Raw genomic sequence first — 57,671 nt, forward strand, 5'->3', positions numbered from 1 at the left:
CATCTCCCTGAATGCAATTCTATACCATTCATAAAGGATTGTCTCTCTATTCCTTATCAGTCAAATGACAACAGGCAGGATATCCTTTGTAATTATTAAAAATTCACCCAGATGTAACTTCATTCCATTTTCTGCATTGCAACTCCTTCTAAAAATCTCTATTCTCCTTTATATTTAATTTGGATTCAATTGGTTTAAATCTTTATTGGACAGTTCAAGATTTTTGGATTGCAATTTAGAAAACATTGGCCCTATTATTAGATGCTCACACAAAGGAAATAATAATGATCTGCACCGTTTATATATATATTGGAAGTCTCTCATGAGGATATTGCTTACAACCGATGGGTATGTTCCCATGATAAATGGTGTAGTGACCTCAGTCTTGAACCTACGACAAGAATTGATTAATCGAGGACATGATGTCAGGATATTGACGTTATCCACCAACGAACACTCGTATACTGAAAATTCGGTGTACTATCTGGGATCTTTTCGTTTTCCCATTTATCCTGATTTACATGCCACTATGCATATGTCTTCTTCTTTTATGAATGAAATACTTGCCTGGAAGCCGGAGATAGTGCATTCACAATGCGAATTCTTTACTTTTAAATTTGCCAGACGCATAGCTTCAAGATCTGGAGCTCCCCTTATACATACCTACCATACCATGTATGAAAGCTATGCCAAATATGTAAAGTTGAATGAACGGATGGGAGATATGGCTGTTCCCCGGTTCTTGCACAGCCGCTTGAGGAATGTACAGAGAATCATTGCCCCGACACAAAAAGTTGCGGATGCACTGAAATCCTATCGCTTGCACGCTCCTATTTCCATCGTTCCCACCGGCATTGATCTTTCCAAATTTCTTCTCAAAGACCCTGAGGAAACCAGGGAGTTGCAAAGAGCCAATCTGAAAATCAAAAAGGGGTCTACGGTCCTTGTCTCTGTCGGACGGATAGCTCAGGAAAAGAATTCCGAGGAACTAGTGCGAAACATGATACCCTTGGTTGCCTGGAATAAGGATCTGGTATTGCTTTTCGTAGGAGATGGACCACAAAGGCTCTATCTTCAAGAACTAGTTCGTTCCCTATCTTTGACTGACAATATTCTTTTTTCAGGAATGGTCAGCCCAGATAAAATTGCTTCGTATTACCAAATGGGAGACATCTTTGTAAGTGCGTCCGAAAGCGAAACGCAAGGTCTTACCTATATAGAAGCCATGGCAAGTGCATTGCCAGTTGTCTGTCGGTTTGATACCTGTCTTACCAATGTCGTTACAGAAGGATACAACGGCTATACCTATGATGAAAATCATGAATACATTACAGCGATAAAAAGAATATTTGAGGACAAGGAATTGGCAAAATCTCTTTCTGTCCATTCCCTGGAAGTTGCAAAACAAATATTCCAGAACTAGATTCGGGGAAGAAATCGAAGGTATCTACCTCCAGTGTTTGGAGCAATCCAGAAGATAAAACAATTCAGGCAGCCAGTATTCCAGGCTGTCCCTGCTATACATTCCATTCAAGAATTTTATTCAGAAAGGATTGCAATTCCTTGGTCTGTGGGGCTAAAAAGATTTGTGAACTCTCACCACTCTCCAGAATTTTATTACCGCTGAGAAACACTACCGTGTCGCAGGCATTTTTTGCAAAGCCCATTTCATGGGTAACGATAATGGTCTTCAAACCTTCGCCTTGCAGTTCCCTGAGCATATCCAATACTTCAGCTGTATATTCAGGATCAAGCGCCGAGGTTGGTTCATCCAAGAGCATGAGCTTGGGTTTCATTGCCAAGGAGCGGGCAATGGCAATCCTTTGTTGTTGTCCTCCCGATAACTGTGAGGGAAATTTATGCTTTGTATCGCTCAGTCCAAATCTATCAAACAAATGCTCTGCAGAGGTTATTGCCTGTTGACGATCAAGCCCAAGGGTATGGATCAGGGGAAGCGTAACATTCTCAAGGGCAGGCAAATGTTCAAACAATCCTTTGCTCTGAAACACGAAGCTTATGTCTTTCCTGTATTCAATCAAGTCCTTTTCGTTGAAATTGACTTTTTTTCCATCAAAGCAAAGGGATCCGGAATCTGGGGCAAGAAGTCCCCCAATAATTCTGAGCAAGGTGGATTTGCCTCCTCCCGATGGCCCAATAATTGCCACGGAGGTAATTTCCTGTGAGAAGCAGACATTCTTCAAGACTACGGTATTGTTAAAGCTCTTGGTTATATTGTCCAACTCCATTCTCATGCTTATACCTCCTTTCAAACATTCTCGAGAGCATTGATACACTGAATGTAAGGACAAAGTACAAGAATCCTGCAAACAGATAATTTTCAAACATCCTGAAATTATCCGCTGATATTTCTTGGATCGACTGAGTAAGTTCAATTACCGCAATCACGGAAAGTAAGGAAGAATCCTTGATGATCGAAGCAAATTGTCCTGCCAAGGCAGGAAGGATTCTTGCCATGAGGACAGGAAAGGTAATGAGATGGAAGGTTTTCAAAGGAGAAAGACCAATTGATTTTGCTATCTCGAATTGTTGGTCATCTATGCTCTCCATACCCCCTCGAATGATTTCCGAGATATAGGCACCTTCGAAAATGGACAATATCGTTATTCCAGCTATCAAACGATTGTTCCATCCCCAGGCTGAACCTATGATGTAATAAAAAAAATAGATCTGGACCAAAAGAGGAGTTCCTCTTATCAACTGCACATAGGTTTTGCAAAAATAGCGAAAAACTAAAAAGGAAGATTTCTGGCCAAGAGCCGAAACAGAACCGATTGCCAGGCTGAAAATCAGACTTCCCAAGGAGATGACAATCGTCATGAGAAAACCTTGCAGAAGACGATGCCTATAGACCAGTAAAGTCGAAAAATCCAAATGTAAATCTATAGCTCTCACTGACCACCAGACAAACCCGACGAACAACAAGATGACTATGCCAATACTCACAACCTTGTTCAACAAGGAAGGAGTATCAGTTTTATTGGTCTTCATTTCTGCTCCGTAGAAAAGAACCAGGGAAAACCCAAGGTATCAAAGGTTTGTTTTTCTTTTGCCAGATATTTTTGGGTCAGCCGTTCAAATCCCCCATTTTTCTGATAATCGACAATGAAAGCATCTATTGAATGCAACAAATCAGTATTGCCCTTTTTTACAGCCATTCCCCAGTTCTCACTATTCTGGAAAGGAATGAGAATTGCCCTGGTGGTATCCTCATTGACCTGACTTTGCCGATAAATGGTCAACTGGTCATAGATAAAAGCGTCTGCTCTTCCTTGGGTAACTTCCGTTACACATGCATTCTCTGACGAAAGAGCATTGACCTGGGCGTTGGTCAGGTATTTTTTTGCATAGACATACCCGGTGGTACCTTTTTTTACATCCACCACAATCCCCTCTTTGTTCAAATCATCATTTGTCTGTACTTTTGATTGCTTGTTAACCAATAGTGCAAGATAGGAATGAGCGTAGGGAATTGAAAAGTCTATAACTTCGCCACGTTCTGCAGTAATGGTCATGGAAGAGATGACAACATCAATTTTTCCGGTTTGCAAGGAAGGAATGAGACCATCCCAGTTTGTATTGACAATTGATACAGGACGCCCCAGATACGAAGCAAGATCTTTTGACAGGTCTACACTCACCCCCGAAGGGTTATCCTTTGCATCCTTTGTTTCAAAAGGAGGATAAGCGAGTTCCATACCGACCACCAGAGCAGGAGCCTGTACACTTTCTTTCTGTTCGTTTTTTGTACAACCGATAGTCACCAACATGAGTCCGCTCAGCAACAGCAACAACCATTTCTTTTTCATGGATTTCCTCCAGGACCTCAAGAATACGAATATCCAATGCTTTCATAGGATTAATAAAATTGGAACTTTTCCATTTTATAAATCCTATCCAGAGTAGGAAACCTGCAACTCTTGAGTATGTCCCCATTTCTTGACAAATATCCGAGGAAAGCAAAAAAGGACTGCAGGCAAGAAAATTGTCACTCGCCAGGTACCTCTTTGCACTCTTTTCAGACTCCAGGAATTGGATTCCTTGGTAAAAAATATAATCTTTTACTATACAAAATGCAAGGTGTTTTCAACACGTTGCTTTATTTTTTAAAAAAGCAAACCTAAAAAAATCCAAACAGGAAAAAAAGAATACTGATTTTTCAGTATTCAATATCAGGTCCTTTCCATGCATTTGATATAGCATAAAAAGAGACTCATTCATTTTCCTGAGCTTTTGATTTCTTAGGATTGCTTTAATGATTTAGGCATAGGTATTCTTGAACCCCCACCTTCCCCAATCCAGATTTTTTACCTGGTGAGGATTTGTTTGAGAAATTCCTGAGTCCTGACTTCCTTGGGAGATGTGAACATCTCTGTTGGTGTCGCTTCCTCAAGGATGATTCCCTCATCCATAAAAATAACACGATCTGCCACTTCCTGGGCAAACCACATCTCGTGCGTCACGACTATCATGGTCATGCCATCTTTTGCAAGTTTAGTCATGACAGCAAGTACTTCTCCGACCAATTCAGGATCCAAGGCACTTGTGGGTTCATCAAATAACATTATTTTGGGGTTCATTGCCAAAGCTCGCGCTATAGCCACTCTTTGCTTCTGCCCGCCTGACAACATAGCTGGATATACATCCGCTTTTTCCAACAAGCCAACTTGGTCAAGTAATTTTTCTGCAGTTTTTCGTGCTTTTTTTCTTATCCATTTTTTTCACTTGTACCAATCCTTCCATGACGTTACTTGCAACTGTCATATGGGGAAATAAGTTAAAATGCTGAAAAACCATTCCTAGTTGTTGTCTATACTTAATCAGTTGTTTTTCCTGGTTCTTTATTTGCTTGCCCTCAAGAAAAATCTTTCCTTTCTTGGTCTTTTCCAGAAAATTGATACAACGAAGCAAGGTGCTTTTTCCACTACCTGAGGCACCTATGATTACGACGACCTCTCCTCTCATCACTTCCATTGAAATATTTTTCAATACGAGAAGATCACCGTATTTCTTACTGAGATTCTCAATACGAAGAATTGGCTTCTCAGTTTCCGGATTTTCCACTGGCACTTTTTTAATACTCTTTTTTTCAATCACGGTCACTCACCTTCAATTTTGTCTCTATTCGATGCATTACAAATGTCAACACACTCGTCATAATCAAATACCAAATTCCTACAATCACGAACATTTCCATGTACATGAACGTCGAAGACCCCATCTGTCGTCCTTTGAGCATCAGTTCAGGGACAGCAATTGTCGAAGCCAGGGAACTATCCTTGAGTGCAATGATCAACTGATTGCCCAAGGAAGGAATAGCTCGCTTGAAAGCCTGAGGCAACACGATTCTTTCCATCGCCTTCCAATGGGTCATGCCAATGCTTTTTGCAGCTTCCAACTGTCCATAATGGATGGATTGTATGGAACCACGGAAAATTTCCCCTATATAGGCGCCATTATGAATTGCCAGGGCAATGATTGCTGAGGGAATCGGCGCAATGGTAACTATGGAGGTCAGCCCGTAGTAGATGATAAACAACTGGACCAGAAGCGGTGTTCCACGTATCAAAAATATATATGCACGACATATGCTTGAAACCGTTTTGTTCTTTGCCAGTCGCCCCAAGGCGACCAACAAACCAATTACCAGCCCAAACAATACGCCGAAAAAAAGTTATTTCCAGCGTATAGGAGGCTGCTCCCGCAAAAAGAAAGAACTTTTGGGGAATGACACTTAAATCCCAAGGGAAAATATTCATCGACTACTATCCTTTTTACTCATGGGAGATATCTTCGCCGTTGAACCACTTTGCACTTATCTTGGCCATGGTTCCATCTGCTTGCATCGCCCAAAGAGCAGTATTTACTTGTTCGCGCAAGGTATCGTCCCCATCATGGAAGGCAATGCCCATTTTTTCCGAACGCAATACTGAACCGACAAGCATGAGATCTTCTCCACCGTTGAGTTTACCTATTGCATTCAAACCTACGATACGGTCAGTCAAGACCCCATCCAGACGTCCATTCATAAGTTCCATCAAAGTCTGGGTATCATCTTCATAGAGCTTGGTTTCAACTCCGAGTTTTTCGGCGTCTGCTTCAAAAGTGGTCCCGGTAACGACACCCACCTTGGAGTCTTTTTTCAGATCTTCAGGTCCTTTGATGGCACTGTCACGTCTGACGATCAATTGAGGACCGCTGTAATAATAAGGAATGGAGAAATCAACAATTTTCTCTCTTGCTTCCGTGATTCCCATACTTCCAAGAATCGCATCATACCTTTTTGCCCTGAGGCCTTCGATTATGCCATCCCAGGCAGTAGTCTTGTATTCCATTTGCTTTCCAAGTCGATTGGCAATCTCCTGGGCAACATCAACATCAAAACCTACGACAGTTCCTTCGTCAGTAAGATAGTTAAAGGGAGGATAGCCCCCGGAACCAGCAAAAGATATTGTTGTGGGTTCCGTTTCTTGTGTCCCATTTGCATATACCATAGGGACGAAAATAAAGCTCATCACGATAATCGACACCAATACAAACCACGTTCTTTTTGTGTGTTTCATATTTACTCCTTAATTTTGTAGCTTACGTGTATTTTAACATTATATATAGATAATATACAAGGTAAGTTGTCCTATTTCTTGCTTTATATATATTTATATATTATTATACATTTTTATTAATACTTTTTAATATGTTTATATTTTTTTATTTTATAAATATTTATATATTGTTTTTTTCTTATTTTTTGTTATAATTTATAACATGGTAAACAAACCTTCAAAATCAAAGATAATCCCTATTAAAAATAAAAAAAATGGTGTCACCTATCTGTATAACGACCAATACTACTGGGATTCTGAAAAACAACAGACAAGGCATAAAAGGGTGTGTATCGGTAAAATTGACAGCAAAACAGGAAGACAGATTTTCAATCAGAAATTCCTTGCCCTCAAAGCCAGAAAAAACCCAATTCAAGGTGAATTTCCTGTTGAAATAACCAGAATTGGACAGGTTATCCTATTGGAAAGAATTGCAAAAACACTAAAGCTTCCAAAGATTTTGAAAAGTACTTTCAAGGATAATCTTGACCGTAAAATCCTTGCCCTAGCTTTCTTTTGCACTTGCGAGAATTCTCCCTTGAACCATGCAGGGAAATGGTTACAAAGCCATGGCTTGGTATCCAATCCTTATAAAATGACAGAAATACAGGACATACTTCAGACCATCACCAAAGAATCAATACTTATGTTCTTTGAAAAATGGGAGAAAATCCTTGAAGGCAACAAGGAGAAATATGTATATGACATCACAAGCATTGCATCGTACACCAGGCATAATCATTTCCTGTACTATGGCAACAACAGGGACAAGGAAGCCCTTGAACAAATAAATTTGGCAGTTACTAGCAGTAAATATTCAGGAATTCCTCTCCGATATATTTTTCTACGAGGTAATTTGATGAACCTTGACGAAACACACACAACTCTTTACCATTTTCCACAGCAAAATAAAGATGATTGTTCATTTGTTTTGAATAGAATTTTTTATTCCCCGGAAAGCATTGGCTACCTTATAAAGAATGAATATAGCTTCATGATCGGTATTCCTTCAAGGAGTAAATGGACAGGTCCCTTTATCAAAAATTTCCGTAATGTTTTGGAGAAACAGGAATCCTTGACTGATTTCAAGGAGAAAACCATACAGTACCATACAACGCGTTCTATTACTGACAACAGTACCATTCATTTGTTCTTTGATTCTCAATGGAGAAGAGAGCAAGAACTCAACCTGGAGTTTCTTCTTGAAAACTGTAAGGAAGAGTTGGTAAGCAACCATCCAATCGAAGAACATCGGCAACTGTATGAAACCTATTTTGAAGTCAGAAAAAATCCTGGTGGTTCTCGAAAAATCATGAGGAAACCTCATTCCTTGCAGTTATTCTCTCAATCCCAGGCCGGATTTTGGGTAGTACAGACCAATTGCGAAGAAGATCCAGAAAAAATCTTGAAAACCTACCAAATCCGCAATGAAATAGAACGAAAATTCGACAACCTCAAAAATGAAGAAGATTGTATATATCTGCAAGTCCATGATCCTGATATTTTCGAAAGTCGTCTCTTTATACAGTTCATTGCCCTTATTCTTTCTTCATCACTGCAGAACTCTTTGGAAAAGGATGGTTCATTGTCTTTTCTTCAATCCTATGAACAAGTTCTCAAGGAAATGGAGTCCTTTATCAGAATTTCTGTTTCGAGGCCTCCCGAGGATGTTTATACGACACCAACGGAAACTCAATTGCTTCTCTCAGAATCCTTCGGGTTCGTTTTGCCGAGGAACAAACCTTAAAGGCAGCAATACTGGCAAAGGCAATGCCTTTTCATCCCTTTTAATGTAATCTTTTTCTCCCAAAATGGATTTATTTATAAGGGGTAATTCCAAAGTGGCTCATTTGGGGATGAAAAACACACGAAACCATAGGGACAGAACCAAGACGAGATTACACAATCTTGTCTGTCTATCTTTTCTCTTCCCCTTTTTATTTTTTGGTTGCGGAAGTTATCATGCACCCCCTACCCCATCCTTGTCTCTTGAACAATCCCTTTGGACAAGCCCACAGATTTCCGATGCAGAGCATAGCAAGGTATTCTTTATTCCAAAACCCAAAACTGTTATCTTTGAAACAAAAGATATCGATACGGACCTGCAGTTTCTTTTTGACGATTATAAAAAACCAACCCCAGAAAATGATAACGATGTGGAAAAATTTTCTGCTCAAGTCCCAGAACTAGGAAGCTATGTCTTGATCAATCAAAAAATAATTCCCTGACTTTGTCCCAAACTATGAATATCCTTACATACTACAAATATTTTATACTAAACTGAAGAGACTCATATTTTTTATCCTTGTTTTCTTTATCTCCATTTCCTTTCAAAAAATGAATCTATCAGGATTCAAAACCAGTTCCTTTCCTATTCTTATCGTTAATTAAAACATCTCTTTATTGTCTAATATTTTTTTGTATATATAGCAATTATTACTTCCCCTAAAATATATCCATTACCATTTAGGCATTCCTAAACCAATCAAATAATAAAATAACTTGACGTGCATCAATTTTATCACAAAGAAAATGTTTTTGTTCTTTACTTGTAATGCACACTGTGTGTATTTTATACTCATGATACTAAGTGTTTACACACACTATTTCACTGGAGGCATTGACATATGGGACATTCTTCACGCAAACCATGGATAGTAATTGCCGTGGTATTGCTTGCAACAGGAGTCATGGGTTTCATGATCCCACGGATACTTATTGATAATGATATAAAGAATTATGTTCCCCACAACCTTCCTTCGTATGCGTTGTTGGAGAAATCGGATGCAATCTATGGCAGTCAAATATTGATGGATATTGCCATCGATACTACCAATACGACTATCCTTACCCCTGAAGCTATTGATCTGATCAAGAAATTGACTACGGAAATTGAAAATCTTCCTGACGTTGATAGTGTACAATCCTTGACCAATGTCGATTTCATAGCAGGTATTGATGGCGGCATGTCGGTTGGACCGCTGGTTCCTGATGACTTTGCGGGAACAGATGAGGAACTTCGTACTTTACGAAAAGATATTGTCGACTGGCAACAAATGTATGACAAGATTATTATGTCCAGTGATTTGAGAGGCAGCCAGATCATCGTTACGATAAGTAAGGATATAACTCCGGAGGAAATGGATCAGCTTTATCAGGAGACAACAAAGATTATTTCTGACAATTCCATTCCTGATCTGACAATACGTCTTGCAGGAGATCCTGTTCTATCACAGAAGGCCAAGGAGTACATGAATACAGATCTGGTCGGGTTGATCCCTTTGGTCTCCCTGGTTGTCTTGCTCTGCCTGCTTTTTTCATTCAGGAATCTTGAGGGAATGCTCTTGCCTTTCATAACCGTCATCGTCAGTACCGTCTGGACTGTTGGGTTGATGGCCTTGACGGGAGCGCATTTCACAGTTGTATCCAGCTGTCTTCCGGTAGTGCTCATCGCTGTCGGTTCAGCCTATGGCATTCATGTCATGAACCACTACTATGAAGCTTTACGCAAAGAATCCACAACGCTGACTTTCCAGCGTCATAGGGAACTGGTCCTTACTTCCATGAAAAAGGTTCGGGTACCGGTTATTCTTGCAGGTATTACTACTATTGGTGGTTTTATTTCAACCATCACCAGCCCCATTCAACCCTTGAAAACCTTTGCCATATTCAGTGCAATCGGGGTAACCATTGCATTGGGACTTTCCTTGTTTTTCATACCTTCCCTTCTTTTGGTAAAACCCTTGGGTAAGGTAAACAGAGATATCACCAAACATAACAAACCAGTGGATAAGGATGATTCCAGTACCCTGTTTGCAAGAAATCGCTGGCATGAAACCGCAGTTGGAAGCCTCTATTCCTATCTTACCGAAAGAAAGGGCCGAATTGTTATCTTATTCATTCTTATCCTGATGATTTCTTTCTGGGGTATTTCGCGATTGAATGTAGAATCATCAATTATAAATTATTTCCCGGAAAGTTCACCTATCCGTACCGATGCAAAATTCATTGATGATAATTTTTCCGGTACCAATAGCTTCAGTTTCATCATTCAGGGGCAAAATCCCGGAGATCTTACAAATCCTGAAATCCTCAAGGACATGGATGATCTTTCAACATACCTATCCAACAAATATCCACAAATCGGGAAGGTTGTCTCATTTTCTGATTTCATAAAAAGGATGAACAAGGTAATGCACTCTGAAACCGCTTCAGGGGAACTGGATTCACAAGACATTGAGGATGACCAAAGCTCTACTGTTGATAGTTTCTTTGGTTCAGAGGAAAGTGCAGCCACTGTCGATACTAGTGGAACAGATAGTTTCTTCTCCGAGGAAACACAAGAAACCACTTCCACAAAAAAGGATACCTTTGTTGCTTCCTCAATGGACCTTGAGAGTCCAACCAGCATACAACAAGTAATGGATCTCTTCGATCGCTCTTTCGCTGAAGCAGGTGGCGGCAAAGTAACTGTTGACCAATTCCTGGATGCAATGAAAAAAGAACTGAACTACAATGGTGCAGCTTACGATGAGATTCCGTACGACCTTGAGAAGTATCCTGTCAATGATCGGCAGGAACTCAAGAATCTCATCGCCCAGTATCTTTTGCTCTATTCCGGATCATTGGATCAGTTCTCTGACAATGCCATGCAGCCTTCCCAGGCTCGTATGCAAATCCAATTGACAACCCATAAGACCAAAGTTGTCGATGATATCATCAAAGATGCAGAAAACTATGCAAATCTTCACTTCCCTCATGGGTATACCCTCAAGGCCTATGGATTTGCCGAACTGGAAAATTCACTGACCTCCATGATTACCCAAAGTCAGCTTACCAGCCTGCTTCTCGCAATTCTGGCAGTATTCTTGATTCTTACCCTATATTTCAAGTCACCGGTAGCAGGAATCATTGGTGCCATCCCCTTGATTCTCTCAATTCTCATCAATTTTGGGATCATGGGATTGGCCGGCATCAATCTCGATATGGTAACTAGTCTCATTGGATCCATCGCCATTGGTATCGGTGTCGATTATACGATTCATTTCATGAGTGATTACCATTATGAGCGGCTTCTTTGCGATGACTTGAATACAGTCACTCTCAACACGTTGGCTACCACAGGAAAAGCCATTGTAGTGAATGCAGTTTCAGTTGGTCTTGGCTTCTTGGTCCTTTGCCTTTCAAGGTTTGTTGTCTTACGGTATATAGGACTTCTGGTTGCCGTGGTAATGCTTACCAGCTCTGTTACCGCAATGACCATCCTTCCGGCCATGCTCAATGTATTCAAGCCAAAATTCATTTCCAGACCGATTAGGACAAAGCTCAACCGAAAGAAGTCGAAATAATCAATAAAGTATCGAATTCAGGGGATTTGCATCCTCTGATTCGAACCATATATATAAAGAAGAACAGACGAAAAGTTTGTTTCAGGAGTTGTTATGAAAACAATTTTCAAGGATCGGAAAAAATGTATTTTTGCTTTTTTCCTGGCTGTGGGGATCTCTGTACCGGTATTTGCCATGACAGGTACTCAGATAATGCAAAAAGTCTACGATGTAAAAGAACCTAATTTTACTCATTCTGCCATACAGATGGACTTGATCGATGCAAACGGGACTACAGAAACCAGAATGATGGAACAATGGGGAAAGGAAGAAAATGGTCTGGCTTCCACAGTCATGGTCTTCAGAAGTCCCGCCTCTGTCAAAGATACCCGGTTCCTTCAGGTTGAGAATGAGGGAAGGGCTAATGATAAATGGATTTATCTCCCTGCGTTGAGAACAACTCGCCGCATTGCCTCCGCTGAAGGTGACAAATCCTTCATGGGTACCGATGCAACCTATGATGATATGGAAACTCGAAAAGTCGAGGCTGATAATCACGAATTGCTCGGAGAGGAAAAAGTAGGTAGTTACGATTGCTATAAGGTAAAATCTGTCGCCAACGATCTATCTTCCTCCCAATATAGTTACCGTATTTCCTATGTTGAGAAAGAAAGTTTCGTTCCGATAAAGATTGAGATGTTCGATAAACATGAGGAACCTTGCAAGGTCCTGACTGTTGAGAAACTTGCCCAGCAAGATGGTTATTGGATTCCCTTTGTTGACCTCATGGTTGATTTGAATAGTGGGCACTCAACCAAGCTTACCATTCTCAAACTGCAATTAGATAATCCGATTAGTGAAAAACTCTTTTCAACCAGTTTTCTCAAGACTGGCAGAGTTTAATTTTAGAGGTACTGAAATACAATGAAAAATGTTAAAAAGTCTCTTATTTTTTGTCTAGTTGGCATCATTCTTCTGCAAGGCAGCCTTGCTTTTGCAGATGATGATTTCGGTTCCTTCTTTGACTCAGCGACTTCTGTTGAATCCTCATCTTCTTCCCCTGCCCTGGCCTTCAGTGGGGAAACAAAGATATCAGCTCGTGCTTGGTTAGCTGAGGATAATAGCTTGAACAGCAACTCTGATTTTCGAGCTATGGATGCCACTTCCTCAGTCAAACTTGATTTTTCCTATGAGGGTACTGCAAGTGAATTGAAGGGGAAATTGCTCTTTACTACCGATTCCACGAATATCATCGATGAATTGACGTATAAAGCATTTCTGGGAAATTTTGTTCTTGAGGCAGGAAAATCAAAGATCGTCTGGGGACGGGGTGACAAGCTCCATGTATTGGATTTGTTCAATGCAAACGACTATTCAGATTTTCTTATCCCGGATTACCTGGATAGAAGAATTGCCGAAAACATGGTGCATTTGACTTGGAATATGCCCAACGATATGAGCCTTGAAGTAGTATGGACTCCTACGATGACTGCCGATACCATTCCAGCTAGCGGTGTCTGGACTCCTTATGCAGCAAAAAACTTGACTGACCTGGGAACTTCCTATGTAACGAATCTTGCCAAGACTGCCTATACCAATGCATATACAACCACTTATGCTACTGTATATGCAGCAACAGGTGATGCTACCAAAGCAACATCTGCCGCAGTTTTGGCAGGGACCTCAGCCGCTTCTGTTATAAAGGAAACCTATGGCAGTGCTTCTGCTTTATTGCCTGACACCAACACTTTGGAATATAGCCAATATGGCTTGCGCTTGACGGGAACCTACGGACCGGTGGATTGGGGAACAGAATACTATCTTGGCCATTACAAGACTCCTTGCGCATCTTATACTGCCGATTCCACGGGGATAACTGATTTGGATTTGAGCTACGACCGTTTGCAGGTCTTCGGCATTGATGGTGCAGGAGTCGCTGGAATGTTCAATCTTCGAGGTGAATTGGCGTATTATCTGACCGATGATACCGAGGGTACAGATCCTTCAGTACATAACAATAGCATTCAATGGTTGGGAGGTTTTGATATCAACCTTCCCTTCAATGAGTTGAATCTCAATGCACAGCTCATAGGCAGTTATATCCTAAGTAACGATTCCATCACCTCTGCCAGTGACGTGGATTATAATTCAGATAAGCAGTACTTGAACGATAAGTTGGTTTTGCAATTATCCGATAGCTACAACCATGAGAAACTCAAGCCTTCCATTGCCCTTATCTGGAATATTGAACGTGAGGACTTGATCGTGATGCCGAAAGTTGAATACCAAGTTGCCGATGGTTTCAAGGTCATCGCAAGCGGTGCCTTGTTCACCTCAAGTGATAATGGTGAATTCAAAGCCTATGAACATAATGATTTCATAGAGTTCACTGCTTCCTATACGTTCTAGATCTCTTTGGATCAAAAGAGAGCCCCGGGAGTATTTATTTCCGGGGCTTTTCCATATCCTGGTCAGTAAAATCAAATTCTTTCAATTAGTTGCAGCCAGATAATGCTGGATAAAAGAAAATGACTCATCCAGAAAATCATTCGGCGAAATATGCAAGGCAATGCACAATAAATCATTATCGGTATCAACACTCTGAATAAAACTATGAATCATCGTTATGAGAATGGCAGCGGTCTTCTTGGAATTCTCAATATGCCTGATACTTAAGTCCTTCATACCGTCCTCAAGATACTGGGTAACTTTTCCGGTCAACTCATTTGTAAGATTCTCACATTTCTTGACTATGGGATGGGAACCACCCAACGATCGCACGCAATTGGTAAAGTTAGGAATGAATTGAAAGTTCCCGGCATCGGCAAGATACAGATTCCTGTAAGTCGAGGCTAAGGAGATGAGCCGTTTAATGCCCGTCGTCTCTTGCCGTTCATTTTTTTCAGTTTCACTCAACAACTGTTCAAGTGTCTGTATTGCAAGGGTAAGCAGGATCTCTTCTTTATTATGAAAATAAAGATATAAGGTACGTCGACTCAAATCGGAATCCGTAGCAATTTCATTCATTGTTGTCTGTATGAATCCCCGTGATTGAAACATTCGTTTTGATGCATCAAGAATTTCCATTACCCTATGTTGACGATCTCGAATTCTGCGCTCAACTATTCCCATCTGCCTACCTCAATACTTATATGTAAGTATACCATAGAGTCACTGAAAACTCAAATAAATGTATTGTTTTTTATTTTTTCACTTCTACATATTTCTATATAATTAAATGTTTTATTATTTTTTTCAATTACATTTTTGCTATAAATTTATATCGTGCATCTTAACAAAGAAAAAGCAATTCCTGAAAGATTTTTTCTTTCAACTGCAAACTCAATAGTGCACAAATTTCTTTTTTGGATTCTTCATCTTAAAATCTTTTATAATATATTTTACTATACCGTTTTCGGTATAGTATTTATTCTTTTGAACCAATGGGTAATGATTTCTTATCGAGACTTAATGATACAAGCTGATATCCGCCATCCTTCACTACTTCCCAGACAAACGTAACATAGGTGATTTCCAAGTCATCAGTATTTGACAACCTGATGGGCACACTGATTATATCCTCCTCTTTTTTTGCAGCAGAAAGAACAAACCCCTTTTGGGGAAGCAGGGAGGCAAGTATATCATTAAAGGATTTCGAAAACCCATATCGCATATCTTTACTGACATATCGCTCAAGCCAATCGACAGACCAATTTTCACTGAGAGCCTGGGCTGTCAAAGTTTCAACCTGACCATTTTTTTGTGAAACCAACTGCCCAATTACAGGATCAGCGGGAAAAAGAGGATTACCATAGGTAACCGAGAGCCGGGTGCCCAACGGAGCACCACTTACCAATGAGACGGAAAAAATACACATGCAAACTGCAATGAATCTTCTGATATCCATAGCTATGGGTGTATTCTATACTAAGTAATTTGTCAAACCTTACTTTACAGGGAAGCCCACCCTGACATACTATCGTAGATATGAAAAGCCAAAAAAGTCAGCTTCTTTCGAACCTTTTTGCCTCCTATGACCTGAGGATTCGCGATCCCCTGTGGAAAGATATTTATCTGAGCAAGCCTTTCAAACAGCTATATCTTTCACCCAGTGTCCAAAAATTAGGAAGGATCAAGCAACTGGGCCCTGCCTTCCACTTATATCCTGGAGCCGTACATACCCGACTGGACCATAGTCTGGGGGTATACTATGTCAGCCATCTCATGCTGGTTTCCCTGCTCAAGCAAGCAATCTCCTCTGGTTCAGATGTTTTGATGACTGAAGAAGGAATGAGGACCTTTCTCTGTGCTGCCCTACTTCATGATATCGGTCATTTTCCCTTCGCCCATTCCTTGAAGGAATTGCCTTTGAAAAGCCATGAAGCCCTTGCCGCGGAACTGATTGAAAATGAAGAAATACTTAGGACGTCAATTGTCAATGCTGGATGCAATCCTCAGGCTGTCGCAGATATAATCGATACAAAGAGATTCTGCAAGGACAAGGAAATACTGCTATATCGTGCCCTTCTTTCAGGAACCCTTGACCCTGACAAGCTGGATTATCTGAACCGTGACGCTTTCTTCTGCGGGGTTCCCTATGGAAATCAGGATGTTCCGTACATTACGGCAAATCTCTTGCTTCATGACAACAGAGCTGCACTACCGGTCCAATGCGCCGGATCAGTGGAACACATCTTGTTCAGTAAATACCTGATGTATCAAAATGTGTATTGGCACAAGACCAACCGTGCAGCGACGGCCATGATCAAGAAGGCTCTTCTTTGTGCCTTGGATGACACGATACTATCTCCTGAACAATTGTATATCTTGGATGATGAGCAATTCTTTGCACTTCCTTCCCAGTTTGCCTATGCTCCCTTTGAATTATTTTCACGAGTCCAGGATAACAATTTCCTTACTTGTACTTTTGAGGAAAGTTTTGAGAAAGATCGCAGCCTTGATAGCTGTGCCAGTTCATTGCAAGGCAGAGGCGAAATGGAGAACGCTCTCTATACAAGATTGAAGGCTACAGGATCCTATCCCAAGCTGAAACCATTTGAGGTAATCATCGATATTCCTGAACCTATTTCGTTTGAAACAGATATTTTACTTATTCAAGAGAATGGCACAAGCATACCTTTCGGTGAATATGATACGCTTTTTTCTACAGATATCGGAAAGGTCTTTACAAAAAGCCTCAGAAAAACCAGAATCTTCACACCCTCATACATTGACCGGCAAGCGGTGCTTAAGGGATTGGAGTCATAACAGGCATGGAAGAAGAAAAAATTTCCTATCTCACTCTTATCAATGGAGACTTACCCCCTTGGGTGAGACGCTTCATCAAACAAACAGGAAAAACCATCAACGATTTCTCCATGATCAAGGAAGATGATTCAGTCTTGCTTTCGGTCTCTGGAGGGAAAGATTCCCTTGCTTTGGCCTTGGCTCTTTCCCTTCGAAGAAAATGGATGCCAGTTTCCTATACCTTGAAGGCATTGATGATCAACTGGATTGAACATCCCATCCCTGAAGAGTACAGGGAAAAACTGGCCAGCTATTTTCAGGCCCTGGATATTCAGTTCACCATTGTCGATGAGTGCCAGTACCCGCCCTCTTTCAAGGATGAATTCAACTGCTACCTTTGCTCCCGGAACAGACGAAGAATCATGTTTGAATATTGCCAGCAACATGACATCTCCCTGGTTGCCATGGGACACCACCTGGATGACCTTGTAGAAACTACACTGATGAACCTTTGTTTTAGGGCAAAGTTTGCCACCATGCTTCCTGTCCAACCATTTTTTGAAGGAAAGATACACATCATCAGACCAATGATTGAAATCCATGAAAGTGTGACCAAAAGACTTGGAGAGATATATGATTTACCTGTCGTGAAGCCTGTTTGCCCGTACGACCAAACCAACATTCGTTCCAAACTCAAGCCAATAATCTCAGAATTGTCACACATAGACAAACTAACCAGGGAACATATCTTCAATGCGCACTCTTTTACCTCGCCATTGTAACTATAATCGGATTATTTTGGTTTACATTTTTGTGGTGAAATGCAAGAATCAAACCAATTTAGGAGGACACGTACTTGATTAAACGTTTTTCGCTTGTCCTCATAATCATATTCGGCTTGGCAAGTTTTACGATCCAAGCCTCAAGCAATATAGATCTAGGTGATTTAGGCTTGCAAAATTCACTCTCAAGCATTATTGAGGGATCTGCCACGTCTGATGGTACGTTCAGTCTTGCCCTGACTCCTGAAATAACAATTGGGTCCTTCGCCATTCAATTCAATCTCAAGATAAAGGGAACGTATGAAACCGATCCCATTGATTTGAATTTTGATTTCAGTGGTTGGGCACCTCCAGCAAAAGAAGAAGGCCAAACCAATGGGGCCTATATAACTTCTGTACTTAAGCAATATAGCTCTTTTGTCCAATATGCCCAATTGGGACAACGTTACGATAAACTTTATCTTAAATATGGAAAGCTTTCAGGAATCACCATTGGGGACGGAGCCCTGATCAATGGTTTCTTCGATACCTCGGTTTCCATCCGTACTGCAAAACCTGGTTTGGATATCATGATTGACGGAACTTTGTTAGGCATTCCTTATGCTGGCTTTGAATTTCTTACCAATGATGCCTTTGACCCTACCTTACTTGCCTGGAGAGTCTATTCACGTCCCTTTTATACATATTACAAGCAGGGATTCTTATCGGAGATCGAGACAGGAATCTCCTATGCAGAAAATCCTACCAGTACGTATATTGCTGCTTCCAGCGAAGCAGATGACCTGGTATCAGAAAATCGCAAACTCATAAGCATTGATTTCGGATTACCCCTCCTTTCAAGGGATGCCTTGAAGATGGTTTTTTTCACGGATGTTCTTTTTCAGAGCCCCGACAGTCTGGTTTCTCAGCCTGGGATAGCAACCCGTTATGGGGTATGGGGCCATTGGAAGAGTCTGTTCATCTTCAATACCAGTATTACAGTTCCTCATTCCGGAGTTTATTATGCAGATTATTTTGATTCTGGATTCGAGGAAAAAACCTATGCAGAGTTGTCTGATAGTATCGTTGCCTTAGGTACTGAGCGAATTGACGCTCAACTTGCAATTAATTTTGCCAGCAAGGGAGCTTATTTCTCAGCTAGATTGAGAAGTGATTATTCCGAGGGAACGTACTCAAATTATCGTTTTTATGCAAATGCAAGGATAGACAAACGGTTATTCAATATTGTTTCGCTGGACTTGAGTTATGAAAAGCTTTATCCTACAAGTACTGGAGAAGGTTTTTTTGCTGGTCTGGTTACATTACGCAATGTCGAAATTTTAGCAACCAGTGTAATTAATATAAAACCTTACGCCTTTGATGTTGGCCTCAAAATGGTATTTGATGGAGAAGCCAGCTATACTTTGCAAGTTGAAACTGCGGTGAGGATATCTATCCTCTGAACCTAGATGAGGGAGAAGGTATGAATTGGTTCTTAAAAAAAGTTGGGTTTTCCCTTGTTTTATTGATTGTATTGCTCCCGTTGTCTGCCAGTGATTTATTATCAATAGGCGATGGGGATATCGGAAGTTTTCGAATCTATGACAGTCAGGGCAATAAACAAGAAGTTACTGAACAAGTTGCTTCACGGATAGGTAAGGGTTGGATCATCAATAATCCGGAAACCCCGGTCCTCATCATCACTCCAGCGGGCACTATAAACCTTTTCGAAAATACTATACTGATTACCGGGGATTTTTCCTCTACTAACCAAAACCTGTATCTTGTACAAGGAAAGGCCACCTTTGCTACCAACGAAACCTTCAAGGGAACTCTGCAAGTTTCTACACCGGTATCACAGTTCAAACTGCAAGGAAAAGGTGAGATTTTTGTAATTTCCACGGATGATGAAGAATCAATAACCTCCTTTGGGGGAGATGTCATAGCTCTCAATGGACTCAGTCATGCGCGGACCATGGTCAATCCATTCGGGAAATTGTATATGGATGATCCCCAGCGTTCCGTAAAAACAGTTCAGAATGGATATTATCTTACCTATGCAACCTACCCAGACCTTATGCTCGCCAAGCAACTTGTAAGCGATTTGGCCAGTACAAAGGTTGCTCCTGTCCCCAGATCTGCCAAAGTATCGGTTCTTGTCCCCAAGATTCCCAAGAAACCTTCAAAGCCAGGCCTTGTCATCATGCCCTTGGAGATCCCCTCCAAGCCTTCGGTACCAACCTATACTACAACGATTGCCGTTGCCCCCGCTCCCCAGATTCTCAGCGTGGTCGTAAAACCACAGGCTAATCCCCTTCCCCCCTCCAAGATCAAGGTGAGCAGTACTCTTATACCGGTTTCTCCCAAACGTATCGTCATAACGATCAGACCGGTTGCCCCCCAGCAGATTACAACTATTACTTCCGTGATCTCAGTACCGGAGACTATTCCTTCAAATCCTCAAGGAATTACTGCGACACCGGCCCTAGCGGAAGAATCTGTTATCCAGCAAACTTCCACCCTAACGATGACAACCTCAGGGACACAGCAACCCGCAATTCTTTCGACTGATGATGATAAGATTTCTCTTGGCAGTTTTGGAGCGAAGACAATATATGACTTTACCTATGATGGAACAAACGGAAATGCAATTTCCCATTCTCTTTCGATCAGACCATATATTTCATATAAATCCTTTGCGCTTGAATTGAATGTAAAAGCCAGTACTACTGATTTTTCTACTTACTCTTTCAATTTCCAGGCTTCTCCATCCGGAGCCTTGGAAATCCTATCCTATGGCGCTTCCTTTGTTGAGAAATTACGGTTTGGTTATCACTCCTCACCTTTCTATCTTGCTTTGGACAACTCGGAACCTACCGATTCTGACTTTACAAATCTTGTGGCTCCTTCCTTTTACAATACAGAAAAACTACGCTTTTATACCAAAGCATCTCTTTCTGGCTTCTCCCTCATAACGACTTTTGACGACTTCAATATGGCAGGATTGCTAGATAGCAAGAAACAATATGGATCAGTTGCCTTCCAATATTCAGGAAGTGAAAATTATCCTTTCCTCATGTCACTTGGCTCTCTTCTTGAATTTGCGAACACACCTTCAAAGGCGATAAATCTTTATCCTTTCCTATCGTTCAAGATTCCAGTAGTGAACAATAGGAATCTGCAACTTGGCATCATTGCAAATGCAAGCAGTTACCTTCCTGCATACCCAACGTATGATTTCTCGCAATTCTTCAATCTTACCGATCTTTTCCCCAACTACTTGATCAACGCGGGACTATCACTGAATGCAGGGGCCTTCTCTGCCTTGACTCTCGTAAGCATCGACAAAGGTAACAATAGAAGTCTTTTGGTAAATGACTTTACCGATAGTTTCAGTACAGAAACGGACTCAGATTTCAATATATTTTCCAAAATCAGCTTTACAAACAATAATTTCAACCTGAATCTGCTCTGGAATGTTCCTTTTGCACAGAACTTTACCCTTACTACCCTTACTGCGGACTCTTCAAGGAAGGCCGATCTCAGCCAGATTTCCATTGCCTTCAAAAATGATAGTTTTGACCTTTCTCTGGGTATCCAGCAAATCGGAATCATCGATTCCATTTCTTACTTGATTGATGGATCTGAAGATATCCTGTCGCTTTTTGGCGGAAAATATGCTTCCTCGTTCATTTCGGCATCTTACACCCTGGGACCTGCCCAGATAAAGGCAAAGGCTTCCTATCCAGTAAGCAGCACTTCCTTGACTGTACCAAAACTAGTCTTATCGGCAATCATTGATCTAGGAAAAAAATTCTGACAGGAACAAGGGCCTTCGGGCCCTTTCCTTTTGCCCTTTTTATCCTTTCATGGTACATTAGGCATATGAAAATCCAATTGCTCGATCCAATAGTTGCCCAGCGCATAGCCGCAGGAGAAGTAATCGAAAGACCAGCTTCTGTGATGAGGGAATTGCTTGATAATGCAATCGACGCAAATTCCACGTCCATCATTGCCAGCATCACGGAAGGAGGCCTTGAGGAAATCACGGTCCTTGATGATGGAGAAGGCATAGAAAAGGAAGATCTCCCTTTATGCTGCGAAAGCCATGCAACCAGTAAGGTAAGAAGTTTCGATGATTTATATAACCTGAAAACCATGGGTTTTCGAGGAGAGGCTTTATATAGTATCGCTGCTGTTTCCCGCATTACGATTTCCAGTAGCTTCCATAAGGAACCTGCCTTTTTTGTTACCATCGACAACGGGAGGAAGCAACAAATCCTACCAGGAGGACCTACCCAAGGAACAAAAATAACCGTGGAAGGGCTATTCAAGGAAGTTCCTGCAAGACGGCAGTTCTTGAAACGACCATCTACAGAGGCTACGATGTGCAAGAACCTTCTCTTGGAGAAGGCCCTCGCTTTCCCTGAACGCTCTTTTAAATTCTATAGTGACGGACAACTCAAACTCGAACTACCGGCTACTGGTAAAAAGCAGAGAATCCTTGATGCCCTTTCAACATCCCAGAACATTGTTCCTTCTGAAATGTTGGAGCTTTTTGACAATGCAGGTCGATTCAGTTTGTATGCCCTTGCCTCATCCCCAGCCATATTCAGGAGTGACCGTTCCCATATTAAGATTTACGTGAATGAACGACCTGTCGAGGAATATTCCCTTGTCCAGGCTGTCACCTATGGTTATGGGGAGTTGCTTCCCGGTGGATCTTTTCCCTATTGCTATCTCTTCATCACGGTCGATCCTACATTGGTGGATTTTAATATTCATCCAACCAAACGGGAGGTGAAGCTCAGAAACAAGGCTGAAATTCATCACCAAGTTGTTGCAATGATCTCCAGTCAGGTAAAAAGGACGATTCCTCGCTTGGTAAAGGAGCTGGAGGAAGCTTTGCAACCTGAGTTGGTATCATCACCCAGTAAAGGCTATGAGGCAGCCTCAGGGCCTTCCTCGTTCTCTGGTAACACTATTGCACGTCATCCCCAGGGATCTACTTCTCATGCCATTCCCTTTCAAACCGAATACAAACCCAGTGATCCCCAATGGTTTGCAAAAGCCAAGGAAGCTCTCTTTCAAAAAGAGAGCCATATGGACATGGCAACCGACAGGCACTCAGAAAAAGAGGATATATGGACCCTTCAGGCAAACGAACCCGAGTATATCTACATCGGGCAAGCTTTCAATCTATTTCTTCTCGCCCAAAAGGGTGATGAACTGTTCTTGGTAGATCAGCACGCAGCACATGAGCGAATACTGTTTGATGAAATCAGGGCGAAAAAAGAAGTACAGGCTCTGATCATTCCTGTTGAATTTGAGGTCTCAAGGGATGTAGATATGTATCTGCAGGAAAACCTGGATATATATCTTAATCTTGGAATAAAACTTGAACGTACTGCTGATCTTCTCTGGAAGCTTTGGACAATTCCTGCCATGTTCAAGGAGATAGAAAAAGAGGTTGTTGCGTTTGTACAAAACCATACGGGAGATAGTGCTGAGGTTGAAAAAGGACTCTATGCAATTGTTTCCTGTCATGCTGCGATAAAAAGCGGGGATGTATTGGACAGGACTACGGCACAGGCAATACTGGACAAGGTTTTTGCTATGGAAGATCCGTGTTGCCCGCATGGAAGAACGTTTGTGATAAGACTGAACAAACAAGAATTATCCCAGGCAGTAGGAAGGACCTAGAGTTCATACCAATCGACAATCGACCTGTTGACTGTGTCATCATAATACCCGAGGATCATTGAGGAAACCTTGGCCCATTTTTTGGTCAAAACCTTCAAGTCTATCTCGGGTCCTACGATCTCCCCTTCAAAAAGAGAATTTTTCTCTTCTGATAGCAGATTTATGGCATAGGATAGATTATCCGAAATATGTACGATTCCTGTTTTCTTGTCATAGACAACTGTGCGTCTGGAAGGAGCAACTATGTCCTTGCCTCTATTGACAGTAAATTCCTTCTCCAACGCCCTACCATCTTCTCGAATCATCCAAAGATGCCAAAGACCATCTTGAATATGCGTCCCCATCTCTTTTGCAAGGGATGGATATCCGAAATAAACAATGTTGTCAATTTCTTTTTTTTGGGCTTCAAAGTTCCAGGTATCCAGGCCATCAGGAGAAACGACTTGCATCTGGAGTCTTTCTTCTGATCCCACATCTTCCGTTTCTACATAGATACTGAGATTTTCATAGGAATCCAGGACTGTTCCGCTTTTATCATAATGAGTAACAGTACTGACAGAATGGATTTCCGAGATAAGGGAAAAAGGCGTTCGGCTACAAGAAAGGGCCATCATGGCCACAAAGGCCATGATAACTCCCATTGCAATCCGTATTCCCGGATCAGAGTTTCTTGGCTTCAAGGAAAGACCTGACAGGATTTGCATAGGCATTCAGCGCATAGCGCCTTACATCTTCGTTTACATCCTTGAATCGTGCAAGGAATTTTTCAGTATCAAAGGAAGCATAGGAATCAGTAAAATCGCTCGTCCCTTCAAGATAATCATATGCAAAACAATTGGTAGGCCACAACTTGTAGTTCAAATGAATTTGACGATCAACTTCCTTGGCAACTTCATCGGAATTCAGATACTCCCCTTGGATGGGTTTTCCAAAGGCAATATGAATATTCCCCTTTTGGCCTTTCAGTCCATGGAAAATACTGATGATGTCCTCATACTTCTTCTTGGTACGCTCACCTCTCCGTATTCTGTCGACCTCTTCTTTCGATTTCAATACATCGCAAGGATCATATTCATAACTGACTGCAACCGGTACGATATGGCAACCATTTATGACTTCATTGAATTTGATTCCCTTTGGCTTTTGTGATAGATGCAACATCTTGATGATAGCGGGAGTAGTATTATCCAAACCATCCTTGGATCGTCCGCTTTTCTGGGCTACCCAAATTGATTTGTTTTCCTCTACGATCAACTCAACAAAATAGGCACTCAACCGAATGGATTCAAGGTATTTCTCACGCATAGGAAGAGTGCGTTTGACTGTCACGCCTCCATTGAGCTTGAACATATCCGTAACAAACTGATTGGTAAGCAGATTATCTCCTATGGCCATTTCACAAATCATTCTATCACATTGAATCAAGGCATAATCTATAAGGGCACAATCAAGAACGATATCCCTATGATTGCTCATAAAAAGATACGCCTGTTCTTTTTCGATATTTTCACTCCCGGAAGTAGAAAACTTGCATACACTACTTTTCATAATTGCCGGAAGAAAAATCCCTGCAGTAATCTTACGCTGAAAATCATCGTAGGTTTTTACCTGCGTGAGCAGTTCCATGATATATTGTGCATATTGTTTTGTTTGATCAATCTGTTCAGGAATATCATTCTGGCTCAAGGAAGCAATCATCCTTTCGATACCTGCCCTATTATTTAAAACTCGAGCAACAGCATCTGTAAGATCCTTCCCTCTATAGGGGCCAATATCTTTGTAGTTATCCAAATCCATATTTAACTCTTTTGTGCGCCCAAAATAGATTTAATATACTGGCTACGCTCCCAACTTGAAGGATCTGCAATCCTCTCCTGGGCAAGTTTTCCATTGAAATCGACTATATGGGCATATTCATGACGATCCATCCAAGCTTCGAGCTCACTCGTCATCTTGGAAACACTGGCAAGACCTTCCTTAAGCAGAACCGAACAAACCTGCACGGATTTAGCGCCGGCAAGCAATTGCTTGATTACCGTTTTCCCATCATGAATACCACGTGATGCGCAAATATCATAGTGAAGCTCAGCGCTCATCAAGGCAGTCCAACGCAATGACTGTGCATATTCTTCTTCAGAACTCAACATGGCGGCAGGAGCCATTTTCATTGTTTCAATATTTATATCAGGGCTGAAGAAACGGTTGAACAAGACTACTCCATCAATGGATAACTCGTCCAGTTTCCATAAAAGATTCGACAACGAAGAAAAGGAAGAACCCATTTTCAGGCTCAAAGGAGCCTTCGTCTGTTTTCTGGCGGCTTTGACCAATGAAAGATACTCTTTCTCTATGGCCGTGCCGTCAACTTCCCTATCAGCTGCAACAATATAATGGTTCAGCTCTATTGCATCAGCACCACAAGTAACGAATCTATTTGCATATTCAATCCAAGCTCCATTCTTTCTGCAATTTATAGAAGCAATGACAGGGATGTCCAAGGACTTCTTTGCATCTTCAAGCAAGGTAAGATAGGCATCGATCTCACGGTCCATACTTGCATTCTTGACAAATTCATATGCATCAGAATGAGTAAGGTAGGCTTCATTCTCTGTTACCTTCAAATCTGAATCATTTTCAATTTGTTCCTCGAAGATCGATTTCAAAACTACGGCTCCGATTCCGGCATCTTCACATTTTTTCAAGGAATCAAGCGAGGTTGTCAAAGGACTGCTCCCAGCTATAATTGGGTTTTTTAAGGTAAGTCCAAGATATTTTGTCGACAAATCTACCATTATTTAGTCCTCCGGGGAAATATAAATTACTTTTCGTTATAAATAGCAGAAAAAGTATACCACAAAAAAATATTTTCCTCTACAACAGTTAAAAACATGCATAAGAATTGCATTTTGACACAAGCACTGTACAGCTTACTTTTTTTGACCAATACTAGTTGCATAAGGAAAAAATAATGAAAATTGCAATTAGGTATTTTTCAAAGACGGGCAATACAAAGAAACTTGCCGAAGCCATAGCCCAATCTGTAGGTGTGGTTGCACAATCGATTGAAGTACCAATCGTGGAAAAGGTTGATGTGCTATTTTTGGGAAGTTCTGTCTATGGAGGAACCGTAGACCCTCAAATTCGTTCATTCCTGTTGAATCTCAAAAAGGAACAAGCTGAACTCCTTGTCTATTTTGGTACCGCAGCATTGCTTTCCTCCTCGTACAAAAGTGTAAGAAGAATCTGCAGAAAACAAAATCTGAATCTCAGTGAAAGAGAATTTCATTGCAGGGGGGCTTCCGGAAAGCTTCATAAAGGAAGACCAAACAAGGATGATATACAAAAAGTTGCTGAATTTGCAAAATCTTTTTTAACGGAAAAACATTAGCAACAAACAAGGGTACCGAAAAATCGGTACCCTTGTTTTGCAAGATTTTATATCCCAAACAAAAATTACAGAATATAAGGAATCCTGAAATTATGGGATTGATAGACAACAAAGGTCTCTACTTCCGCGATATCGTCGATCTTGTCCAATTCACTCTTGAAAAAATCCAAGAGTGAAAGACCTTCATCCTCTGCAAGTACCAACTGAACGATCAAATCATATCGTCCAGTTACGACTGCAGCAGAAATAACTCCACGGAGTTCAGAAAATTCCTTGGCCTTCTTTTCAAGATCCAAAGTTTTAAGCTTTACACCCATCATGACCACCTGTAAGCCAGGAATCGATTCAGGGTTAACAAGCCCGGAAATCTGCAGAACTCCCTCATCCATGAGTTTATTCACACGTGCTCGCACAGTATTCTCGGTAATTCCCAATTCATCAGCAATGGCACTGAAAGGTTTTCGCCCGTCACGCAATTGCTTGATTATTGCTTTGTTTGTCTCATCCATCTTACTTTTCATTATTGCCTAACCATTATTTCTTTCGAATTCCTTCATGAACTGAGCAAGAGCAACAACGTCCTCTTTCGGCAAAGCATTATACACACTTGCCCTCAATCCACCGACAGACCGATGCCCCTTCAAACCAAGCATGCCCTCTTTCTGGGATTCACTAACAAATTTTTTCTCTAACTCTTCATTCGGAAGGCGGAATACAATATTCATTTTTGAACGATATTTTGCGTCAACTGGACTACGGAAAAAGTCGGATCCATCAATTGTATCATAGATTAAGGAACTCTTTTCCTTTGCCCTCAAAGCCATTCCCTGGGCTCCTCCATTCTTCTTGATCCAGTCAAGCATCAATTTGACACCCCAGATGGAGAATACAGGAGGAGTATTGTACAAGCCCTTGTCCTTACTATGCAACTTATAATCCATGTAGGCTGTCATATTGGGATTCTGTCTCTCCAACATGGATTTCTTCATGATAATAAAGGTTGCCCCTGCAGGTCCAAGATTCTTCTGGACACCGCCATAGATCATGGAAAACTTTTCCACCGGAACGGGTCGGGAAAGAATATCACTGGACATATCCCCGATAAGTGGAACATCTCCTGTGTCAGGGAAATCCTGCCACTCGATTCCTCCGATAGTCTCGTTGGAACAAAGATATAGATAACTACTGTTCTTGCTAGGTTTTACCATTGCAGGATCTGGCAGGGAAGTGAACTTATTGTCCGTTCCATCATAATAATAATTAACATTGCCAATCTTAGCAGCATCCTCCCCTGCCTTGTTTGCCCAAGTACCGCTCTTGATGTAATCGGCAACGGTTCCAGGACGAAGGAAATTGGTTGGAATCATGGTGAACTGCAAGGTAGCGCCACCGCCCAAAAAATAGATGTCATAGTCATCGGGGACATTCAAAAGTTCCTTGAAACTGGCAAGGCACTCATCATACATGTCCTCAAAAAGGCCACCACGGTGACTTGCCTCAATCATGGACAAGCCCTGTCCATTATAATCGACAATCTGGTCACGTATCTGCTCCAGTACTTCGACGGGCATTACAGAAGGGCCGGCAAAAAAATTCTTTTTACGTTCCATTAGATCTTTCCTCCATTCTTGAGTTCTTCAATGATTGCAAATGCCTCATCACCAATGCGAAGCAAGTTTTCATTGCTATTTGCACCTACATGCGGCGTAAGGGTAACATGTTCAGCCTTGAGAATAGGATAATCAGGAGAAGGGGGATCAGAAGGATATACATCCGTGCAATACCAGGCCACAGAACCATCGGCAAGAGCAGAAACCATATCCTCGGCATCTACACACAGGGCACGACCAGTATTGATGACAACAGGAGTTTTTTTACAATGGGATATAAGGGCCTTGTTGACCATACCTGTGGTTTCATCGGTAAGAGGGAGATGCAACGAGATATAATCAGCATTTTCCACTGCAAGTTCAGCTGTAGTTTTCATTTCGGCCAAAGGTGATGAAGCGACATATTTATCAAATGCGACGACAGTCATGCCAAAAGCCTTGGCCCTTTCCGCTACACGACTGGCAATATTGCCAATTCCAAAGAGACAAAGGGTTTTCCCGTTCAGTTCAGTGCGTTTCACATTCTTCAACCATTCACCATTCTTCATTCCATTATGATAGGTTACCAAATTATTGGGAGTGCTGAGCATCAGCGCAAATGCCAATTCCGCAACAGCTATTGCAGAAGATTTTGGAGTATTGCGAACAATGATCCCCTTGCTCTCGGCATAAGCCTTATCAATATTATCGATACCTACGCCACCACGAATGATCAACTTAAGAGCTGGGGCTTGATCGATATATTCCTTTGTGCACTTCGTTTTACTTCGAACAAGTACGATGGCAGCTTCACCAAGACGATTTTTATCTGTTGTCACCTCACCAAAGGCAGCAAGACGAGTTGTCAACGATGCATCAAAAGCGTCAGAAATAAGAATTAGCATGTTTTTTCATTCCTCTCTTTCCAGTTCTTCATGGGCTCAAGTCCATGATTAAGGTACTTCTTAAAAGATTGTACACTGAAATAGTGGTTTTTGTCCAATTTTTTTTCTATTAATTTACGTATTTATAAAATTTCTTTCTAAATGTTACTGGATAATCAGAATTGATTGTTTTAGGATTAATTGAATACTGGCTGAAGAATAAAAAAAGGACCGCCGAATAAAATTCGGCGGCACCGTTGATTTAGAAGCTTTTCGAAACATGCAACTTGCGCACTTTCTTCATCTGTTTGCGTGCAAGGGCTTTCTTTTTCCTATTCAGGATAGTGGAGGGCTTCTCAAAGTACTCCCGCTTTTTCCATTCGCGGATGATACCTTCTTTTTCAACCATGCGTTTAAAACGTTTGATTGATTTTTCCAAAGGTTCATTGTCGTCTACTTTTACATATGCCATATTAATTCTCACCCCCCTTCCCGATTACTGGGTCCAAAATGCTTAATCAGCTTGCCGAAAACAAGCCCTTCTGTCAAGTATATTCCCAGGGAAATATCGCGTGATGCGTTATTTCCCTGAAAGTTTATCCGCTTCAGTCTTCAAATCAATAATGGTCAATTGCAACGTTGATTGATTCCTGAAATAATTTCTTCCAAGACGAAAAGCTACGTCCACCACTGAACCTTTATCAAAATCCTTGCCTACCCTATCTCCTGCTTTCCAGTAGACAGCAGGCCATTTATATTGGCCAAAGGCAAGAGTAAGGCGAACATGTTGTGCCCCACCCTTGTTGTTATTCATAAATTGCATATCTTCAATGACAGCACCTTCAAGCAACAATACCAGAGGAGGATTTTTCTCACCATAGGGTTCAAAAAATTCAACTATCTTGATAATGTCAGGCGTCATATAGGCTTGGGGAAGAGTGCAATCGATGGAAACCGTTTCTTCTTCCGTTTCCAGGCAATCCATTTGATCTATCTCTTCATTGACTCTTTTTTTGAAAATGGCAAGATTCTTCAAATCCATCGAAAATCCACCGGCACAGACATGACCGCCAAAATCCAAAAACAAGTCGCTGAACCGAGAAAGAAACTCCCGTACATTGAAATCCTCGGGGCTCCTCATCGAAGCCGACACCCGGGATCCCCCAATGGTAGCCAACACCAATGAGGGAACATTGAATTGTTTGAGCAACCTACTTGCCATTACCCCGGTAATACCTCTTGAAAGAGAAGAATCCTCTACGACAACCAGTTTTGAGCCAGTGCTCTCAAAACTATCCTTTGCCATAGGCAACATCCTGTCCCAAGCCTCTTCTCCAAGTTTTTGCCGTTCCTTGTTCAACCGGATCAAATCCCCCGCCAACTCTTCAGTCCTGGACAAATCCTGCGACAAGAGCATATCAGCGGCAACCGAAGGCTTTCCCATTCGGCCGCTTGCATTGATGATTGGGGATATCTGCCAAGAAATATCACTGGTAGATAGTTGTTTTCCTATAAGATTCTGCATTGTAAAGAGAGGAAGCAAGGCTTGCCGAGTACCGGCAGTAAGTACTTTCAGTCCGTGACGCACCAATAACCGGTTCTCATCCTCCATCGGCATCAGATCAGCAATCGTTCCGATGGCTACCAGATCAAGAATGGCTTCATACCCGCTATCAAGAATCGGATATTTTTTCATGCAATAGGCATTGAACAGCGTATAAAGCACTTGCAATTCATCTCGTCCATGCACGCTATATTTCATTGCCCTGCTCATATTGGAAAGGGCAAATAAGCCCTTACCTTTTATCACAGGCATGACATTTTCCATTTCAGGGCGCATATCCACAAGATGGATATCCACGGATTTTCCAAAAGCCATCCGTAACTGAGCCAGTTCCGACGAAGCGTCAAGAACGAGAATGGGAACATCACAGGAAAGGAACTGCAAGGCTTTGCTCTGTGAAGGAGAAAGTAATCCTGGGTTGATTTCCTCTATTACACGGTCAACTTCCAGCAAATTTTCAATCCTGATAGCTTGTATGATAACCGTATCATGCCCTGGCTGGGCATGAAGCAAGATACAATCCTCATGATAAAAATCTGTCTGGCTGAATCTCAATGCCCAAACAACCTTTGCCGCTACCCCGCAACCGGCCAGATGACTGAACGGATATCCGCAACCAGGCACTTTGGGATCGATAATAGCCAAGGCAGGGGGAAGTGCCTCTCCACTTATATGGTGATCCAGGATAATTGTATCGATACCAAGCGTTCTGGCATGTGCTATCTCATCATTATTTGAAATACCACAGTCAACAGTCACGATCAACGTCACGCCATCGGAGGCAGCAGCCTCGACACCATCCATGGTCATTCCATAGGGCTCATCCCCTTCTGGCAACTTGTAGGAAACATCCACGCCAAGTCGCTGGAATTCCTGGACCATGAGGACCGTACTGGTTATACCGTCGACATCACGGTCGCCGAAGACCCTGATCTTCTCTCCTTCCGTGATAGCACCATTGAGCCTATCCACCACCTCTTCCATATCGTCGAACAGAAAAGGATTGTGAAGAAACGTCAATTCATTCTCAAGAAAGAACTTAACAGTATTTCCTTCTGTCAGCCCCCTACGGGCTAGGATGGAAGCACACAATAAATCAACGCCATACTGTTCATGCAGATGTTTGACGTCCTGTGAAGAAACCGGACTCTTTTTCCAAAACATATATATACAACCTTACAATAAATATTCACATTACATTCAATCAGAGCTGAGATTGCAGAAGCCCTCCTGCAAGGGTCTTCAAGGCTTTCCCACTCACAATGGAGGCATACCGAAGCAAATAGTTCTTTATTCGCTGGGTAGCCGTCTCACTCAATTCAATAAAAACCGCCAAGATGAAATCCAAAGAAGACGTCAATAAAAGATATCTTCTTGCTCCTGGTGGTAATTCCATCCCTGAATCCAATGTAGCACAACCAGAGCAACAAGGTGCAGATAATTGAGAATTGAATGATAGGATTTCATCCTTATCATATATTCTATCACAAATCGGACATCGTTCAAGATTCGATTGCAACCCACAAATGGCAATGAGCTTCCAGATAAACTGGATGAGTATTCGATTTGCAAGCTCACGATGAGAAACAAGCATATCCAGGGCCTTGCTGAGAAGCGCATATTGTTCTGGGCTGTCGCCACCATTTGTATTGAGGATCATCTCACAAAAAAACAAGGCAGCATAGGTTGAGCCCAGATCGGAACGAATCTCATCATGCGTTGCAACAACCTGAACATCACTAAGGGTATAACTCTTTTTGACTGGATTGAAGTAGAGAAAGAACTGGCCATCAAGAAAAACCTCGGCTTTTACGGCCTTTACCGATTTTCTGGCCCCATAGGAAACGACATCTATCAATCCAAAATCAACGGTGAGCAATTTCAGTTTGCGATGCAGTTGCCCGTACCGTTGGCTGTGCACGACTATTGCCAAGGACGATACGTTCCTTTCCATTTCTCCTCCATTTTTTTTGAGATTAGTTGTATACAGACAAAACGTCAACTGGTTGGAAGAATTGTACACCTGTGATATTCTTTCCCTCATGAAACGTCGAATAATGGTATTGATTATGCTTGTATTCCTTTTGGTTCAAGCTTATTCCTTCAGTGTCCATCCATATGTACACGACGAACAGCCTTTTGACAGTGAACAGGAACTCTCAAAAATGGATTTTTCCAAGCCGTTGGCGCAAAACCAACTTGACTGGATCAATACATGCACAATAAGTCTGGTCACGATAGGCCCCGGGGACCAGCTCTACGCCTGGTTCGGACATAGTGCAATAATTGTATCCCAACCCAACGGCCAAAGAGTCATGTATGATTATGGTATCTTCGATACAAGCCAAAAACATTTTTACCTTCATTTTGCCCAGGGTAGAATGCTCTACTCAGTTTTTGCAAGCAATGCCGACTGGAGAATCGATGACGCCATATCAGAAGAGAGAGATGCCAAGGAAATAGAGCTCAACCTTACCCCAGAAGCAAAATTCACCATGATTCGTTTTCTGCAAAACAATGCCAAGCCTGAAAACAACACATACCTGTATCATTTTTACAAGGACAATTGTGCGACCAGACTCCGGGATATCATCAACGCAGCAACAGGAGGCCAATTCAGGACCTGGGCAGAAAACAAAGAGGCAGGGGGAACCTATCGAAGCCTGACTGAACGAAGCATGGCCCATTCTCCAGTGATATCATGGCTTTTGAATTTTCTCCAAGGTCCGTCCATAGATTACCCCTTGAACCATTATGAGGAGATGTTTCTTCCTGAAAGTCTATTTCAAGGAGTACAAGATTTCACCTATGCAGACGGAACTCCTCTTGCCAAGAAAATTATGATATTGAATGACACTAATGGAAAAAACATCCGATTCATCCCTTATACAAAGAATGTAAACTATGATGCTGCCTTTGGTTTTGCAGGTTTAATCTTAGGGTTGTTGAGTCTATTCTTGCTGAAACACGGAGAGAAACACCTTTTGAGCAGAAGGTTATGGGCCCTCTTCAACGGAACTATCCTGTTATTCTTGTCGGTAATAGGAACCCTACTCCTATTCATGATGACCCTATCCAACATGGACATGACCTGGTTCAATGAAAACATCGTCTTCATCAATCCATTCCTTTTCATTGGTTGTTTCAAGGCCTTTTCCCTCTTCTTCAAACAGGAGAAAAGTACAGGATCCTTGCTGCATACCTATAAGATTTTTTCAGTTCTGACAGTTATCCTTGTTGTTGCCAAGGGACTTTACCCGACTCAGTTGATCCAGGATAACCTCAATATCATTCTCTTCTTGCTACCTATGTATCTTGTCGGATTTGCCGAAAAGAACCCAAAGTTTTCTTCAAGAAAGTAGCAGAGTTATTTTTTTCCTGAATGAATCAAGGACGGCCTTTCAAGGAATTGGAAAGAGCAAAGGGAGCCAGGGGAGTCAGACCAAGACGGCTGGCTATCAATCTAGCCGGAAAGGCATTCCTCTGCTGATTGAAAAAATTCGTTTCCTCGTTATAGTTTTCGACGGCCCTCACCAAATTGGTTTCGCATTCATACATCTTATCGAAGTAGGGGTCATAAAAGACATAATCAGGACTGATGAAAATCTCTTTTTGGAGTTCGGAAAGTGCTTCATCAAGCTTATCATAGGCCGCACTCAGATTTTCTACCGTATCGTCCTTATGATAGGAAGCAATGGCCGAGATAGTCTTTTCAGATACTTCTGTACTTCCAAGAAGGGAAGCCAACCGACTGGCATACGTAAATCGAAGATCAATCTGATCAAGAGCTTCCTGCCGGGCAGCCTCGGCTTTTGAATTATAACGTGCAAGGCGCATTGCAGTTGAACGATCAATCACCAAAATAGCAAAAATTATCAACAAGCAAACAACCGCAATGCTAATAATGGCACTGCGGCGATTTGGAAAGAACGGTGTCTTTTTAGGGGACAATTTTTGTTCCCTTCCCTTCATAAAGGGACCCGTAGAGGTGTTCAGGATCTGTAATCAAGCCTGTATTTCCCGTCGATCGTACAAAATCCACGATAGCCTGAACTTTTGGAAGCATACTGCCTGGGGCAAAATGACCTTCCTTGATATACTGCTCGGCTTCAGCTACAGTTATGGTATCAAGGTTCTTTTGATTGGGTTTGCCATAATACAAGCAGACTTTTTCTACGGCCGTGGAAATGACAAACAGGTCCGCCTTCAGTTGTTTGGCCATGAGAGCCGCTGCAAGATCCTTGTCAATTACAGCTTCCCTACCTTGCAGAAAACCTTGTTCATCTCGAACCACCGGAATTCCACCGCCGCCACCTGCAATGACAATGACCTTATTGTCCAAAAGTGTCTTGATTGTTTCTATCTCGACAATCGCTTTCGGTTTGGGACTTGCAACAACACGACGATACCCTCTGCCAGCATCCTCTACAACTTCCCAGTTATCATGTTCCGTATGGTAATTTGCATCTTCCAATGACATAAAAGATCCAATTGGTTTGGTTGGTTTTCCAAAAGATGGATCGTCGTCAGAAACTTCTACTTGGGTTACCACGGTAGCCACTGACGGATGAAGACCTGCTTTATTGAATTCGTTGTCCAAAGCCATCTGCAACTGATAACCAATTGCCCCTTGGGTATCCGCTACACAGCTATCCAGAGGCACTGTATGGAGAATGGAACGAGAAAATTCAGCCCGAAGCAGGATAAAACCAACTTGAGGACCATTTCCATGTGCAATAACCACCCGATGTCCGGCTTTCACCAGTTTTACAATATGTTCGGCTGTTTTCCGAGCCGCTTCATATTGAGCCGATACCGTTACATGTTTTGAATCTTCGATCAATGAATTTCCGCCAATGGCGATGACTATCAGCTTGCTATCCATAGCTAGTTTATCCTTTGATATTTGCATATTTTATCTTCAATATGAATATCATATCACAACTGCAACAAAATGCAACACTTTACTTTATCACTTTTCCAGGTTTTCTTAACCGCTGATTCATTTGACCACACACGGTATTTCGTATAGACTCGATCGACAAGTGAAAGCTCATGATAAAGAAAAGAATCCAGGACTCGGAAAAATATCCAGGCAGGTCATTCTATTCAGAAATATCAGGATTCAAGACTGATTTCATATTTGCAGGAACTAGATAGCGGAAGGGATTTCGTATCTACTTGATACTATTTAGTGCTCTAGATACTTTCCTTCCTTACAAAGTTTGATTACTTTTATGGCGGGAGGGAGCAAAATCCTCCCAAATTTGATTTACTTTTATATAATAAGAACGGAGGCGCTATGTCTGAACAGGAACTCATGCCCATCGAGCAACTGCTTCCCAATAATTTGTTTATTCTTCCAGTTACAGGCAACCCTGTATTCCCTGGATTGTTCACACCCCTGATGATCTCAGAAACTCAGGATGTCGATATTGTAAACCAGGCTATCAAGCATGGTGGTTTCCTTGGATTGCTTCTCGTCAAGGATGACTTTGAACAAGATGAATATTCGAAGGATAATTTGTATACCGTAGGAACTGTTGCCAAGATAGTCAAGAAAATCAAACTTCCTGATGGTGGAGTCAGCATTTTTATTTCCACTCTCAAACGGTTTGAAACAAAACAATATTATCCGAGCGGCCCTTATTTGGTCGCCGAGGTTTCGTACCTTGAGGATATAGAGGACGAGCCAGAGGAACTACGTGCCTGGACTCGTCTCCTTCTCACGGAAATGAAGCAATTGACCAAAAACAACCAGCTTTTCAGTGAAGAGATGCGGCTGAATATGGTCAATATCGATCATCCGGGTAAACTTGCCGATTTCATCTCGAGCATACTCAATGTCGACAGAAAGGAACAACAAGGAATCCTAGAGACTCTTGTGGTCCGTAAGCGTATTGAAAAAGTTCTGGTCTTTATCAAGAACGAGCAAAACATTGCCCAGGTCCAGGAAAAAATCCAGGCCAGGGTAAATCAGAAAATCGAAAAAAATCAACGAGAATATTTCCTTAGGGAAGAGTTGAAAAGCATCCAGTCAGAGCTGGGAATGACTACCAATCCAAAAGTCGAGTTGATCAATCGCCTCAAAGCCAAATTCAAGGGCCTTCCCCTTCCCCAGGAAGCACAGGAAACCGTTGACCGTGAAATGGCCCGTCTGGAGGCCATGGATCCAAGCAGCCCCGAATATTCGATTAGCAGAACCTATCTTGAGATTATTTCCGACCTTCCCTGGAAAGAGCCAAAAAGCGAAAACTTCAGCATAGAGTCGGCAAGGAAGATACTTGAGCATGATCATTATGGCTTGAAGGAAGTCAAGGATAGAATCCTGGAATTCCTTGCTGTACGAAAGAAGAAAAAAGATACAAAAGGCTCAATCATCTGTCTTGTAGGCCCTCCTGGAGTCGGCAAAACCAGTGTAGGAATATCTATTGCACGTGCACTCAAGAAACAATATTTTCGTTTCTCTGTCGGGGGCATGAATGACGAGAGTGAAATAAAAGGACACCGGAGAACCTATATCGGCGCAATGCCAGGAAAAATCATACAGGGCCTGAGGATTACCAAAACCAAGAATCCAGTCTTTCTTATCGATGAGATAGACAAGATGGGAGTCTCTTATCAAGGTGATCCTGCCAGTGCCTTGCTTGAGGTCCTTGACCCGGAACAGAACACCACATTCAGGGATAATTACCTGGATATTCCTTTTGATGCCTCCGAGATTCTCTTCATCTGTACCGCAAATTCCTTGGAAACCGTTCCCCGTCCGTTATTGGACAGAATGGAAATCATTGAACTCTCCGGGTATACCAGCCAAGAGAAACTAGCTATCGGAAAAAAATATCTTGTTCCTAAGTCCTTGGAAAAACATGGACTTTCTAAAACGGATATCAAGTATTCCCCTGCTATGTTACTTAAGATTGCCAATGAATATGCCAGGGAGGCAGGTGTAAGGAATTTTGAGAAAGCCTTGCATAAAATCAACAGGAAAGTTGCCCTCATGATCGAGGAAAACCCTGAAACCAAACTCCCCTTGGTTATTGATGACAAGAATCTGGAGACCTTTTTGGGACAGCCCATATTCCTTGAGGATGAAATTCTCAAGGCAGATAAGCCGGGTATGGCAATTGGCTTGGCTTGGACCAGCATGGGTGGGGATACACTTATCATCGAAGCCCAGAACATTCCAGGAAAAGGCGAGCTTAAGCTTACCGGACAACTTGGCAATGTAATGCAGGAATCGGTAACTATTGCCTATACGTGGATAAAGGCTCATGCCCAAAGCCATAAGATCGATAAATCCTGGTTTGAGAATAATTCAATACATCTTCATGTACCCGAGGGAGCAACTCCCAAGGACGGTCCTTCGGCTGGTGTAACCATGACTGTTGCCCTTTATTCTTTGATCACTGGACAAATCATACAGAAGAATCTTGCAATGACCGGAGAATTGTCCCTCATGGGTAAAGTAATGCCGATCGGAGGCTTGAAGGAAAAGGTTTTGGCAGCCAGGAGAAACAAAATTGACACCATTCTTATCCCGCAGTTCAACAAACGTGATCTGGATAAGTTGGATAGCAATGTCAAGGAAGGAATTACTTTCCATCCGGTTGGAACCATTGAGGAAGTTCTTTCCTATGCCTTCCCTGATGATGATAAACGTGTTGCCATGCAGCCAATCGACCAACCTGTAGTCAATGCCAATGAATTGGCTTCCATCTCCGCGGCTGTTGCAAAGGCTGTCGGGGAGGCTTTGCGTGAGCGTTGAATTACTCAGCCCTGCCGGGAACTTTGAAAAATTAGCCGTTGCCTTTCAGTATGGAGCCGATGCGGCCTATATGGGACTTTCTGATTTTTCTCTTCGGGCCAATGCGCATAACTTTGGTGAGGATGACCTCGCCAAAGTCATTGCATTGAAAAAGAGAACAGGAAAGAAACTCTATTGTGCAATGAATATTCTGTTTCATGAAGATCAAATCGAGAATCTGAAACAACAATTACCTGAAATCAAGAAATGGCCATTCGATGCATTCATTATCAGTGATATCGGCTTGGTCCCTTTGATCAAGGAAGTTTTTGGCACTTCTGTCGAACTTCATCTCTCCACCCAGGCAAGTTGCATGAATAGCAGCAGTGCTTCCATGTATTACCAAATGGGATTTTCACGGGTTATTCTGGGAAGGGAAACTTCGTTGGACGAAATCAAGAAAATCAAGGTAGCTGTTCCTCAATTGCAACTGGAAGTTTTCGTACATGGGGCAATGTGCATGGCTTATTCAGGACGTTGCCTACTTTCCAGCTTTTTGACAGGTCGCAGTGGCAACCAAGGCGATTGTTCCCACACCTGCCGTTGGGATTATCAACTTCTGCAAAGCGAAAATCTTGTTTTGGAGGAAAAGCAACGGCCTGGGACGTATTATCCTATCAGTGAACAAGATGGACATACTACTATCCTGTCTTCCAAGGATCTTTGTATGATTGACCATATCCAGGATCTGTTGGATGCTGGTGTAGATGCCCTGAAAATTGAAGGAAGGATGAAAAGTTCCTATTATGTCGCCGTAGTCACCAGAGCTTACAGAAAGGCACTGGACGGGGATTCCAATTGGAAAGCCTACCGAGAAGATTTGATGAATATCAGTCATAGGGAGTATTCCACGGGTTTCTTCTATGGACACGGCCCTGTTGATCCTGCCATGGGAGAGTCCATCGACACCAGCACCCAAAGTGGATACCTTCGGGATTATCTTTTCTGTGGGTTCATCAAGGACGAAGTAAAGGAACATGTCTGGTCGTTGGATCTAAAAAACCAGATCAAGCTCGGACAAACTCTTGAATACCTTGGCAGCGAGGTTCTGAAACTTGAAGATGATGAGTTTGTCTTGCTTGACGCGGAATTCCAGGAAGTCTTTCAAGTCGATCATGGCAAAGTACAGTATCTGAAAACAGAAAAACCAATCAAACAGGGATATATCATTCGTCGCGAAAATAAGGCATAGGATATCGTATGGGCAAAAGAATCGTTTGGATTTTACTTTCGGGAATGTTCTTTCTTCAACCGATTTTTTCCGATGGTATTACCGATAGCTATGCGTTCCTCAAGGATATACCCCTATTCATCCAGTTTGTCGATGCCACAAGAAACAGTGGAGATTTTCAGAAAGCCAATCAGCTGAGAACATCCCTGCTTGCCCTTCCTGATAAAACCTTGGACAAATATGAACAAGCAGCCCTGGAAATAAGACTCGATACGATGCTATCCCGAATGAGCCTCGACCTTTCGCCCAAGCAGCCATCGTTTGCCAAAGAATTGCTTCAGGAAGCTTTGGGCAAGACTCCCCTCCTGAATAAGGATTCCTTGTTTTCCTATTGTGCCTATGCAGATATTTACTCTATCCAGTATCTGATAGATTCCAATCTATCCAAGGGAATCGCCAGTGCAAAGGAAATAGGAAAAGCCTACAAGGAGTATCCCAATGAAACAACGGTCCTCCTATTGAAGGCAAACAGCTTGCTTTATACACCTTCCTTTTCAAAAAACTCGGTAAAGAAAGCTTTGTCGATGTTTCTCGAATTACTCAACCAAACCAATATTCTTCTTGCTCCCTGGGACCAGGCATCACTCTATAGTGGTCTGGGAATTGCCTGTTATAAGCTTGATGACTATGAAAATGCAAAGGGATACCTTACCGCGGCCAAAGCCATGTACGGGTTTGACAGCACCATTGATGAATACCTACAAAAATTGGAGACACACATATAATGCTTTGGCTATCACTTTTGTTGTGCCTAATCGGGATTTACTCACAAATACTCTCATTGGCAAACAAAAAACGTCTTACAGAACTGAGCTCAACTGAATCCTGTGCAAGAAATCCCTTGATCAGCATAGCTATCCCAGCCAGAAACGAAGAAACAACGATAGAAAATTGCCTACGTTCCTTTATGGCTCAGGATTACAAAAATCTAGAAATACTCGTTCTTGATGATGATTCTTCTGACTCCACTGCCCAAAAAGTGCTTGAACTGCAAAAATTGGATAGCCGTATCATCTATATCAAGGGCAAGCATCTCCAGACAGGCTGGAAAGGAAAAATCTATGCGATGCAACAACTCTTTGAAGCAAGCAACGGGGAATTTCTACTCTTCACCGATGCTGATACGATACACTCTCCCCAGAGTGTTGGTTATGGGTTTCATATCATGGAAAAGAATAAGGCTTCCTTGCTTAGCGGTTATCCTCTGCAACGAAGCAAGAATCGTTTCACCCTTGCCCTGATCAGTGCCATGGTATTCAACACTGTCCTGTTCATTCCTCTCCGGTTCCAGGAAAAATTGCAAAGCTCCTTCTATGCCATGGCAATCGGGCAATACCTGTTTGTGCGGAAAGCCTCTCTGTCAGATATAGGTGGTTTTTCCCTTATCAAGGACAATATATGTGATGATGTCATGCTCGCAAGGGTATTTGCAAAAACCGGCCATAAGCAGATATTTGCCGATATGAAGAATGTGGTTTCCTGTACGATGTACCATTCCTTTAGTGACGCTTTCAGGGGCTATGAAAGAAGTATAACAGGAGTCGTAAAGCAATCACCTTTCACTTTTCTTGCGATATTGATTGTTGTCATACTACTTCTAGGTTGTGTGTTCGCCGTCCCTGCCGCTATTTTCATGCTTGTATATTCTCTTGCCCACCCAGAACTACTGATGCCTGCCCTTCTTTTGTTTTTGGGATCCTTTTTGCTTTTTGGTTCATGGAATCGCATGGCCTTGTTCCATGGATTTCCCAAAAATATTGCAATCCTTGGCCCGTTTGTCTTCCTTCTTGTCATCGTAATGTACCTCCATGGTTACTATCGCAAGGCAACAGGAAAGGGATTTACCTGGAAAGACCGAAAAATTTAATAATAATCATCAAATGAGACGCTTATTTTAGGTTTATCTCTTGCACATACGAAAAACCATGCTAAAATACAGATAACCTAGACCAATGGAGGATTCCATGACTATTCACGAGCAAATCGTTGCACAGTATGAAACCTACCTTGCAGAGAACCAGAAGTTCTCTGAGAAAGGTATAAAGGTGTCGGCAGCTAGAGCCCGTAAGGCACTGGCCGAAATCGCTAAACTTTGCAAAGAAAGAAGAAAGGAAATTCAGGACGAAAAAGCTGAATAGTACTTATGCTTCAAGACTAATGGCGTCCCGTTTGGGGCGCCTTTTAATACTGGAAGACATACCTTCGATTTCAATGATTTTTTCCAAAAAAAAACCTGCCCCCTAAATTGAGGCAGGCAAGTTTTTAAAAACTGTAGGAAAATGTCTTTAAAGGAAGGATTTAAGCAAGGCCAGATGTTTATTGCCTTTCTCCAATTTCTCCTCAAATTCGATTTTCTTTCCCTGTTCCTTGGCAATGGCCTCTTCCTTGGCATTGTTGATGAATTTTTCATTTGAAAGCTTCTTCAATACCCCTTCGAGACTCTGTTCATTCTTGACCAATTCAGTATTCAATCTATCAATTTCTTTATCAATATCAATGGCTTCACGCACGAATACATAGGACTCATATCCTGTGCCTGCAACAGGGAAAGCCCCTGTGACATCAACAGAACCCATAGTATCAATAACCAATTCACCAGCATTGATAAATGAGGCCATAAGAGTTTTTTCTTCTTCAAAGAAAGCATTTCCCATGAAGTCCTTGTCGCCTTTGATTACAACCCTGATTTTCCTCTCAATGGGAATTCCCAGTTCACTACGAACTGCGCGCAGGGAGGTAACGGCTTCCTGCATACGAGAAACCAACAAGGCTTCATTTCCAAAATTTCTTTCTTCCATATAGGTAGGATAAACACTGCTGATCAGACTCCCGCTGACATTGGGAAGTTTCTGGTAAATCTCCTCAGTGATAAAACTCATGAAGGGATGCATCAAACGCAGTGATTCGGCAAGCAAGTCCAGAAGCAAAGTCACAATCTGGTCTTTCTCTGCCTGATTCTCACTATAGAGACTGTGTTTGGAACTTTCTACATACCAGTCACAGAAATCATTCCAGAAGAAGTCATAGATAGCCTGGGCACCGTCATTGAACTTATATCCCGTCATTGCTACCTGGACTTTTTTCGTTGCCTCATTGAGCTGGTTATAAATCCATTTATCCATGGTAGTCAATGAAAGTGAATGAACATCCAGTAAATTTGCACCTTCCAGGTTCATCAACAAAAATCGGGCGGCATTCCAAATCTTGTTTGCAAATCTGGAACCCATCTTGAAGGAATCCATATCAATTAGGATATCCTGTCCCTGGGTGGCCATATAGCAAAGGGTGAACTTCATGGCATCGGCACCATATTGGTCGATAACATCCAATGGATTTATTCCATTACCCAAGCTCTTCGACATCTTCCGCCCTTGCTTATCCCTGACCAGTCCAGTGATATAGATATCCTTGAACGGAACCTCCCCCAAAAACTCAAGGGAAGACATAATCATCCGGGCAACCCAGAAAAAGATGATATCATAGGCGGTGACCAAGGTGCTGGTAGGAAAGAATTTTGCAAGATCAGGAGTCTTGTCAGGCCACCCAAGGGTGCTGAAAGGCCACAACCAGGAACTGAACCAAGTATCCAGTACATCCGTTTCCTGGTGAAGGGCAGATGATTTACACTTTGGGCATACAGTCGGATCCTCTCGTGCGACAATCATTTCCCCACAATCCTCGCAATACCAGACAGGAATGCGGTGTCCCCACCAAAGCTGACGACTGATACACCAGTCTCGAATATTTTCAAGCCAATGGGAATAAGTATTCTCCCAACGCTTGGGGTAGAAGGTAACTTCGCCAGCCTTCCAGGCTCCAAGGGCTTTTTCAGCCATACCCTTCATTTTGACAAACCACTGGGTGGAAAGATAGGGTTCGATGACAGTGGAACATCGATAACAATGCCCTACTTCATGGTTATGCTCGACTTCCTTGACCAATACACCAAGAACCTTCAAATCCTCGACAACCAAAGAACGTGCCTCAACAGCACTTATATTACGGTATTTTTCAGGACAATTCTCGTTAAGGGTTCCATCGGGATTAAGAACATTGATAGTCGGAAGATCATGGCGTTTTCCACATTGCCAGTCATTCGGATCATGGGCAGGGGTTATTTTCACCATACCGGTCCCGAAAGTCAGGTCAACGAAACTATCGGCAATAATGGGAATCTTTCGATCGGTAAGGGGAAGGTCAAGCATTTTTCCGACAAGTGCCTTGTACCGTTCATCATCTGGATTCACGGCAACGGCGACATCTCCGAACATCGTTTCAGGTCGAGTGGTCGCAACTGTTATATATCCAGACCCATCGCTGTAGGGGTAGCGGATATCCCACAATTTACCCGGCAATTCCTTGTACTCGACTTCATCATCAGCCAAGGCCGTACCACATTTCGGGCAATAATTGACCAAATATTCGCCCTTGTAGATCAAACCACGCTCATAAAGGGTTACGAAAGCTTCCCGTACAGCCCTACTCAAGCCTTCATCCATGGTAAAACGTTCATGTTCCCAATCACAGGAACTACCTATCTTTTCTAGTTGGCTCTTGATGATATCATGGTGTTTTTCCTTGACTGCCCAGGTACGTTCAAGGAATTTGTCGCGTCCAAGGTCCTGACGACGAAGTCCCTCTTTTGCTATGAGCCGTTCAACGATATTTTGGGTAGCTATACCTGCATGGTCAGTACCGGGAACCCATAGGGTAGGTCTGCCATTCATGCGATAATACCTTGCAAGAATGTCCTGGAGGGAATTATTCAGGGCATGACCCATTATGGAGAATTCCTGTTACGTTCGGCGGAGGCATGACAATGGTAAAGGGATTCCCTTCACCTTCGTTCGGTCGAAACATTCCATTTTCCATCCAGACCTCATAGATACGATCCTCAAAATCCTTCGGATCATAGGCCTTTGGCAATTCGACAGCCTTCACAATACGCCTCCTGACAGCATAAAAATATTGGACTTATAGTAACAGAATCAGAAAGGCTCTACAAGTAAGTTGTAGAGCTCTTCATAAGGGGTAAATTGCTAATAGGGACTAATTATCGAGTGGTTTTACTGCCTTGACCTCAAGTTTCACAGCATATCCCATGGAATCCAGATGCTGAACTATTTGCTCCAGGGAAAAGGAATCAAGAGTAACCTCATTAATATCTGAAACTTGCCTGACATTAGCACTATCAATCGGAGTAGAGACTCCTGGAAGAATTTGCTGGGTCTGTTGTCCGTTGGTTCCGAACAGTACGAAGGCGCCAATGAAAACTACGACAAAAGCTGCTGCGGTGGTTATCAAGGCTGGAACAAGTTTGACCTGGATTTTCTTTCGAAAGAAACTCATTTTCTTGTTCGCAGGAAATCTACTTTTCTCAAAATATGCGAACACCCTATCCTGTCTTGGCTGGATATCTCCCAGAGGAAGAGCTGCTAATGCAATTTTTTCATGCAAGGAACGCAATTGCTCCAGCCGTTGCTTGCAAGCACTACAATAACTGAGATGCTCTTCAACTTGGGTTCTCCAAGGTTCTGCCAATTCACCATCAAGAAAGGTATTCAGCAATTCATCATCGACACACATAGGCTACTCCTGGTTGAAAATGGACTCAAGCATTTTCCGTGCCCGGTACACTCTCACCTTCACATTGCTTTCGGAAATATGCAAAACCTGGGCAATCTGCTTATAGTCCATATCAGTATATTCCTTCATCACGATGACAAGCCTGAACTTCTCGGGAAGCATATCGATTGCATCCTGGACTTGCTTGCAAGTTTCCTTCTCCACCAATACTTGAGCACCATCTTTGGTGTTCGAATGCGATGACGGTAACTTCTTCAGCTTTTCCACCATCCCCTGTTCTCGCGCCTTACGCTTAACTTGGTTGATGGCAAGATTCTTCGCTACCCTGATAAGCCAGTACTTGGCATCGTCAATGGTAGCAAATTCCATTCCCTTGTCAAAAAATCGGATGAATGCTTCCTGGCAAATCTCTTCGGCAAGATCCTGATTATTGGTGACATGATATACTACACGCATCAATACCGGGAAAACTTGTTCATATACTTGCTTGAACGCACGCTCATCGTTGCTTTGTATTTCCATAACGTTAACAACTCACTGGTAACCAAGTTACATCTTTTTTTCCAAAGTAGGCCCAGCGGCTGTATCTTTGACAAGAAACCCCAACGCATCCAGCTGCAACCGAAGTGAATCAGCCAACGGCCAGTTTTTTTCTTCCTTTGCTTGAGTGCGCTTCTCAAGCAAGGTAAGTGCTTCAGGGTCACTGACAACCAGGTCCTTGGGAACTGCAAGGTTCTCAAGATCAAACCCAAAAATTTCATCGAAATATAGCAACAAAGAGTACTTTTCATCAGGGAGAAGGGCATCATCCTTAAGTACACCCCAAAGATCGGCAAGGGCTCGTGGAGTATTCAGATCATTATCGATATGTTCATCAAAGGTAGCAGCATGGGCTTTGGCGGTTTCAGATTCCAGGACGACTTTCTGGGCTCCTTCCCTCTTAAGGGAAATACACCGCTCAAAAATATTGGACCTGGCTGTCTTGGCAGTATTCAAGGATTCAAAGGAAAATTTCAACTGACTTCGATAATGACCACCAAGGCAGAAATATCGATAATCCATAGGGTCATATCCTTTTTTCCGAAGCAAGTCCAAAGTCAGGAATTCACCTTTGCTTTTGCTCATTTTCCCGGTATCGTCAAGCAAGAATTCGCCATGCAACCAGTAGTTGACCCATTTCTTTCCTGTCGCGGCTTCACTTTGGGCAATCTCATTTGTATGGTGAACAGGTATCGCATCAATCCCGCCACAATGAATATCAAATTCCTCACCTAAATATCGCATACTCATCGCGGAACATTCAATATGCCAACCGGGAAATCCACGTCCCCAGGGAGAATCCCACATCATTGCCTGGTCCCCGAATTTACTGTTTGTAAACCAAAGTACAAAATCCTTGCTATTTTTCTTGTTGGAATCGCTGGATACATCTTCCCTGACAGCAGTGCGAAGACTGGAAAGATCAAGTCGTGCAAGTTTGCCATAATCAGGAATGGAATCAATGCTAAAGTATACATTGCCTCCGCTTACATAGGTATGGCCACCGACTTCCAGCCGCTGTATCAGTGCAATCATGTCTGCAATGTGGTCAGTCGCCTTGCAAACCACTTCAGGTCTTATTATATGCAAGGCATCATAATCCTTGAAAAATGCATCAGTATAGAATTGAGCAACCTCCCAGACCGTCTTTCCGACTTTATGGGCCATTTTCCCGATTTTATCCTCACCTTCATCGCCATCACCGCTAAGGTGACCTACATCGGTAATATTCATTACATGCTTTACAAGATATCCATCATGTTGCAAGGTTCTTTTCAAGATATCTTCAAAAAGAAAGGTCCTCAGGTTTCCGATATGTGCATAGTTGTATACCGTAGGACCACAGGTATACATCCCAACTTCTTCCTTACTGATCGGTTTGAATTCTTCCAGACTCCGGCTCATTGTATTGTAGAGGGAAACAGACATTCAAAACTCCTTTGGGTTGCTCGCCCAGATAAAAGAGGATAAGATATCCTTATGGCTATCAATGTACGCAATAGTGGTGAAAAAATCAACCTTGAAGAATTATTGGAACAGGGAGTTTCCCTCTCTGAACATACCACCATCCATACCGGTGGTAAAGCTGATTGGGCTGCCTATCCTTCCGATTTTGAAGAATTGCGAGCCCTTCTGGACTTTGCCAAAGAACAAAAGTTACCGGTTACGATACTGGGAGGAGGCTCAAATAGCCTCATAAGTGATGAAGGTATAGCTGGATTGACCATTATTACCACTCATCTTACCAGATTGCATATCTCGGGGGAATTGTTTTGTGTACGCTGCGGACTCTCCCTGGACCGTGCCATAGACAGATCAATCGAAGCAGGTCTATCAGGATTGGAAAACCTGGGAGGCATCCCTGGCACCATCGGCGGGGCGATCTGTGGCAACAGCGGGGCAAACAAGGTACAGATAAGCGATTTGCTCTACTACGTTGACTATATGACCCTGGATGGAAAATTGCACAGGATGCAGACCCATGCTGATGAGTTCTCCTATAGACATTCCCCCTTCTCAGGCAGTGCAGATACGATACTGTACGAGGCAGGATTTCGCTTGATTCCTACAACCCAAACCTCAGATGTCCGACTTCGAAAGGAAGAAGCCAAGAAACGACGGAAAGAAGATGGGCAGTATGACAATCCAAGCCTAGGGTGTGTATTCAGGAATCCTGCAGGAATGAGTGCAGGAAAACTCATCGAGGACTGTGATCTCAAGGGAACTCGTATTGAAGGTGCGGCCATAAGCAATCGTCATGGCAATATCATCACCAATTTCAATGGCAAGGCCACTTCCCAGAATATCCTTGAGTTGATAAATCAGGTCAAAACAGTAGTAAAGCAGAAACATGATGTTTCTCTTGAGACTGAAATCCAATTCATTGGCCGATGGTAGTTTTATAGGAAAACCCCAGGGATACCGTTTTTCCCTGGCTATGGATTACCTTGAATCCAAAAGCCCCCCTTTTCAGGGGAACTGAATAGGAAAGTGTCATACATGAGCCTTTCTTTCCAAAAGAATATTCCATTGCGGCAATTTTCAACACAATTGTAGGAGAGAGACTCTCTTTCAAGGACTTTCCCTTTTTCCGGTTCCCAGAGAAAGTTACGGAAAACAAACAAGTTTTTCCCTTTCTGTCGTTTCCTACTTGGAAACAATAGGTGCTTTTCGCCTTGAAATCCCCATTCAGACAATAGGTGGAATCTTCAATTCGGGAACCATACCAATACCAGGAACCATATACCAATTTCAAACTGGTTTTCTCCAAAACATTTCGGGTTTCATATTGACCACCGAAAACAGGTAACTGTCCATATCCTAGCTGCTGGGAATACATTGCCGTCATCCCATATTTTTGATACTTAAGTTCAACCCTGAGATTTCTTGGATATGGACCATTACCATAGGAAATTTTTAAGGTACCCATAGGAAAGCATACTAGATTGGAGATGCTAACCTGAACACCGGAAATTGGAGTATAGACCATTTCGCCATAGAAGCTTGTCCCAAATCTTTGCAGGGATAGATTCACTCCCAATCCTTTTTTTGCATTATTCCCGTTCCATTGAGTCAGATATTCTGTATTCTCGACTTGCAAGGATTTTGCCCGAGACCAAGAAAACAGGTGTAAAGCTGTAGTATCCTTGAAAAACCCAAAGCCAAGAACGGAGGGTCCCTTTTTATCCAATAGACTATTGGTTGCAAATATATACAAGTCTTCATTACGAAGGGAAAGACCTGGATACTTACCCAAAAAAGAACAAATCTCGCTTATTTTTGCCATCGTATTTGGCCCGAATGCAAGCTGTCCAAAATCTGTATCCAGAGTCCCTTCAACCGGCACGGAAAAAGCAAAATCCTTTTTTCCATCCCAGGAGAAACCTGCTTTCCAATGAAAATCCTCACTATTATTTTCAACTCCAATTGTATATTGGGTATCATACGGCAAAAGTGACAGGGAAATATTCTGGCTGGCAAAGGACACGAATACCAGAAGCTGGATAAAACCCAATAGCAATCGTTTCATAATGCATAGAGATATCAATTCTGATGTTTTGCTTCAGTTGATTATTCATCATAATAATGTTTTAATGTCGGGGTAGAAAAAATCATATGAACTTTTTTGATTCAATAGAGGAGACTTTCATGGTAATTCTGACCTTGAACTGTGGCAGTTCATCTGCCAAGTACCAAGTATACGATTGGGAAAACAAGGATATTCTGGCTGTTGGTGTCGTTGAACGCATTGGCCTGGAATATTCGACAATTGAGCACAAAGCTACGGGCAAAGAAGAATACAAGACAAAATTTTCTTCCCCTACCCATAAGGAAGCTATCGAACTGATTATCAAAATGTTGCTTGACAACGAATATGGTGTCATAAAGAGCCTTTCTGAAATTGGTGCAGTGGGACATAGAGTCCTGCATGGTGGCGAATTGTTCAAGAAATCAGCCTTGGTAACCGATGAGGTCGTAGAGCAGCTGAAGAAAGTCATTCCCCTCGGGCCTCTCCATATGCCTGCAAACATCATGGGAATCGAAGCAGCTCGCAAGGCAATGCCCAACGTCCCTCAGGCAATCGTCCTGGATACCGCCTGGCACCAGACAATGCCACCTGAGGCTTTTATGTATGCAGTTCCCTATGAATGGTATACAAATAACAATGTACGTCGCTATGGGTTCCACGGAACCAGTCATCTATACTGTGCAAAGAGAACAGCCGTACTTCTCGGCAAAAAGAATGAAGATACCAATGTCATTATTTGTCACATAGGAAATGGAGCATCCGTATGCGCCGTGAAAAATGGAATTTGCATTGATACCTCCATGGGACTCACGCCCCTTGAAGGCTTGGTGATGGGAACTCGTTCAGGGGATCTTGATCCGGCAATCCTACCCTATATGATGCAGAACACAGGCATGTCCGCACAGGAGATGGATACCACCTTGAATAAAAAGAGCGGGCTGGTTGGAATCTGTGGAATGAGTGACCGCCGCGATGTCTTGAATGCCGCAAACAAGGGCAATGAAAAGGCTCAGCTTGCAATCAATCTTGAATGCCACAGGCTCAAGAAATATATTGCCGGATATGCCGCCTTGCTGGGTGGAAGAGTCGATGCAATTGTCTTCACCGCCGGTGTTGGCGAAATGGGTGGACATATCCGTAAGGGTGCCTGCGTAGGATTGGAAATTATCGGGGCAAAGCTTGATCAACATAAGAACGATATTTGCCATTGTCGCAATGCAGAATTCGAGATCAGTACCGATGACTCACAGATAAAGATCTTCGTCATCCCCACTGATGAGGAATTAGTCATCACAGAAGATGCCTTTGCCTTGATGAACGGTACCTACGATGTCCACACAAATTTCCATTATACCTTTGAGAAAAAAGAGTATGTAAACAAAGGTCGTGCACGCGATCTGGTAAAAAATCTGCAGAAAAACCCTGAACTCAAGGAAATTATTGTATTGCCAAAATAATTAACTTTCTCATCCATAAACAAGATAGGCGCCTATATAGCGCCTATCTTGTTTATATCTTTCTTTAATTACAAATATTTATTTTATCTTGATACTCAATCCTCTCTATTTCAACAATTCCTTTATTCCCCCAAGGGAAGAGAGGACTGCAGTTGCCTCGTAAGGCATATAAATCACCTTGTTATCCTTGCCCTTTACCATTTCTCCCAAGGTATCGATATACCGCATGGCTACCAGATATTGCGTATAGGTATCATCTGATCCAAAGACTTGCTTGAGGAGCTTGACGGCCTCAGCTTCGGCTGTAGCTCTCTTTATCCTGGCCTCGGCTTCACCTTCTGCCCGTTTTATCGCGCTTTCCTTGAACCCTTCGGCTTCCAGTATCTGGGCTTGTTTCTGTCCTTCCGCTATGAGTATGGCTGCCCTTCTGTCTCGCTCGGCACGCATCTGTTTTTCCATCTGCTCACGGATTTCCTTGGGAGGATTGATATCCTGCAATTCAACGCGATTAACCTTTACTCCCCATTTATCAGTAGCCTCATCCAGGATTTGGGTCAACTTTGCATTGACCGTATCACGACTTGTAAGGCTTTGGTCGAGTTCCAATTCGCCCAGGACATTGCGCAAGGCTGTCTGGGTCAGTTTTTCTATTGCCATAGGAAGATTGGCAATTTCATAGACAGCTTTCATGGGATCGGTTATCTGGAAATAAAGCAGGGCATCGATCTCGACATTCACGTTATCTTTGGTGATGACATTTTGCTTGGGATAATCATAGACCTGCTCCCTCAGGTCAATCCATTTCGTGTTGATGACACGACTGAGTTTTTGGCCGTCTTGACTGGAAAGACCGATACGCCAAGGAATGGCTCTTGCCTTATCAAGAAACGGCCAGATAACCGTTACTCCGCTATTCAAGGTCCTATGATACTTTCCCAAGCGTTCCACAACCATGGTCTGGGCCTGCGGGATGATTTTCAAACCCATGAGAAGAGAAAGCAAAACAAAGACAGCAATACCTATAGCAATTATGATTGCAGGATTCATATGTCTATATCTCCTTTTTCAGAACAGTGGCAGTCACTCCACTGATGCTCTTGATAATTACGACCTTTCCTGTTTCCAAGTCCGTTCCATCAAGGGTTCGGGCCTTCCAATTTTCCCCACCGACTTTTATTCTTCCTTCATTCGCTACATTATGAATCGGTTCGATTACAATCGCCTCCCTACCGACCAACGCTTCAACCCCACTTTTTTTCCCATCTCCCCTATAGCTGAGAAGCAAGGGACGCAAAAGCAAGATACTGGCAAGGGAGCCAAAGGCTAGAAGTAATATCTGAAAAACTGTTGTCAGATCCAAAGCCGCTCCCAAGGCGGAGAGAAGACACCCCAGGCCGACACTCATCAAGTAGAATCCCGGAGTGAATAATTCAAGGACAAAGAGTACCAAGGCCACGACAACCCAAATTTGCCATATAACCATAGTGCACCTCCGCTGTAAGTATAGCATTGCGCTGAGTCAAATTCCAGCGAACTGCCACCTCACAGATCAAAATGGAAAAAATGAAAATCAAAATCCTTGTAAATATAAAAAATGTGTTAATAATAGGTTCAATCTCTTGCTAAGCAACCATTTCCCGTACTAGGGTTAAGCCATGAATACAATTCTTGTAGTAGATGATGATCAGGACATCCTGAAATTGGAAAGTTTTAATCTCTCGGCCAATGGATACAAGACTCTTTCCGCCGAAAATGGCAAGGAAGCCTTGCAGGTGCTTTCCTCAGAACAGGTAGACGCAATTATTCTCGATATCATGATGCCTATCATGGATGGTTTGGAGACTATCAAGGAAATACGGTATGGCCTGCATAGCAATATCCCTATTATAGTGGCGTCCGCAAAAGGAGATGAAAGTGACATTGTAATGGCTTTGGAGCTTGGTTCTGACGACTACCTGACCAAACCCTTTAGCATGAAGGTGATGCTTTCCAAGGTCAAGGCAGTCCTGAGAAGAATGCAAAACGCCAAGGAAGCAGTAGATATCGTACGGATCAACGAATTGATGATGGACGTACAGAAGCATACGTGCACGGTACATGACATTCCCGTTGAACTTACGGCTACTGAATTCTCGCTCCTTTATTTGTTAGCCTCCAATAAAGAACAAGTATTTACCCGGGCGCAAATCATCAATAAAGTCAAGGGAAGCGATTATCCTGTAACCGATCGTTCCATTGATGTCCAGATTGCTACGCTACGAAAAAAACTTGGCGATGAGGGTAACTACATCAAGACTATCTGGGGAATTGGCTATACGTTCAAGGAGAGCTGAAGTGAAAAAACAACATTCACTCCGTTTCATTTTGATTCTCACGACCACCAGTCTTTTGGTAACGGCGATTTTTGCCTGTGCCTTGGCTTCAATTCTCCACTTCAGTGCCTCTGAGCTCAAGAGAGAACAGCAACGGTTGGCCAGTCATGCCCAATATCTTAAGGAAGCAAATTTGGATTCTGACCAACTCAAGATCTATGCAACCGCTTTTTCCCTGAGAATCACCATTATCAAGGATGATGGTGTGGTAATTTTTGACAATTACATTGATCCCAAGAACCTTGACAATCATCTTTACAGACAGGAAGTGAAAGATGCGTTCGCCAATGGAACGGGAACGGCAATACGTTCCAGTGCCAATGCGAAACAACAATTTCTCTATGTGACCATCCTCACCGATTCCAACCAAGTTATACGGGTAAGCAGGGAGCTTTCAGTAGTCAAGACCTGGACGAACGAATTCCTTTCCGAACTATCCTTGATATTTCTCTTCCTCTTGATCATTTCCAGCCTGGTGGTCATATTTATCATAAATCAATCAACCAAGGCTCTGGAAATACTGACAAATACTGCTTCGGAATATAGCAAAGGGAATCTGTTTCACCACTCCACCGTCGTTGGACCAAGGGAATATACGATTCTCTCGGAAGCACTCAATGGAATGGCCGTAAAACTCCAACAACAGTTCATGCAACTTGAAAGCGAATCATTTACATACCTTGCCATTTTCAACGCCATGGAAGAAGGCATTGTGTTGATAGACAGAAATTTGCGAATTCGTATTTCCAACAACGCTTTTGACCGAATGTTTGCACACAATTCAAATGCGGAGGAAACTCCCCTTACCCAGTGGATATTCAGCGATGAAGTAAAACTCGCAATTGCCAATGCTTTTTCGGGGAAAGGATGTACTTCCTGCTCCATAACCAAATGTCCCGAGGGAAGGGACTTAAAATACTATCAGGTGGCTTTGGCCCCCGTAGAAGAAAAAAATGGTACCATGATCTCCCTTGTCCTTACGTTTGGAGATGTTACCAAGACCAGGCAATTGGAAATGGTGAGAAAAGATTTCGTAGCGAATGTATCCCATGAGTTGAAAACTCCTCTTACCTCAATCGGCGGGTTTGCCGAAATTTTGGTAAACAACCAGGCAGAAGGAAAACAAGCCCAGCAATTTTTGGAAATCATCTTCCAAAATGTGAAACAGATGCAACTTATCGTGGAGGACTTGCTTTTACTTGCCTCCCTGGAAAATGAAGAAAAAACCATCGCTCTCCTATCGTGTTCGGTGGAACATATCATTGAGGAGAGTTTGAACAGATGCACCTACAAGGCAAATTCAAAGCAAATGATCATTGAAACCAAGGTGCAACGCAAGCTTTTCTGTCTTGGCAATGAAGGTTTGCTGATACAGGCCTTGGTCAATCTGATAGTCAATGCAATTCTTTATAGTGAACAGGGAACAACCATCTCGATTGTTGCCGAGGAAGTCGGGCAGAGTGTCGTCTTCAAGGTAAGTGATCATGGTTGTGGCATTGCCCAGGAAAATCTTGAGCGAATTTTCGAACGGTTCTATCGCGTCGACAAAGCCAGGAGCAGAAAAGAAGGTGGCACGGGATTAGGCCTTTCCATAGTCAAACATATTGCCACGATTCATCATGGCACCATTGAGGTCGAAAGCATTGTTGGGGAAGGTTCCACCTTTACGTTGACCATTCCTCAATGAATATCGTCCAAAATTTTTTGAAATTGCGCCAGAAAGGAATCACCTTCAGAAGAAGGTGTCGGCAATTCCAGCTTTTTCTCTTCACTATCTTGTTCGTTTTGGAGAGCTTTGTCAAAGAAATTGGTTGCCTTTCCCTGAGTAAAGCCCTCTTGCAGAATCATTTGCGCAGTATCACCTACGCGTTGTATCCTTTCCAGATCGCTTTCCTGATCCAACAATATTTGCCTGATTTGTTTCTGGGTAAGCTGCATTGCAGGCAATTGTTCTTTTAACAAGAAGAGAGCGGCAAACCGCGCCATTGTTTTTCCTTTCTTTACCCCTGCTGTTTCCCAGGTATCCCAAAAGAGATGCTTGGGAAAAATCAATATTGCATCCCCATACTTTTCATAGGCACGGATGGCAAGCAATCCATCGGGAATCAGTACAAGACTGAAAGCACTGAGTCTTGAAAGAAATTTTACCTGGCCATGGGAAGTATCTGCTCGTCCGCTATAATACCGTGGGTTCTTGCCTGACAAGTCCAGCCTGCACAAAGTATAGGTATTCTCATCAAGATCGACGCCGAAGACAAAATGCAATTCTTTTTCTTTCATGTGACAAGTATATATCGGAAGGTCGGTATGGACAGTTATATAAAAAATCCACCTTGCAACCGTTGTTCTCTGGTGGTAAAGTTCATTCATGCGCAAATTGGTTCCCCAAATCATAGAAAGTCTGAATCAGCAGGATTCTTGCATAGCCATTACCGGTAGCGGAGGCAAGACCACCTGCATGATTGCATTGGCTGGTGAATATGCAAAACAGGGGAAAAGTGTGCTTCTTTCAACTACCACAAAACTCATGTTGCCTAAAGACAAGCAATATTCATGCGATAGTTATTTTCATGATGCCTCCATCTTTTCCCATAAGCCAAAACCAGGGGAACGGGTGTTCTTTTATCATGAAGGAATCAAGGCTATAGCCCCTCCTCTCGAGCAACTGGAAAGATTATTGCCTCTCTATGATGTTGTCTTGCTCGAGGCCGATGGCTCCAGGCAACTTGGGTTGAAACTCCATACAGAGAGAGATCCGGTAGTTCCTTCTTTTGTGACGGCTACTGTTGTCTTGGCTTCTTTTGCAACCTTGGGCAAGTCCTTCAAGGACAATTGCTTTGGCTGTGAATTATTTTTCGAGGATTTTCCTGAAAAAGATGTAGAGCTTGAGACTTTTCGAAAACTTCTTCTGCATAAACAGGGAATGCTGAAAAAGATAACTCAGAGCGGATTGGTACTTTTCAATCAGGTCAACGATTCTCAGATCGAGGATTGCAAAGCCCTGGCAAAAACTGTTTCGATTCCCCTGCCCTTGTTTTTCGGATCTTTGCAAACCAATACGCTTTATTACAGGAAGGATGTATGAGTTCATCAGTTTTTTCAAAAGCAAATGCATTACAGCAAGAGCAAAAGCCTTTTGCCTTGGTAACAATCGTAGGAAAAGAAGGTTCAGCCTCAAGAGAGAATGGAAGAATGGTGGTCCGGAGCGATACCCATTTCTGGGGTACTATCGGGGGTGGCGAAATGGAAGCCTTCGCCCTGGAAAAGGCTGTTTCCCTCTTCAGGGAAGATAAAGAGTCCTGGATAGGAACTTTTGAAATCAAACAGGTAAACGGACAGATTGCAGGAAAGATAAATCTTTGCATAGAGCATATCAAAGACAATGCGGATACGGAACTGTTCGCCCTTGCTGCAGAAAAGGAAGCTTTTCATTCACCTTTCGCCTATATCATGACCCTTGACGGTACAGAACGAAAACGCTACTTGGTCGACAAGGAGGGAACATTGTATGGAAAGCCCTCTTCCCTCCTTGAATCCTTGGCCAAGGATACCCTGCAAACAGGCAAGGGCAAGCAACTCAGAATTGAGGATACCACCTATTTTGTCGATGTGCCCCAAGGTTGCACCACTCTTCTGCTTATCGGTGGGGGACATGTCAACCAAGCCATCGCTTCGCTTGCAGACACCTTGCAAATTGAGGTACAGGTTCTGGAAACCCGAATGGAATTCGCCCGACAAGAACTCTTCCCAAAAGCTGGGAATATCGTTTGTACGCCGACTATCATGGAGGCTTTGCAAGCAACTACCATTACAGATAATACGTTCGTTGTCGTTGCAGCTCATGCGTTTGGAGACAAGGAGGCTTCCTATCTGCTTTCCACTGAAGCCAGATATATCGGCATCCTGGCCTCTTCGAATAAGGAACGAGCCTTGAGATCACATCTTTCCCTCCAAACCAAGGATGAAAAACGACTATTCAGTCCCATTGGCCTTGATTTGGGTTCAGAGAGCCCTGAAGAGATTGCAGTCAGTGTATTGGCGGAAATCATGAAGGTACGTTCAGGAA

Annotated in this window: 49 protein-coding genes and 2 pseudogenes (1 of these 51 only partly in view); 24 read left to right on the top strand and 27 right to left on the bottom strand. The window is 42.5% G+C overall.

Translation table 11 applies throughout. From position 1 onward, the window contains the following. Positions 1-322 precede the first annotated feature (322 nt). Positions 323-1,423, top strand: a complete 1,101-nt coding sequence (locus ACHZBG_RS14220) for a glycosyltransferase (RefSeq protein WP_320130126.1) — start codon at positions 323-325, stop codon at positions 1,421-1,423. Positions 1,424-1,517: 94 nt separating this feature from the next. On the opposite strand, the gene ACHZBG_RS14225 is transcribed toward ACHZBG_RS14220, so the two are convergent. From ACHZBG_RS14225 to ACHZBG_RS14250, 6 genes and pseudogenes are all read right to left on the bottom strand, one after another. Continuing rightward, on the bottom strand, positions 1,518-2,252 hold the full coding sequence (locus tag ACHZBG_RS14225) for an amino acid ABC transporter ATP-binding protein (protein ID WP_320130127.1): 735 nt from the start codon (positions 2,250-2,252) through the stop codon (positions 1,518-1,520). Then, positions 2,215-3,009, bottom strand: a complete 795-nt coding sequence (locus ACHZBG_RS14230) for an amino acid ABC transporter permease (protein ID WP_320130128.1) — start codon at positions 3,007-3,009, stop codon at positions 2,215-2,217. Before ACHZBG_RS14230 ends, ACHZBG_RS14225 begins: the two co-directional genes overlap by 38 nt. Further along, entirely contained in the window at positions 3,006-3,827 is an 822-nt protein-coding gene (locus tag ACHZBG_RS14235; RefSeq protein WP_320130129.1) for a transporter substrate-binding domain-containing protein, read from the bottom strand. The genes ACHZBG_RS14230 and ACHZBG_RS14235 overlap by 4 nt, the downstream gene beginning before the upstream one ends. 498 nt (positions 3,828-4,325) lie before the next feature. Then, positions 4,326-5,055, bottom strand: a pseudogene (locus tag ACHZBG_RS14240) (amino acid ABC transporter ATP-binding protein). Positions 5,056-5,107: 52 nt separating this feature from the next. Then, on the bottom strand, positions 5,108-5,677 hold the full coding sequence (locus tag ACHZBG_RS14245; RefSeq protein ID WP_320130130.1) for an amino acid ABC transporter permease: 570 nt from the start codon (positions 5,675-5,677) through the stop codon (positions 5,108-5,110). A gap of 115 nt (positions 5,678-5,792) precedes the next feature. Further along, entirely contained in the window at positions 5,793-6,581 is a 789-nt protein-coding gene (locus tag ACHZBG_RS14250) for an ABC transporter substrate-binding protein (RefSeq protein WP_320130131.1), read from the bottom strand. Positions 6,582-6,783: 202 nt separating this feature from the next. Here ACHZBG_RS14250 and ACHZBG_RS14255 point away from each other — a divergent pair, with 202 nt between their 5' ends. The 5 genes from ACHZBG_RS14255 to ACHZBG_RS14275 all read left to right on the top strand — a co-directional run bounded on the left by ACHZBG_RS14255 (position 6,784) and on the right by ACHZBG_RS14275 (position 14,356). Continuing rightward, positions 6,784-8,367: a hypothetical protein gene (locus tag ACHZBG_RS14255; RefSeq protein WP_320130132.1), complete on the top strand. Its 1,584-nt coding sequence runs from the start codon at positions 6,784-6,786 to the stop codon at positions 8,365-8,367. Positions 8,368-8,476: 109 nt separating this feature from the next. Continuing rightward, entirely contained in the window at positions 8,477-8,848 is a 372-nt protein-coding gene (locus ACHZBG_RS14260) for a hypothetical protein (RefSeq protein WP_320130133.1), read from the top strand. Positions 8,849-9,247: 399 nt separating this feature from the next. Then, complete coding sequence (locus tag ACHZBG_RS14265; RefSeq protein WP_320130134.1) at positions 9,248-11,968, top strand: MMPL family transporter; 2,721 nt, start codon at positions 9,248-9,250, stop codon at positions 11,966-11,968. A 93-nt stretch (positions 11,969-12,061) separates the two neighbouring features. Beyond that, positions 12,062-12,850 carry an outer membrane lipoprotein-sorting protein gene (locus ACHZBG_RS14270; protein ID WP_320130135.1) on the top strand — a complete coding sequence of 263 codons (789 nt, stop codon included), beginning with the start codon at positions 12,062-12,064 and terminating at the stop codon, positions 12,848-12,850. A 21-nt stretch (positions 12,851-12,871) separates the two neighbouring features. Next, on the top strand, positions 12,872-14,356 hold the full coding sequence (locus ACHZBG_RS14275; protein WP_320130136.1) for a hypothetical protein: 1,485 nt from the start codon (positions 12,872-12,874) through the stop codon (positions 14,354-14,356). Between the two features lie 81 nt (positions 14,357-14,437). On the opposite strand, the gene ACHZBG_RS14280 is transcribed toward ACHZBG_RS14275, so the two are convergent. After that, positions 14,438-15,079, bottom strand: coding sequence for a TetR/AcrR family transcriptional regulator (locus ACHZBG_RS14280; RefSeq protein WP_394699407.1), 642 nt, complete (start codon positions 15,077-15,079; stop codon positions 14,438-14,440). Positions 15,080-15,374: 295 nt separating this feature from the next. After that, positions 15,375-15,854: a hypothetical protein gene (locus tag ACHZBG_RS14285; protein WP_320130138.1), complete on the bottom strand. Its 480-nt coding sequence runs from the start codon at positions 15,852-15,854 to the stop codon at positions 15,375-15,377. Between the two features lie 80 nt (positions 15,855-15,934). On the opposite strand from ACHZBG_RS14285, the gene ACHZBG_RS14290 reads away from it, so the two are divergent. From ACHZBG_RS14290 to mutL, 5 genes are all read left to right on the top strand, one after another. Then, positions 15,935-17,215, top strand: coding sequence for an HD domain-containing protein (locus ACHZBG_RS14290; protein ID WP_320130139.1), 1,281 nt, complete (start codon positions 15,935-15,937; stop codon positions 17,213-17,215). Positions 17,216-17,220: 5 nt separating this feature from the next. After that, positions 17,221-17,976: an ATP-binding protein gene (locus tag ACHZBG_RS14295; RefSeq protein ID WP_320130140.1), complete on the top strand. Its 756-nt coding sequence runs from the start codon at positions 17,221-17,223 to the stop codon at positions 17,974-17,976. A 74-nt stretch (positions 17,977-18,050) separates the two neighbouring features. Then, positions 18,051-19,418, top strand: a complete 1,368-nt coding sequence (locus ACHZBG_RS14300) for a hypothetical protein (RefSeq protein WP_320130141.1) — start codon at positions 18,051-18,053, stop codon at positions 19,416-19,418. 20 nt (positions 19,419-19,438) lie between these two features. Continuing rightward, positions 19,439-21,775: a hypothetical protein gene (locus ACHZBG_RS14305; protein WP_320130142.1), complete on the top strand. Its 2,337-nt coding sequence runs from the start codon at positions 19,439-19,441 to the stop codon at positions 21,773-21,775. A 65-nt stretch (positions 21,776-21,840) separates the two neighbouring features. Beyond that, positions 21,841-23,658, top strand: coding sequence for a DNA mismatch repair endonuclease MutL (mutL, locus tag ACHZBG_RS14310; protein WP_320130143.1), 1,818 nt, complete (start codon positions 21,841-21,843; stop codon positions 23,656-23,658). On the opposite strand, the gene ACHZBG_RS14315 is transcribed toward mutL, so the two are convergent. Genes ACHZBG_RS14315 through ACHZBG_RS14325 form a run of 3 tightly spaced genes read right to left on the bottom strand, consistent with a single transcriptional unit; the run spans position 23,655 to position 26,450 of the window. After that, the gene (locus ACHZBG_RS14315; protein ID WP_320130144.1) at positions 23,655-24,338 is read right to left on the bottom strand and encodes a hypothetical protein; all 684 of its coding nucleotides are present in this window, start codon (positions 24,336-24,338) and stop codon (positions 23,655-23,657) included. The genes mutL and ACHZBG_RS14315 overlap by 4 nt on opposite strands. Then, a complete protein-coding gene (locus tag ACHZBG_RS14320; RefSeq protein WP_320130145.1) occupies positions 24,319-25,455 on the bottom strand; it encodes a 1-acyl-sn-glycerol-3-phosphate acyltransferase in 1,137 nt (378 codons plus the stop codon). The genes ACHZBG_RS14315 and ACHZBG_RS14320 overlap by 20 nt, the downstream gene beginning before the upstream one ends. Positions 25,456-25,457: 2 nt before the next feature. Continuing rightward, entirely contained in the window at positions 25,458-26,450 is a 993-nt protein-coding gene (locus tag ACHZBG_RS14325; protein ID WP_320130146.1) for a dihydroorotate dehydrogenase-like protein, read from the bottom strand. Positions 26,451-26,626: 176 nt separating this feature from the next. Between ACHZBG_RS14325 and ACHZBG_RS14330 the strand changes: the two genes are divergently transcribed. Next, a complete protein-coding gene (locus ACHZBG_RS14330) occupies positions 26,627-27,046 on the top strand; it encodes a flavodoxin family protein (RefSeq protein WP_320130147.1) in 420 nt (139 codons plus the stop codon). A gap of 65 nt (positions 27,047-27,111) precedes the next feature. Here the strand turns inward: ACHZBG_RS14330 and ACHZBG_RS14335 are convergent, their stop codons facing one another. The 6 genes from ACHZBG_RS14335 to recO form a co-directional block, all read right to left on the bottom strand. Further along, on the bottom strand, positions 27,112-27,567 hold the full coding sequence (locus ACHZBG_RS14335; RefSeq protein WP_014268841.1) for an Lrp/AsnC family transcriptional regulator: 456 nt from the start codon (positions 27,565-27,567) through the stop codon (positions 27,112-27,114). Between the two features lie 6 nt (positions 27,568-27,573). After that, positions 27,574-28,656, bottom strand: coding sequence for a 3-phosphoserine/phosphohydroxythreonine transaminase (gene serC / locus ACHZBG_RS14340; RefSeq protein WP_320130148.1), 1,083 nt, complete (start codon positions 28,654-28,656; stop codon positions 27,574-27,576). Continuing rightward, positions 28,656-29,540 carry an NAD(P)-dependent oxidoreductase gene (locus tag ACHZBG_RS14345; RefSeq protein WP_320130149.1) on the bottom strand — a complete coding sequence of 295 codons (885 nt, stop codon included), beginning with the start codon at positions 29,538-29,540 and terminating at the stop codon, positions 28,656-28,658. Before ACHZBG_RS14345 ends, serC begins: the two co-directional genes overlap by 1 nt. A gap of 241 nt (positions 29,541-29,781) precedes the next feature. After that, positions 29,782-29,991 carry a 30S ribosomal protein S21 gene (gene rpsU / locus ACHZBG_RS14350; protein ID WP_320130150.1) on the bottom strand — a complete coding sequence of 70 codons (210 nt, stop codon included), beginning with the start codon at positions 29,989-29,991 and terminating at the stop codon, positions 29,782-29,784. A gap of 108 nt (positions 29,992-30,099) precedes the next feature. Beyond that, positions 30,100-32,247 (bottom strand): single-stranded-DNA-specific exonuclease RecJ, encoded by a 2,148-nt coding sequence (gene recJ, locus ACHZBG_RS14355; RefSeq protein ID WP_320130151.1) that lies wholly within the window; start codon positions 32,245-32,247, stop codon positions 30,100-30,102. A gap of 40 nt (positions 32,248-32,287) precedes the next feature. Beyond that, positions 32,288-33,037: a DNA repair protein RecO gene (gene recO, locus ACHZBG_RS14360; protein ID WP_320130152.1), complete on the bottom strand. Its 750-nt coding sequence runs from the start codon at positions 33,035-33,037 to the stop codon at positions 32,288-32,290. Positions 33,038-33,125: 88 nt separating this feature from the next. Between recO and ACHZBG_RS14365 the strand changes: the two genes are divergently transcribed. Beyond that, on the top strand, positions 33,126-34,445 hold the full coding sequence (locus tag ACHZBG_RS14365) for a DUF4105 domain-containing protein (protein WP_320130153.1): 1,320 nt from the start codon (positions 33,126-33,128) through the stop codon (positions 34,443-34,445). A 25-nt stretch (positions 34,446-34,470) separates the two neighbouring features. Here ACHZBG_RS14365 and ACHZBG_RS14370 read toward each other — a convergent pair whose 3' ends face one another. Further along, complete coding sequence (locus tag ACHZBG_RS14370; RefSeq protein ID WP_320130154.1) at positions 34,471-34,941, bottom strand: hypothetical protein; 471 nt, start codon at positions 34,939-34,941, stop codon at positions 34,471-34,473. 82 nt (positions 34,942-35,023) lie between these two features. Beyond that, on the bottom strand, positions 35,024-35,995 hold the full coding sequence (gene arcC, locus ACHZBG_RS14375) for a carbamate kinase (protein WP_394699408.1): 972 nt from the start codon (positions 35,993-35,995) through the stop codon (positions 35,024-35,026). Between the two features lie 390 nt (positions 35,996-36,385). On the opposite strand from arcC, the gene lon reads away from it, so the two are divergent. From lon to ACHZBG_RS14400, 5 genes are all read left to right on the top strand, one after another. Further along, positions 36,386-38,851, top strand: a complete 2,466-nt coding sequence (gene lon, locus ACHZBG_RS14380) for an endopeptidase La (RefSeq protein WP_320130156.1) — start codon at positions 36,386-36,388, stop codon at positions 38,849-38,851. Next, positions 38,841-40,082 carry a U32 family peptidase gene (locus ACHZBG_RS14385; RefSeq protein ID WP_320130157.1) on the top strand — a complete coding sequence of 414 codons (1,242 nt, stop codon included), beginning with the start codon at positions 38,841-38,843 and terminating at the stop codon, positions 40,080-40,082. The genes lon and ACHZBG_RS14385 overlap by 11 nt, the downstream gene beginning before the upstream one ends. 8 nt (positions 40,083-40,090) lie before the next feature. After that, positions 40,091-40,846: a hypothetical protein gene (locus ACHZBG_RS14390; protein WP_320130158.1), complete on the top strand. Its 756-nt coding sequence runs from the start codon at positions 40,091-40,093 to the stop codon at positions 40,844-40,846. Beyond that, entirely contained in the window at positions 40,846-41,988 is a 1,143-nt protein-coding gene (locus tag ACHZBG_RS14395; RefSeq protein WP_394699409.1) for a glycosyltransferase, read from the top strand. The genes ACHZBG_RS14390 and ACHZBG_RS14395 overlap by 1 nt, the downstream gene beginning before the upstream one ends. A gap of 97 nt (positions 41,989-42,085) precedes the next feature. Beyond that, positions 42,086-42,259, top strand: a complete 174-nt coding sequence (locus ACHZBG_RS14400) for a hypothetical protein (protein ID WP_320130160.1) — start codon at positions 42,086-42,088, stop codon at positions 42,257-42,259. A gap of 147 nt (positions 42,260-42,406) precedes the next feature. Here ACHZBG_RS14400 and ACHZBG_RS14405 read toward each other — a convergent pair. From ACHZBG_RS14405 to cysS, 4 genes and pseudogenes are all read right to left on the bottom strand, one after another. Continuing rightward, positions 42,407-45,062 (bottom strand): annotated as a pseudogene (locus ACHZBG_RS14405) (valine--tRNA ligase). Positions 45,063-45,170: 108 nt separating this feature from the next. Next, a complete protein-coding gene (locus tag ACHZBG_RS14410; protein WP_320130161.1) occupies positions 45,171-45,707 on the bottom strand; it encodes a zf-HC2 domain-containing protein in 537 nt (178 codons plus the stop codon). 3 nt (positions 45,708-45,710) lie between these two features. After that, on the bottom strand, positions 45,711-46,229 hold the full coding sequence (locus ACHZBG_RS14415; protein ID WP_320130162.1) for an RNA polymerase sigma factor: 519 nt from the start codon (positions 46,227-46,229) through the stop codon (positions 45,711-45,713). A gap of 27 nt (positions 46,230-46,256) precedes the next feature. Beyond that, complete coding sequence (gene cysS, locus ACHZBG_RS14420; RefSeq protein ID WP_320130163.1) at positions 46,257-47,675, bottom strand: cysteine--tRNA ligase; 1,419 nt, start codon at positions 47,673-47,675, stop codon at positions 46,257-46,259. A 51-nt stretch (positions 47,676-47,726) separates the two neighbouring features. Between cysS and murB the strand changes: the two genes are divergently transcribed. Next, positions 47,727-48,644, top strand: coding sequence for a UDP-N-acetylmuramate dehydrogenase (gene murB, locus ACHZBG_RS14425; protein ID WP_320130164.1), 918 nt, complete (start codon positions 47,727-47,729; stop codon positions 48,642-48,644). Here the strand turns inward: murB and ACHZBG_RS14430 are convergent. After that, positions 48,628-49,776: a hypothetical protein gene (locus tag ACHZBG_RS14430; RefSeq protein ID WP_320130165.1), complete on the bottom strand. Its 1,149-nt coding sequence runs from the start codon at positions 49,774-49,776 to the stop codon at positions 48,628-48,630. The two genes, murB and ACHZBG_RS14430, sit on opposite strands and share 17 nt — an antisense overlap. A gap of 119 nt (positions 49,777-49,895) precedes the next feature. On the opposite strand from ACHZBG_RS14430, the gene ACHZBG_RS14435 reads away from it, so the two are divergent. After that, a complete protein-coding gene (locus ACHZBG_RS14435) occupies positions 49,896-51,233 on the top strand; it encodes an acetate kinase (protein WP_320130166.1) in 1,338 nt (445 codons plus the stop codon). A gap of 105 nt (positions 51,234-51,338) precedes the next feature. On the opposite strand, the gene ACHZBG_RS14440 is transcribed toward ACHZBG_RS14435, so the two are convergent. Next, a complete protein-coding gene (locus tag ACHZBG_RS14440; protein WP_320130167.1) occupies positions 51,339-52,280 on the bottom strand; it encodes an SPFH domain-containing protein in 942 nt (313 codons plus the stop codon). A 4-nt stretch (positions 52,281-52,284) separates the two neighbouring features. Continuing rightward, positions 52,285-52,716 (bottom strand): NfeD family protein, encoded by a 432-nt coding sequence (locus ACHZBG_RS14445; protein ID WP_320130168.1) that lies wholly within the window; start codon positions 52,714-52,716, stop codon positions 52,285-52,287. Positions 52,717-52,888: 172 nt separating this feature from the next. On the opposite strand from ACHZBG_RS14445, the gene ACHZBG_RS14450 reads away from it, so the two are divergent. Together ACHZBG_RS14450 and ACHZBG_RS14455 are read left to right on the top strand one after the other, a co-directional pair. Continuing rightward, a complete protein-coding gene (locus ACHZBG_RS14450) occupies positions 52,889-53,566 on the top strand; it encodes a response regulator transcription factor (protein WP_320130169.1) in 678 nt (225 codons plus the stop codon). 1 nt (position 53,567) lies between these two features. Continuing rightward, positions 53,568-55,292, top strand: a complete 1,725-nt coding sequence (locus tag ACHZBG_RS14455; RefSeq protein WP_320130170.1) for an ATP-binding protein — start codon at positions 53,568-53,570, stop codon at positions 55,290-55,292. Here ACHZBG_RS14455 and ACHZBG_RS14460 read toward each other — a convergent pair. Then, a complete protein-coding gene (locus ACHZBG_RS14460; RefSeq protein ID WP_320130171.1) occupies positions 55,286-55,885 on the bottom strand; it encodes a hypothetical protein in 600 nt (199 codons plus the stop codon). The genes ACHZBG_RS14455 and ACHZBG_RS14460 overlap by 7 nt on opposite strands. 88 nt (positions 55,886-55,973) lie before the next feature. Between ACHZBG_RS14460 and yqeC the strand changes: the two genes are divergently transcribed. Together yqeC and yqeB are read left to right on the top strand one after the other, a co-directional pair. Further along, complete coding sequence (gene yqeC, locus ACHZBG_RS14465) at positions 55,974-56,690, top strand: selenium cofactor biosynthesis protein YqeC (protein ID WP_320130172.1); 717 nt, start codon at positions 55,974-55,976, stop codon at positions 56,688-56,690. Continuing rightward, positions 56,687-57,671 carry the 5' portion of a selenium-dependent molybdenum cofactor biosynthesis protein YqeB gene (gene yqeB / locus ACHZBG_RS14470; protein WP_320130173.1) on the top strand. The gene runs 821 nt beyond the window's last position, so only the first 985 of its 1,806 coding nucleotides appear in the window; it begins with the start codon at positions 56,687-56,689; the stop codon falls past the right edge of the window. Before yqeC ends, yqeB begins: the two co-directional genes overlap by 4 nt.

It is taken from the genome of uncultured Sphaerochaeta sp. (assembly GCF_963676625.2).
Classification (GTDB): domain Bacteria; phylum Spirochaetota; class Spirochaetia; order Sphaerochaetales; family Sphaerochaetaceae; genus Sphaerochaeta.

Bases quoted from the DNA above. Each gene is read 5' to 3' on its own strand.
- ACHZBG_RS14295 (WP_320130140.1), top strand. From the start codon at position 17,221: ATGGAAGAAGAAAAAATTTCCTATCTCACTCTTATCAATGGAGACTTA.
- ACHZBG_RS14450 (WP_320130169.1), top strand. From the start codon at position 52,889: ATGAATACAATTCTTGTAGTAGATGATGATCAGGACATCCTGAAATTG.
- yqeC (WP_320130172.1), top strand. From the start codon at position 55,974: ATGCGCAAATTGGTTCCCCAAATCATAGAAAGTCTGAATCAGCAGGAT.
- ACHZBG_RS14390 (WP_320130158.1), top strand. From the start codon at position 40,091: ATGGGCAAAAGAATCGTTTGGATTTTACTTTCGGGAATGTTCTTTCTT.
- ACHZBG_RS14400 (WP_320130160.1), top strand. From the start codon at position 42,086: ATGACTATTCACGAGCAAATCGTTGCACAGTATGAAACCTACCTTGCA.
- ACHZBG_RS14460 (WP_320130171.1), bottom strand. From the start codon at position 55,885: ATGAAAGAAAAAGAATTGCATTTTGTCTTCGGCGTCGATCTTGATGAG.
- ACHZBG_RS14230 (WP_320130128.1), bottom strand. From the start codon at position 3,009: ATGAAGACCAATAAAACTGATACTCCTTCCTTGTTGAACAAGGTTGTG.
- ACHZBG_RS14435 (WP_320130166.1), top strand. From the start codon at position 49,896: ATGGTAATTCTGACCTTGAACTGTGGCAGTTCATCTGCCAAGTACCAA.
- ACHZBG_RS14220 (WP_320130126.1), top strand. From the start codon at position 323: ATGAGGATATTGCTTACAACCGATGGGTATGTTCCCATGATAAATGGT.
- ACHZBG_RS14320 (WP_320130145.1), bottom strand. From the start codon at position 25,455: ATGGATTTGGATAACTACAAAGATATTGGCCCCTATAGAGGGAAGGAT.
- arcC (WP_394699408.1), bottom strand. From the start codon at position 35,995: ATGCAAATATCAAAGGATAAACTAGCTATGGATAGCAAGCTGATAGTC.
- ACHZBG_RS14235 (WP_320130129.1), bottom strand. From the start codon at position 3,827: ATGAAAAAGAAATGGTTGTTGCTGTTGCTGAGCGGACTCATGTTGGTG.
- ACHZBG_RS14285 (WP_320130138.1), bottom strand. From the start codon at position 15,854: ATGGATATCAGAAGATTCATTGCAGTTTGCATGTGTATTTTTTCCGTC.
- ACHZBG_RS14410 (WP_320130161.1), bottom strand. From the start codon at position 45,707: ATGTGTGTCGATGATGAATTGCTGAATACCTTTCTTGATGGTGAATTG.
- ACHZBG_RS14265 (WP_320130134.1), top strand. From the start codon at position 9,248: ATGGGACATTCTTCACGCAAACCATGGATAGTAATTGCCGTGGTATTG.
- ACHZBG_RS14280 (WP_394699407.1), bottom strand. From the start codon at position 15,079: ATGGGAATAGTTGAGCGCAGAATTCGAGATCGTCAACATAGGGTAATG.
- mutL (WP_320130143.1), top strand. From the start codon at position 21,841: ATGAAAATCCAATTGCTCGATCCAATAGTTGCCCAGCGCATAGCCGCA.
- cysS (WP_320130163.1), bottom strand. From the start codon at position 47,675: ATGTCTGTTTCCCTCTACAATACAATGAGCCGGAGTCTGGAAGAATTC.
- ACHZBG_RS14395 (WP_394699409.1), top strand. From the start codon at position 40,846: ATGCTTTGGCTATCACTTTTGTTGTGCCTAATCGGGATTTACTCACAA.
- ACHZBG_RS14345 (WP_320130149.1), bottom strand. From the start codon at position 29,540: ATGCTAATTCTTATTTCTGACGCTTTTGATGCATCGTTGACAACTCGT.
- serC (WP_320130148.1), bottom strand. From the start codon at position 28,656: ATGGAACGTAAAAAGAATTTTTTTGCCGGCCCTTCTGTAATGCCCGTC.
- ACHZBG_RS14255 (WP_320130132.1), top strand. From the start codon at position 6,784: ATGGTAAACAAACCTTCAAAATCAAAGATAATCCCTATTAAAAATAAA.
- rpsU (WP_320130150.1), bottom strand. From the start codon at position 29,991: ATGGCATATGTAAAAGTAGACGACAATGAACCTTTGGAAAAATCAATC.
- ACHZBG_RS14250 (WP_320130131.1), bottom strand. From the start codon at position 6,581: ATGAAACACACAAAAAGAACGTGGTTTGTATTGGTGTCGATTATCGTG.
- ACHZBG_RS14275 (WP_320130136.1), top strand. From the start codon at position 12,872: ATGAAAAATGTTAAAAAGTCTCTTATTTTTTGTCTAGTTGGCATCATT.
- ACHZBG_RS14430 (WP_320130165.1), bottom strand. From the start codon at position 49,776: ATGAAACGATTGCTATTGGGTTTTATCCAGCTTCTGGTATTCGTGTCC.
- lon (WP_320130156.1), top strand. From the start codon at position 36,386: ATGTCTGAACAGGAACTCATGCCCATCGAGCAACTGCTTCCCAATAAT.
- ACHZBG_RS14440 (WP_320130167.1), bottom strand. From the start codon at position 52,280: ATGAATCCTGCAATCATAATTGCTATAGGTATTGCTGTCTTTGTTTTG.
- ACHZBG_RS14305 (WP_320130142.1), top strand. From the start codon at position 19,439: ATGAATTGGTTCTTAAAAAAAGTTGGGTTTTCCCTTGTTTTATTGATT.
- ACHZBG_RS14415 (WP_320130162.1), bottom strand. From the start codon at position 46,229: ATGGAAATACAAAGCAACGATGAGCGTGCGTTCAAGCAAGTATATGAA.
- ACHZBG_RS14260 (WP_320130133.1), top strand. From the start codon at position 8,477: ATGAAAAACACACGAAACCATAGGGACAGAACCAAGACGAGATTACAC.
- recO (WP_320130152.1), bottom strand. From the start codon at position 33,037: ATGGAAAGGAACGTATCGTCCTTGGCAATAGTCGTGCACAGCCAACGG.
- ACHZBG_RS14325 (WP_320130146.1), bottom strand. From the start codon at position 26,450: ATGGTAGATTTGTCGACAAAATATCTTGGACTTACCTTAAAAAACCCA.
- ACHZBG_RS14445 (WP_320130168.1), bottom strand. From the start codon at position 52,716: ATGGTTATATGGCAAATTTGGGTTGTCGTGGCCTTGGTACTCTTTGTC.
- recJ (WP_320130151.1), bottom strand. From the start codon at position 32,247: ATGTTTTGGAAAAAGAGTCCGGTTTCTTCACAGGACGTCAAACATCTG.
- ACHZBG_RS14365 (WP_320130153.1), top strand. From the start codon at position 33,126: ATGAAACGTCGAATAATGGTATTGATTATGCTTGTATTCCTTTTGGTT.
- ACHZBG_RS14270 (WP_320130135.1), top strand. From the start codon at position 12,062: ATGAAAACAATTTTCAAGGATCGGAAAAAATGTATTTTTGCTTTTTTC.
- murB (WP_320130164.1), top strand. From the start codon at position 47,727: ATGGCTATCAATGTACGCAATAGTGGTGAAAAAATCAACCTTGAAGAA.
- ACHZBG_RS14290 (WP_320130139.1), top strand. From the start codon at position 15,935: ATGAAAAGCCAAAAAAGTCAGCTTCTTTCGAACCTTTTTGCCTCCTAT.
- ACHZBG_RS14335 (WP_014268841.1), bottom strand. From the start codon at position 27,567: ATGAAAAGTAAGATGGATGAGACAAACAAAGCAATAATCAAGCAATTG.
- ACHZBG_RS14330 (WP_320130147.1), top strand. From the start codon at position 26,627: ATGAAAATTGCAATTAGGTATTTTTCAAAGACGGGCAATACAAAGAAA.
- ACHZBG_RS14225 (WP_320130127.1), bottom strand. From the start codon at position 2,252: ATGAGAATGGAGTTGGACAATATAACCAAGAGCTTTAACAATACCGTA.